The following is a 57,671-nucleotide window of genomic DNA, read 5'->3' as shown; positions in this document are numbered from 1 at the left end:
GCGGTGCCTTTACCAAGCTCTGTTACTTTTTCATGGGCAGCCGCGCCTGGGACATCGAATGCAATCGTGGTATCGAGCGCAATCCCAAAGTCAGGATTGATCGAGTGCGCAGCGACGTTGGCACCACGAAGGCCCACTTCTTCCTGCACTGTAAAGGTCGCGTAGACATCGTACGCTGGATTTTCCAATTGTTTCAAAGTCTCAATCAAGATAAATACCGCCACACGATTGTCAATCGACTTACAATTAACACAGTCGCCCATCTCGATCAGCGCTCGGTCGCGGGTGACGGGATCCCCGATTGAGATTAACTTTTCAACCTCTTCCTTGGACATGCCCAGGTCGATAAAAAAGTCGGTTGTCTTCGGAAGTTTCGTTCGTTCCTCAGGCGACATCACATGAATCGGTTTACTGCCCATCACGCCAATGAGATCTTTTTTGCCATGGACAATTACCCGTTGCGCAGTCAAGGTTTTGGGATCAAATCCTCCAAGAGTATGAAACCGCAAGAATCCCTGCTCATCGATATGCGTGACGATAAAGCCAATCTCGTCCATGTGGGCAGCGACCATCACCCGCTTTCCGTCCGGATTCCTTTTCCCCTTTTTGACAGCGATGACATTGCCCAAGTTGTCTGTGGTCACTTCATCAGCCAGTGGTGTAACCAGCTCCACCACAAGGTCTCTCACTCTTTTTTCAAAACCAGGTGCTCCGGCAATTTCACATATTTGTTTCAGCAGGGCTACGTTTATGTCCATTGTTTTTTAAAGTTCTATTTTGGCTCAAATTAAAGCTTTTGACCGCAATGCCAGCCTCCAAAAACATAAAAAAAGGTGCAAAGATTTCTCTCTGCACCTTGGATAGCTTCTATTCAATTGAGCGTCAATAGGCTCTTACAGTTTTGCCCTCTATGTAGTTAACAAAGGCCTTGTTGACCACTCGGGTGCCGCCGGAAGTTGGATAGTTTCCTGTAAAATACCAATCTCCAGAATGGTTCGGAATGCATTTGTGCAGGTTATCTACGGTCTGAAAGATCACTTGTACTTCAGCTCGGATCTCCGGCGAGGTGACAATTTCGGCAACTTTGGCAGAGATCTCATCGTCGGTAAAGCTCCCGTACACTCCCTTTACAAAATTTTCAAAATCGTACGGATGCGCAACGCATTGGTCGTAAATCTTATCCAGAACGTTTTCCATTTTCCGCTCCTGAAGCAAGGCAATGGCGGCACGGAAGGCGATAAACTCTTTCACTCTTGACATATCGATACCGTAGCAATCTGGGAACCGAATCTGTGGGGCAGAAGAGACAATCACGATCTTTTTGGGATTGAGGCGATCCAATGTAGTCAGGATGCTTTTCTCCAACGTGGTGCCTCGCACAATGCTGTCGTCAATCACTACCAGAGTATCGACTCCCGGTTTGATCACCTCATAGGTAGTGTCATAAACATTGGCGACCATCGAGTCACGCTCACCATCACTGGTAATGAAAGTCCTCAACTTAACGTCCTTGCTCACGAGTTTCTCAACTCTAGGCCGGAAACTCAGCAAATCTTCCAAATCTCCCATGTGGGGTTTCCCGTCGAGGAAGATTTCCTTCCGCTTAGCAACCAGGTAGTCCTCCAAGCCTTCTATCATACCAAGGAAGGCGGTCTCTGCGGTATTGGGAATGTAAGAAAATACGGTGTTTTTAAGATCAAAATCAATCGCCTTCAATATCTGAGGGATCAGAGCCTTGCCCAGGTTTTTTCGCTCCTGATAGATCGCAGGATCAGTTCCCCGGGAGAAATAGATTCGCTCAAAGGAACATGACTTCTTCTGTCTTGCCGACAAAATCTCCGATTCCTCGTAGCTACCATCCTTATTGACCACCAGCGCGTGGCCTGGCTTTATCTCTTTGATCGAATTGAAATCGATATTGAACGCGGATTTGATAGCGGGCTTCTCTGACGCGACGACCACCACTTCATCATCCGCATAATAATACGCGGGGCGAATCCCCGACGGATCTCTGACGACGAAGGAGGACCCGTTGCCGATCATACCTGCCATTGCGTACCCACCATCAAAGTCTCGGCAGGATCTACGTAGGATTCTGGTAACGTCCAGCTCGTTTTCGATTACGTGGGTAATCTGTTCGTTAGAGAATTGATGTTTGTATTTGTCGAAAATCCGCTGATTCTCTTCATCTAAAAAGTGACCGATTTTCTCCATCACCGTGACGGTATCGGTTTTTTCCTTCGGGTGCTGCCCCAATTGTACGAGTTTACTGAAAAGCTCCTCGTTGTTAGTCATGTTGAAGTTACCAGCCATAACCAGGTTACGACTTCTCCAGTTGTTCTGCTTAAGGAACGGGTGGCAGGTTTCGATGCTATTTTCGCCGTGGGTGCCGTACCGCAGGTGACCCAACCATACTTCCCCGGTAAAGGCAATATTCTTTTTGAGCCAATCCCCATCGGTGAGCGCATCATGCCCTCCGAGTTTCTTTGCTTTCTTGTACTTCTTGGTGATTTTATCGAAGATATCATTAACCGCAGAGGGTTCTATCGAACGATACCTGCTGATATAGCGGGTTCCCGGTTCGGTATTGATCTTGATATTTGCTACTCCGGCGCCATCCTGGCCCCTGTTGAGTTGCTTCTGCATCAGCACATAAAGCCGATTAGCGGCAAATGAGGCTGTTCCGTACTTGTCTATGTAATACTGAGGGGATTTTCTAAGCCGGATCATGGCTATTCCGCACTCGTGTTTTATAGCATCACTCATGGAGGGGCGAATGTTCTATTGAGAGGTCAAAGGTAAGAGAATTCAAAAGATAATTTCCTCATAAAAAGTTCGGTTTTAAAGAATTTTATATGGCGTGAGTCTCAATACCCTATCCCCGCTTTCAATCGCTAGTTCAATGGATTACCGACCCCTAGTTGGGGAAAGAGTACACAAAATTAAAACCTCATTTTTAAAAAAATGCTCAAAAAAGCTCAAAATCCATGTTGGCACGCCCTTAGCCTATCGTGTAGGACGCCTGAGAAATAATATTCCAGGTGAGAAGAGATATTCTGGCAATTAACTAAACCAAAAATTCATAATTGGTATGAAAAAGATCACCGTAATATTTGCCATGATTATGACCGTAGCGGTATCGGCTACGCCAACCACAGCGAGTGTCGTGTCGACATTTGCTGACCTTACACTTCAAGAAGAGAGAATTCAGATAAAACCTGAAGAGTTGCCTGATCCGGTTAAGCAGACAATTTCAGGAGATGAAACCTTAAAAGAATTCCCTATTGCCGAGGCTTGGCAATTCAAAACTGCAGTAGGTTTGACCACTTTCAAAGTGGCTTTTGACAACGGCTCTGCCGACAAATTGTGGAAAACTTATGATCCAGAAGGAAATGAAATAAAGGAGTAAGTTGCTAGATCCCCTTTATTTTTAAAGCATCAGACACTAGTCTGGTGCTTTTTTTGTTCCTTTTGTATATTGAACGAAAAAAAGGATGGCTCACATATTATTGGTTGAAGACGATTTGACGTATTCTAGGATCGTAAAGACTTTCCTCGAAAAAAACGCATTTGAGGTGGTATCGACCACTAAAGTCCGCGAAGCCCAAAACATCCTGAACAGCCGCAAGTTTGATCTGATTATTGCGGATTTTCGGCTTCCCGACGGCACTGGGATGGAGCTCCTGCAGTGGGCAAAGGCTCATTTTCCAAAACTACAGGTGATTTTGATCACCCATTATTCAGATATCCGAATCGCAATCAAGGCGATGAAACTCGGCGCGTTTGAATACATCACCAAGCCGATCAATCCTGACGAGTTGTTGGCTACAGTCAGAGAGTCGCTTTCACAAAAAATTGAAGAAAGAAAGATCGACACCCCCAAAGAAGCTGCCAAGATCCAGAAGCCAGTCGCTGCCTCCTCGTACGTCACCGGAGAATCGCAGGAAGCCGAAAAATTGGAAAAACATATCCACTTAGTTGCGCCCACTGACCTGAGCGTGTTGGTATTAGGCGAAACCGGAACCGGAAAAGAGCTTATCTCAAAGCGAATCCATGAATTTTCTCAAAGAAAAAATGGCCCATTTGTGGCCATTGACTGTGGGGCTTTGCCCAAAGAACTGGCGGGAAGCGAGCTTTTTGGACACGTAAAAGGTGCATTCACCGGAGCCCTCGACAACAAAACCGGGCACTTCGAATCCGCAAACGGCGGAACTATCTTCCTTGACGAAATCGGCAACCTTAGCTATGAAGTCCAAATCCAATTGCTACGGGCGATTCAGGAGCGACGAATACGTAAAATCGGAGGAAACAAAGAAATCGAAATTGACGTCCGCATCATCGCAGCGACCAACGAAAACCTGACTTCGCAGTCGGGGGATGGTGTTTTCAGAGAGGACCTGTACCACCGCCTCAACGAATTTACGCTTTATGCCATCCCACTACGACAGCGAAAAGCCGATCTCGAATTTTTTGTCAATGGCTTCTTGACAGAAAGTAACGAGCGTCTTCACAAATCTATCCGGGGACTCAGTCCCGACGTGTGGGACATTTTCTATAACTACGACTGGCCAGGAAACCTTCGCGAATTAAGAAACATCATCAAACGGGCGGTATTGCTTTCCTCCGGAGAAAAAATCGAAAAAGAAGCTTTGCCACTGGAGCTATACGATTCCTCATTTCTTGCAGAAAGACCTGCTCAGCCCGCCAACCCAACCTTTCAACCTGTCGCAAGCAGTCCAGCCCTTGCAAATCCCGCCGCAGGCCAGGATTACAAGACGCAATGGAAAGAACAAGAAAAGGAACTTATCCAAAAAGTCCTCCAAGATACGAGATTCAACAAATCCAAAACTGCGCGGATTCTGAATATGGATCGGAAGACTTTGTACAGTAAACTTGAAAAATACGGTCTTGAATAAACTCAGACTGTCTCCGCGACTTTCTCTTTTAACGCAATCAGCATTTTTCTAGCCTCATTGTCCAGCTGGATCAGCGATTCCTGTATTCCGTGATGATTTCCTATTTTTAGGCTATTCTCGATCTTTCTCGCTATCGGGCCTGCGAGGCTTTTGATCTGTCCAAGCCTACTTCCCAGCTGATGGCAGATTTCCAAAATTTCAGACCATCGGTTATTTAGCCTTGCCCGAGTGATTTTCTGAAGATCTGTCTCTGTTTCGCGGATCAGATCACGTACGATATCCGTGAGTAACTCTTGATCGCCCATGCAAAACTTCTCAAAATCCGAAAGACTAAACAACTCGCCAGAACCCAATACTGTTTCAACTCGGCGATCGGATTGCAACTCCAGTCGGGAAGGGAAAAAACTTCCCAGGACAGAGACCAGCTTCGCCTCTTGGAAAGGCTTCAGAATCAAGTTGTCAAAACCCTCGGCGAAAAGCCGTTCTTTTTCCTCCACAAAAACATTTGCCGTCATCGCAAGCAATGGCAGCTTGCTATATTCTCTGAAATTCCTGATCGCATTGGCTACATCAAATCCTGAAAACTCTGGCATCTGAATATCGATCATCGCAAGATCCAAGGGTACCGGCTCAAATTCATCGCGAAATGCACTGCCTCCAAGGTAGGAAATCACGTTGGCACCAAAGTACTGTAAAACTGTCTCCAGGTAACGTAAGCCAATCCCATCGTCATCCACGACCAAGATGTTCAAGCCTTTTAAATCGATAAACTCATTTTCTTCAGTCGCGTTGACAGTCTCTAGTGCTGGACTCAGTCCCATGGGAATACTCAAACGCATTCGGGTACCTTTCCCGGGACTACTCTCTGGCTGCAGCTCACCCTGCATCAATGTCACCAAACGCTGAACAATAGACAGGCCCAACCCTGTTCCTCCAAATTTTCTGGAGATCGAGGTATCAGCTTGATCAAACTCCTGAAACACTTTCTTCAGATCTTCGGGATTCATACCAATTCCAGTGTCTTGGATCTCAATCTTAAGGTTACCGTTGATCCATGCCACCGTCACATTCACTTCGCCTTCCTGCGTGAATTTGAATGAATTGCTAAGGAGATTATTCATCACCTGCTTGATCCGAAGCTCATCCCCTACCAGCCAGTTATCGTCCGGCAAATCCAATTGCCAATTAAACTCCAGCTTCTTTTCCTTAGCCGTAAGTTCGAAAAAGCTCTGAATCGCCTGAAATAAAATGATGGGATCAAAGGGATGCTTGTCCAATTTAAGCTTTCCTGCCTCTAGCTTGGAAAAGTCAAGAATATCATCCACGATCTCCATCAAAGTATCTGAAGCAAATCCGATCATCTTCAATTGAGATTGCTGATCTGATTCCAATTCTGATTTTTCCAAGATTTTTCTATAGCCCTGGATTACGTGAAGTGGATTGCGGATTTCATGGCTCATATTGGCCAAAAAATCCTGCTTGGACCGAGCGAGCTGATCCGATTTTTTTCGGGATTTCTCCAGGTCTACTTGGTACGACCAATTGAGGCGGGTTTCTTTGAGTACAGAAAAAACTAAAAACGAAGTCCCCAGGACAGCAATGATCACCACGATAATCAGGAAAAATGTCACCTCAAACACCAGCCCAGAAGCCTGATTGGTTTGAGCAGTCGATGCGTGGATCGCTTGAGACTGCAACGCTCCGATGAGATTTTGGATTGTGATCCCGATATTATTTTGCTTTTGCGAAAGCGAAACTTCAAGGCCCGCCAACTTTTCACGCTGAGAGCTTTCCTCTTCGTAGATTCTGCTGATCACTCCTCTCAACGAATACAAGACACTATCGGGGTCTGGCCCTTTGGTCGCAGAACTAAGCGGGGAGTTCTGCTCCTGTAGTTTTCTCAAATAGGTGACCAGACGATCCTCATCCCTGGTGATCATTCCTGTCCGGAGATCTTGTCTACTGGCGGTCTGCTGTTGGAGCTCGTTGTAAATGTAATTTTTAGGATTCAGATCCTGGAGCGGTCTGAACTCCAGACTTTCGGACCTGCGCCGAATTCCAAGCTCCACCCTAGTCAGCGCTTCCTGCGAAAAATTGCGAGAAGCGAGGTTTCTTTTGACTTCATACAAATCGACATAGCCATTGATCAGTACCGCAAGACTATCGCGAATAGTTTGGACACTACGACGTTCAAGCGTATCTGCGGCGAGAATATTCAACTGATCAAGCTTACCTTCAAGAAGTGAAATTGTAGAGTCGTTGACTCTTACATCAGACTTCAGGCTATCGCCACTGATTCGTGTAATTCGAAAAATTTCACTTTGAAGATTGTTGAGCAGATCCAGTTTTTGATTGGGCTGAGCCAAATGACGAACCGATTCCTCCAACTGGTTGAGTGTATAGTAAGTAAGTCCCGCAACGCTGACGAGGATCGACGTCGCCACAAAAAAACCTGCAGCGACTTTTCTACCTGTATTAGTAATTGAGGTAAAGGGCTTCATACTTTTTTACGATGGACCTCTTTCAGCCCAACAACTATTCCAAAACAGTTAAAATTTCAACAAAACATACCCTTGGGGTACGTAGGTAGTAATCGTCGTCAGCGCAGAATGCGCCACTCGGATACCAGGCCACAGATCCGAAACTTCCAGATTGCGTGCTCTCATGGATTGCCCACAAACCATAATATCTGCACCGGCAGCTTTCAATGCCTCATATACCTTCAGGTTGGGGTTATCTACTTCAAATCTCTCCTTGTAGTTTTCGTCATTGAGTAAGGTAAAGATGGCGCCGCCATGGACGACGACCTTCACCTTGATATTTTCCTGTGGTACGCCCGCCAAACCATGTAAATTCATCATCCTAGCCACATTGTCCACCCAGCGTGAAATAGCCTTGTTATCCTCTGCCCCCGTGGACAGGTCTACCAGGATCTTGTATTCCAATTTGGGATCAGGACGTTCGGTTGCTTCAGGGATTTCGAAGATGCCTCCAAAACCCTTGACAATCGGAAACTGGGGGCCTTGCGCCAAAACGTCAACCGACAAAACCAAGAATAGACCTAGAACGAAAGCGGAAATAGTGTTTTTCATCTGAAAATATTTCTCAGAAAAATAGGTAAAAATCAGACTTCGAAACCTCCGCTAATCAAAAAAGCCTAACCGATTGCTCGATTAGGCTCTGTGCGCACGAGAAGATTCGAACTTCCACACCCGTAAGGGCACCACCCCCTCAAAGTGGCGTGTCTACCAGTTTCACCACGTGCGCGGTTAGGGATTGCAAAAGTAGAAATCCAACTCAATCGAAGCAAACCCGATTCGATGATTTCTCTACTTTTTTTCAATTTTATCCAAATACCTTCTTTTCGGCAGATTGAAGCGTATTATAAAGCAAAGCGGCGATAGTCATCGGTCCAACTCCACCCGGGACGGGCGTGATGGCAGACGCTTTTTCTGCGACTTCTTGAAATTTCACATCGCCGATCAGTCTAAAGCCAGACTTTTTGCTGGCATCTTCGACCCGATGAATTCCCACATCGATTACCACAGCGCCTGGCTTCACCATATCACCAGTCACAAACTCAGGCTTTCCGATCGCTACGATCAAAATATCCGCACTTCGGCAAATCTCCGGGAGATTTTGGGTCTTGCTGTGAGTCAAGGTCACAGTCGCATTTCCAGGATAACCGTTTCGACCCATCAGAATACTCATTGGACTACCCACAATATGACTTCTGCCGATCACCACGCAATGTTTTCCAGCCGTTTCGATCTCATATCTTTTCAGTAGCTCGATGATACCATAAGGAGTTGCTGCGACATACGCAGGCCAATTCAGGGTCATACGGCCGACGTTTGCCGGGGTGAAACCATCCACGTCTTTTTCAGGCTTGATCTTGTTGGTGACTTTATCCACCGAGATATGTTTGGGCAACGGGAGCTGGACGATCAACCCATCGATATCCGCATCGTTGTTGATATCCTCTACCGCTTTGAGGAGTTGCTCCTCAGAAACATCGGCATCCAATCGCACCAGTGTGGATTTGAATCCCACTTCTTCGCAGGCCTTTACTTTGGCGTTGACATACGTATGGCTTGCGCCATCACTTCCCACGAGAACCGCCGCCAAATGAGGAATTTTACCTTCTTTAGCTTTTATTTCCGCTACGCGAAAAGCGATTTCATTTTTAATGTCTTGGGAGGTTTTTTTACCGTCAATCAGTACCATGCGATTTTTGATTTTTGATATACGATTTACGACGCCTTAACGTGATTGGACGCCTAGCTAAATTTCAAAGTTTTTATACTGGAAACGACGATTGCTACCAATTCATCTGCTTCTTTCCTAAGCCTATTGATTTCATCGACTAGAGATGGTTCTTTTTGCACCTCCAAGATAAGTTCGAGAAAATACTGGGTTTCATCCGCTTCCTCCTCCACTATTTTCAATTTATTGATAAAATCCGCAGTGGATTTGGCGCGGGTAGCTGAGCGGTAGTTTGCACCGACCGAACTTGACGAACGGATGATTTGATTTACATACCCATTGAACTCACGAGAATGGGGAAGCATGGAACATAGATTCCAGACATCGACTGCAAATTTCTTTGTCCTTCTCTGCATCACGTACTTGTCCATCTATCACAAAGGTTTGAAGTCCTATTTTCGCTCGTAGATCGTAAATCAAAAATCCCAAATCGTCTAGTCCAGCTTCAGCACCGCCATAAACGCCTCCTGAGGGATCTCGACATTGCCGACTTGCCTCATTCGTTTCTTGCCTTTCTTCTGCTTTTCGAGGAGTTTACGCTTACGCGAAATATCACCGCCATAGCACTTCGCCAAGACGTTTTTACGCATCGCCTTTACAGTCTCTCTTGCAATGATTTTCTGCCCAATCGCTGCTTGGATCGCGATCTCAAACATTTGACGAGGTACAAGTTCCTTTAATTTTTCGCAAAGCTTTCTACCCCAATCATAAGCCTTGTCCCGGTGAACAACCGCTGACAAGGCATCGACCGGCTCTCCATTAAGCATCACATCCAGTCTCACCATGTGCGATACTTGGTAACCGATCAGCTCGTAATCCAAGGAAGCATAGCCTCTGGAGATGGTTTTCAGTCTGTCAAAAAAGTCAAAAACGATTTCCGCCAAAGGCATATCAAAGGTCAATTCGACGCGCTCAGCAGTCAGGTAAACCTGATTTTTGATCTGGCCCCGCTTGTCCATGCAAAGGGTGATCACTGCACCGACATATTCAGCGGCAGTGATAATAGACGCTTTCACATACGGCTCTTCGATGTGCTTCATCCGCGTAGGATCCGGCATATCAGAAGGTGCATTGATCAACTGGATGGTGTCATCAGTCATCAGCGCTTTAAACTGCACAGAAGGCACCGTCGTGATGACCGTCATGTCAAACTCACGCTCCAGTCGCTCCTGGATGATCTCCATGTGGAGCATTCCTAAGAATCCACAGCGGAATCCAAAGCCCAAAGCCATGGAAGTTTCCGGTTCCCAGACGAGCGAAGCATCATTCAATTGGAGTTTTTCCATCGAATAGCGAAGCTCCTCATAGTCGGTAGTTTCTACGGGATAGATCCCGGCAAAAACCATAGGTTTGACGTTTTCAAAACCCTGAATGGCCGCGTCACACGGACGCTTGACATGAGTGATTGTGTCTCCGACTTTGATCTCTTTGGCCACTTTGACTCCGGAGATGAGGTAGCCCACATTTCCGGCAGACATGGTCTGTTGAGGGATTTGGTTCAGCCCCAAAATCCCGATTTCATCGGCTTCGTATTCCCTACCGGTGTTCACAAATTTGATCTTATCGCCCTTGTTGATTGTACCGTTGAAAATCCGGAAGATGACCTCTACGCCACGGAATGAATTGTATACGGAGTCGAAGATCATTGCCTGAAGCGGTGCTTCGGGATCGCCTTTGGGTGCCGGAATTCTGGTCACCACCGCCTTGAGAATATCATCGATTCCCAGTCCTGCTTTGCCGGAGGCCAAAATGATATCCTCTCTGTCGCAACCGATCAGATCAATCACCTCATCTGCCACCGCTTCGGGATCAGCGCCGGGAAGATCGATTTTATTCAAAACCGGAATAATCTCCAGGTCGTGGTTGAGCGCCAGATAAAGGTTGGAAATCGTCTGTGCCTCCACACCCTGAGACGCATCGACGATCAACAGTGCTCCTTCGCAGGCAGCAATGGACCTAGAAACCTCATAAGAAAAATCGACGTGTCCGGGAGTATCGATCAGGTTGAGAATGTACTCCTCCCCTTCGTGTTTGTACTTCATCTGGATGGCGTGCGATTTGATGGTAATCCCACGCTCGCGCTCCAGATCCATATTATCCAACAACTGATTTTGCATATCCCGATCCGCTACCGTGTCGGTTTGTTGCAATAATCTATCCGCCAATGTACTCTTCCCATGGTCAATATGGGCGATGATACAGAAATTCCTGATGTTTTTCATAAGCTTACGTGCCGCAAAAGTAGTAAAAATAAAGGATCTTGGAGGGCTATTTTTGGAGGGAAGGATGGGGATTTCTACCGTATAGAAAGGAAAAGTTGGATACACTGGTAGACTTTCTCCCGAGAGAAAAATTAAAATTTGGAATCTCCCTTCTTTTTTAAGCAAAGTAACTCAGCTTGATTTAGGATAAAAATGATGGAATTCAAATGACTAAATCGTAAGTTTTGTAACAAAGATGGGGTAGTTTGTTCCCTGTCTTGTCACCAGGCGAACCTAAAATAGCCTAGACTAAGCCAATCTTCTGAGGTGAAGTTCAGGCAAATTCTTCCGCATTTGACATCCTGCCTACCACATCATATTTATCTTTGCGAAGCAAAAAAGAGAGAAGAATGAAATCCATCGCTGTGCGTAAAAAATCCCAAAACATCGGAGAATACCTGATCTACATGTATCAAATGGAGGATCTGATCCGCTCCTATCAAGGAAACATGACTGAAATCAAGCAATTTGTCGTTTCACACTATCCTGTTTCTGACGATGAAAAAGCAGAAATCGCAATTTGGTTTGAAGAGATCTTGGAGAAAATGAAAAGCCAGCAAATCCTCGAAAATGGGCATCTTAAAGAACTAAAGGACGTAGTCGAAAATCTGGCGAACCTCCACTGGAAGCTACTCAAGACCGATAAAACTTACTTTGACACCTACACCAAAGCAAAGCCTTTTATCTTGGATGCCATCGTAGCAGCAAATGGAGTCGACCCCGGAAATGAAATTCAGATTTGTCTCAATGGTATCTATGGGCTTTTGCTCGCTCGCCTTTTGGGCAAAGAGCTTCCGAAAAGACAGCTAGAAGCATCAGAAGCCTTTGGAGAAGTCCTTGGACTGCTGAATTTCAACTACCAGCAGCGGATTTTTATGTCCCCGAATTAAGGACAGGGCCTGGTTTACTTTTTTCGAATGGTTTTCTAAACGAAAAGGTGCCATTCCGAAATTTCTCAAGTTCATGGAATCGGCCTCATTCATCTCGCTATTCCTTTGTATTTTAAGCACAAATGAACGCCAGCTGCCATGACTTTTTACCAACAACCGATTAGCGAACTTTTCAGGGAATTTAAGTCCCAAAAAACTGGACTAACAACTTACGAGGCCGAAAAAAGAATCGTCGAATTTGGCGCGAATGCACTCCAGGAAAAGAAAAAAAAACCTATTTGGCTGGTATTCTTGGCCCAGTTCAAAGACTTCATGATCCTGATCTTGGCGGCTGCGGCAGTCGTATCTGGAATCGTCGGCGACCTCACGGACACGATCATCATTCTCGTGATTATCGTGCTGAATGCCGTCTTGGGCTTTGTGCAGGAATACCGGGCAGAGAAGGCGATGGACTCGCTGAAGAAACTCACAGAGACCCAGACCAAAGTCATCCGCGATGGTCAGACTATTTCATTGCCGTCCAAAGCGCTCGTACCCGGAGATATGATCCTCCTCGAAGCGGGGAATATGGTACCGGCGGACGCCAGACTGATCGAGACTTTTTCCTTCAAAATCGACGAATCCTCTCTAACCGGCGAATCCGTCCCTATCGACAAGTCTTCCGGACCGATTTCAGCAGAAAACCTTTCTCCCGGTGATCAACTGAATATTGCATTTAAGGGAACCCTAGTGACGAATGGCCGCGCTACCGGGCTGGTGATCGGCACCGGAATGAAGACTGAGATAGGCAAAATTGCCGGACTACTTCAGGAAAATCCTCCGATCACGCCGCTGCAACAGCGTATGGCGCGGTTTGGGAAGGTGATTTCCTACCTGATCCTGGGCATTTGTGCATTGCTTTTTGTGGCGGGATGGGCTCGAGGAGAAGACATCTACCAAGTTTTGTTGCTATCGATAAGTTTAGCGGTGGCGGCTATCCCTGAAGCACTGCCTGCGCTGATCACAATCGCACTTTCGCTCGGCGCGGGAAGACTCGCAAAAAAGCAAGCCCTGATCCGAAAGCTTCCAGCTGTGGAAAGTCTCGGTTCGGTCAGTTACATCTGCACGGACAAGACCGGCACGCTTACCCAAAATAAGATGACTGTCGTGGCATCCCACCCCATCGACACGCCTGGCCTCTTCACGGATTTTTCCAATCTTCAGGTGGCAATGGGACTGTGTCATGACGTGCATGTGGACAAGAAGGGAAGGCCAGAAGGAGAAGCGACCGAACTCGCTTTGGTGGAAGACTTTCTGGAAACCTTCTCCCTTGAGGCCTATGAGCGACTTTCCGGAGAAATTCCGAGGATCGGAGAGATCCCTTTTGACTCGGAAAGAAAAAGAATGAGTACCCTCCACCAATTTGGTGATCAGGTTTTGGTGCTTTGCAAAGGTGCGTCTGAAGCCATTTCGGAGATTCTAAAAGATCAAAATCTGGCCAAAGAGGTAGAGGAATCTTCTGAAAACCTCGCCGCCAAAGGGCAGCGAATTTTGGCTTTCGCAGGAAAAGTAATCCCAAGCCTGCCAAATGAGGCCGAGTGGGCAGGTTTGGAAGCTGAGCTCGAGTATTTTGGAAAAGTAGCCATGATCGATCCCCCGCGGGAGACCGTGAAAACTTCAATCCATGAATGCATCGCCGCCGGAATCAAGCCCGTGATGATCACCGGAGACCATCCCGCCACCGCCAGGGCCATCGCTGAGGAAGTAGGCATCTGGAAAGAGGGAGATCTGGTACTGACTGGTGCAGAGCTGGGAAACCTCAATGAAGAAGAATTCGAAAAAATCGTCGAGCAAGTCAGTGTCTATGCTCGGGTAGCTCCTGAGCAAAAGCTTCGGATCGTACAGACCCTGCAGCGCAAGGGACATTTTGCGGCAATGACTGGAGACGGAGTCAATGATGCGCCCTCGCTCAAAGCAGCGACTATTGGCGTGGCGATGGGAATCGCCGGTACCGATGTCAGTAAGGAAGCGGCGCACTTGATCTTGCTGGACGACAACTTTTCGACGATCGTCAAAGCCGTGAAGGAAGGACGAAGAATCTACGACAACATCCGGAAATTCATCAAGTACATCATGACCTGCAACGGAGCGGAAATCTGGGTGATCGGGCTTGCTCCATTTTTGGGCTTGCCCAATCCCCTCCTGCCCATTCATATTCTCTGGATCAATTTGGTAACCGACGGACTTCCAGCTTTGGCTCTGGCCGGAGAAAAGCCGGAGAAAGATCTGATGCACCGCCCTCCTCGTCCGCCGAAGCAAAGTCTGTTTGCCGAAGGAGTGGGATATCACATCGTCTGGGTCGGAATGCTGATGGCCGGGGTGACGATCTTCACACAACACTGGGCAATCCGGCAAGATTGGCACTGGCAGACGATGGTCTTTTCGGTACTTTCGTTCTCTCAACTCGCCCACGTGATGGCCGTAAGAAGCGACCGAACCTTTCTTTTCAAACAGGGTTTTCTGAGTAACAAGCCTCTTTTGATTTCCGTCGGACTGACGATGGTGCTTCAGCTTGGGGTGATCTACCTGCCGTTTATGAATGACATCTTCCGAACCCGGCCTTTAGAGTTGGTGGAGTTGCTTTTTTGCGGGGCAATGGCTTTGATCGTTTTCCACGCAGTAGAGATGGAAAAATGGATCAGAACACTGATCAAAAAATAGAATGTCCAGAATGCAGTCCGGCCCTATTTTCTTCGATCTGGCTAAGCAAGAGCCCGTTTGCGTTCGCAGAAACAGGCCATCGGTACCATTTCCATTTTCTTCTTAGAACTTTCTCTTTATCTTCCAAAATCCGATTTTCCAAGTAAAACCAAACCTAGGTGCCCTTAACCAAACCTGCAGAAGAAAGCTTCGAAAAACTGCCCAGAAATCTGGGGCTTTGGGGAATCTGGATGCTGGTGGTGAATGGGCTGATTGGGGCGGGAATCTTCGGTCTTCCAAGCGGAGCAGCGGCTTTGGCCGGAGAATACAGCATTCTGATCTATGCGTTTTGCGCACTTTTGATGCTTCCTGTGATCCTTTGCTTTGCCGAATTGGGAAGCTATTTCCGAGGTACAGGCGGCCCGATCACCTATGGAAGATTGGCCTTTGGACCGTTTATCGGCTTTCAGGGCGGATGGTTGTACTACCTCGCACGTCTGATTTCCTTTTCCGCCAATACCGTTTTGCTTACAGACAGCGTTGCCTATTTCCTTCCAATCGCGGGAGATAGCACCGGCAGGTTGATTTCCCTAGCGATCATTTGCATCGGACTCGGTGCGATCAATGTGCTGGGGTCACTAGAATCGATCCGATCGATGACCGTTTTTACAATAATCAAGTTTGCTGTGTTGATTCTGTTACCGGTCGGCGGTTTTATCACCTTGGGGGCGGATGTGATCCCGAAGTTTGACACGCCACTGCCGCCAACTTCGGATCTTGGAAGCGCGGCCTTGTTGTTGATATATGCATTTGTAGGCTTTGAAGGAGCGGTGGTTCCCGCCGGCGAGGCAAAACGTCCGGAGCGAGACATGCCCTTGGGATTGTTGCTCGGCTTGGGCTGTGTCACCGTGCTCTATATGTTGATCCAACTCGTGTCTCAGGCTGCCACACCTGATCTAGCAGCAACAAAAACACCTCTTCTGGACGCTTCAGCCGCACTTTTTGGGAGCGTCGGGGCGGTCATTTTGATGATTGGAGTGGCGGCATCCGTGATAGCCAATTTGATCGGTTCGATGTTTTCGGCTACCCGAGTGACCTACGCGCTTTCGCTAGAAAACTCGCTTCCGGCTTGGTTTGGCACTGTGCACTCAAAATTTCTGACTCCGGCCAACTCCGTCATTTTCTTCGGTGTCTCGGCATTTTTGCTGTCGGCGTTTGGCACATTTACGGTCTTGGCAGCTATGACAGTTTTATCCAGGCTATTTCTCTACATCATGAGCTGTGCCGCCATCCCGAAGCTGCGACCAAGATTCTTAAAGCAGGGCCGATTTGTATTAAAAGGGGGATATTCCATTCCAGTGTTGGGTATATTAGCCTGCCTTTGGTTGATGCTTCAGGTCAGTGCGCAATCGGTCTATATGACCGGATTGTTTGTGGCCATCGGAACAGGCCTTTATTGGTTGGGAAAAAAGCAACAATCTGCCTGATTTTACTCGGGCAAAGTACTCCAACCGTGCCATTCCTTGATTCGAGAAAAATGCTGCCTATCCCCTAATTCCGTCCTAAAACATGCCCAAACCAAACCTCGCCATCAGAACCGTTCTTTTTAGCATTTTAGGAAATGCGGTCCTGGCTGCCGTTAAGTTTCTGGCGGGAATTTTTGGTCATTCGTATGCATTGATCGCGGACGGCATCGAATCCACCGTAGACATTTTTTCCTCCCTGCTGGTCTTGCTGGGTTTGAAATACGCTGCCCGACCGGCGGACGAAAATCACCCTTACGGACATGGTAAAGCAGAACCCTTGGTCACCTTCCTGGTCGTCGCTTTTCTAATCGTGTCTGCCTTTGTAATCGGTTGGCAAGCCATCGAAAATATCAAAAGTCCGCATGAATTGCCTGCTTCCTGGACTTTGATCGTGTTGGGCGGGATTATTCTGTGGAAAGAGATCTCCTATCAGGTGGTGATGAAGCGGGCCAAAAAGCTTCAAAGCTCCTCTTTGAAAGCCGAGGCTTGGCACCACAGATCGGATGCGATCACGTCGGTTGCTGCATTTATCGGGATTGCGGTTGCACTTTTTGGAGGCGAAGGATTTGAAGTTGCCGATGACTACGCTGCTCTAATCGCTTGCGGGTTTATTCTGTACAATTGCTACGGCATCTTTAGACCGGCTTTGAGTGAGGTGATGGATGAGGACAATTACGAAGAACTCACCCTTAAGATCCGAAAAACCGCTTTGAAAGTGCGGGGAGTAGAAGGAACCGAAAAGTGCTTTATCCGCAAGGCAGGCATGAAGTATCACGCGGATTTACATGCTACCGTCAAGGGAACCCTGACGGTCAAAGAAGGCCACGACATTGCCCATTCTCTGAAAGACAGACTAAAAAAAGAGATCCCTCAATTGGGAAATGTGCTGATCCACGTCGAGCCTGCATGATACTTCTCCCTCATATTTTCGCAGAAAAAATCGCTGATCTACGCGGATAAATCTGTGAGAGAATCGTCGAAAGAAGAAACGAAATGGTACTTAGGCGTTCGCCATTTACGTTAACCCAAAAAAAGCGTCAGCTTTTTTCTCTGGGCTCTTGAAAAAAAATGATGGAGTTGTAATGGTGAAAATTCTAAGTCCGATAGATCTTCTTAAATACTTCGCCCTTCGAGATCTTTTTGGCAAAAAAAACCATGGCAATTTGTGGGAAGAGACATTAAATGCCCAGCTTATGGAGAAACAGGAAAACGGCAAAGAAAAAAATCCTGCCTCCGAAGAAGCAGGATCCTATTTTCCAGCTCAGGATCTTTATAAATCCCAATTCGCCTTATTCCCACTCGATCGTAGCAGGTGGCTTGGAAGAGATATCGTACACGACGCGATTCACCCCTTTGACGCGGTTGATGATCTCGTTGGAAATTTTGCCTAGAAACTCATAAGGAAGGTGAATCCAGTCAGCGGTCATGCCATCCACTGAACCCACCGCACGAAGTGCGACGACTTTCTCATAAGTCCGCTCATCACCCATCACGCCAACTGACTGAATCGGTAAAAGCATCGCTCCTGCCTGCCAAACCTGATCGTAAAGTCCGTGGTCTTTCAATCCTTTGATGAAAATATGATCTACCTCCTGAAGGGTTTTGACTTTTTCCTCCGTGATGTCTCCCAAGATGCGGATTCCCAATCCCGGTCCCGGGAAAGGGTGGCGACCGATGATTGTCTCTACAATCTCCAGCGCGCGGCCTACTTCCCGTACTTCGTCTTTGAAAAGCGTATTCAAAGGCTCTACCACAGACAGTTTCATGAAGTCCGGCAAACCGCCCACATTGTGGTGGGATTTGATGGTCGCAGAAGGACCTTTGACTGAAACAGACTCGATGATATCCGGATAAATAGTACCCTGACCCAGCCATTTTACGCCTTCTATCTTATGTGATTCATCGTCAAAAACCTCGATAAAGGCTTTTCCGATGGCTTTTCTCTTTGCTTCCGGATCGGTCAGACCAGCCAAGGCATCGTAAAAACGCTGCTTGGCATCGACTCCGATCACGTTCAAGCCCATGTGCTTGTACGAATCGAGTACTTCTTCAAATTCATTTTTGCGCAGCAGTCCATTGTCCACAAATACGCAAGTCAACTGATCGCCAATCGCCCGGTGAATCAAGGTCGCCGCGACGGAAGAATCAACTCCTCCCGACAAACCCATCACCACTTTGTCAGAACCGATTTTCGCTTTCAGGTCAGCAATCGATGCATCGATAAACACATCCGAAGTCCAATCCTGAGAACAGCCACAAATACTGACCACGAAGTTTCTAAGTAGGTTTTTGCCCTCAGTGGAGTGCGTCACTTCCGGGTGAAACTGGATGCCGTAGGTTTTTTCCCCTTCTATTTTGAAAGCCGCCACACGAACGGATGAGGTGCTCGCAATCACTTCAAATCCTGCTGGAAGTTCCTTGATGGTATCTCCATGAGACATCCAAACCTGAGAACCGTGGGTCATCTCCTTCAAGAGGTCATGATGCAGATCAATGTGATCGAGATTGGCACGACCGTATTCACGGATCGTGGATGGCAATACCTCACCTCCAAATTTGCTTGCCAAAAGTTGAGCTCCATAACAAACACCCAAAAGTGGCAGTTTGCCGCGAAACGCCCCCAGATCCAAATCCGGAGCATCGGCTTCTCTGACCGAGCATGGGGAACCTGAAAGAATCACACCTTTGATGTCGGCGGTGATCTCAGGAACTTTGTTGTAGGGGTGGATTTCGCAATAAACGTTCAGTTCTCGGACTCTTCTAGCGATGAGCTGGGTGTACTGAGAACCGAAATCAAGGATGAGGATTTGTTCTGCCATGCGCAAAGGTAAGCAGGCCAGTCAAACTGCCGAAACTATCCCGGAAATTTTCCGAAGAATGTTTGGTAAAGCTGCCTCAGAAGATTGAGTCGACTCCGAAAAAGTTTTCGAAGTGGGCTAACCAAAAACTGGCATCAAAGCTTGGTTGATCCTATCGCGATTGGGAATGAGAAAGTCTGAAAAAAGCACCTGTCATTTCAACTCATCGGAATTTCCTCAAATACCAGATCCGTCTCAGGAATCGCTTCAAGTCCGCTGGCGATGAAGCCGGCGATTAGGGCTGAAGCTTCAATGCCTTAGCTCAATCTCTTCGATTTAAAACCATACATCTATTTCAATCACTCTTCAAACTTTCCACCGGATTGGAATTTGCGGCGTTAAAGGCCTGAAAACTCACAGTCATCACTGCGATTACCACCAGAATCAACCCTGATCCAGCAAAAATCCACCAACTCAGCGTAGCCTGATAGGCATACCCATCGAGCCACGAATCCGCCAGATACCAGCCAATCGGGACGGAAAGGAAAATCGCCACCAAAACCAATTGAATGAATTCTTTGGAAACCATGGTAAGAATGCTCGAAACAGACGCACCCATCACTTTTCGCACTCCGATTTCTTTTTTGCGTTTCTCTGCCGTAAAAGCCGCTAAGCCGAACAAGCCGAGACAAGAAAGAAATATGGCAACTACCCCAAAGTACTTGGCCAAGCTCGCCACCCGCTTTTCGGATTCATAAAGCGATTGGAAATCTTCATCCATGAAAGAATAATCCATCACTTTACCAGTATTTTCTTTGTACAAATTTGAAATTCCGGCCAACGTTTGCTCCTGATTTTCCGGATGAATACGAACCATCATTTTTGTCGAAAATTTATCGTCGTATTTCAAAAATGCGGGTTTGACTGCTTCTTTGAGCGATTCAAAATTGAAGTTCTTTACCACGCCGATTACTTCCATATCATCTCCCCAGAGATTGAGTATCTGACCAACCGGTTCCTGGAAACCGATAACCCGTGCAGCCTCTTCATTCAAAATCAACTTGGTCCGCTCATCTCCAAATTCTTGCGAAAAAGCCCTTCCCGCTACCAGCTCAAAGCCCATGGTTTCGATCAGCTCAAGATTTACCGTCACATTCTCAAACTTTACCTGCTCGGTTTCGTCCTTTCCTTCCCAATCCAGACCGATCGTGGAACTCGAAAGTCCAATCAGCTGATGATTCAAACTCGAAGCGTTTTCTACCCCGGGCACTTTCTTGACTTGCTCCAAGAATGCATTCGTCTGGGCAGCATTTAGATCAGAAGCAGGGATTTGGATCAATTGAGATTGCTGATAACCCAAGTTTTGATTTTGGATAAAATTCATCTGACGGGCGATCACCGAAATCCCGATGATCAATAGAAGAGAGACTGCAAATTGAAAAACAACCAAACCTTTTCGAGCCAAAAGCTCTCCAAAGCTCCCTTTCAGATTGGATCGGAGCACCTGCATCGGTTTAAACCTAGAAAGATAAACTGCCGGATAAATCCCAGCGAGTAAGCTGGTCAAGGCCCAAACAAAGACCAGAAAGCTGATTTCCTGAATTCCGAAATTAATCTGAATAGACTTTCCCGTCAGCTCATTGAAAAATGGATTTAAGACAATAACTAAAACCAAGGCAAGTACCAAAGCCAACAAACTCAGGAGAAAGGACTCCGTCATGAATTGGGAGAAAAGTCCAGCGCGATTGGCTCCCATAGTTTTCTTTACGCCGATCTCTTTGAGACGACTCATAGATCTGGCAGTCGTCAGGTTCATAAAATTGATGCAGGCAATCAGCAGAATAAATCCTGCAATGGCTGAGAAAATATAGACATAACTAATCCTCCCTCCGGCGATTTTCCCACCTTCATACGCAGCGTACAGATACGTATCCTCATACGCCTGCACAAAGACGGTTACATTACTTTCCGCTTTTTTGCCTTTGATGAAATCAGCAATTTGTTCGTTGAAATTCTCCGGATCGGTTCCCTCTCGCAAGATCAAAAACGTCATCCCGTTAAAATTATCCCAATGAGCTCCCTCGCCAAGCATGTTGACAAAGAATTGATAGTTCAATAAAAACTCCGGCTTGTCGATCGCTTGGGCATCGGAAAAATCTTCGTACACGCCAGTTACCTCGACCTCATTATTGAAACTAAATACCTGCCACTTGAGTGTTTTGCCCAGTGCATTTTGCGCGTTTCCAAATAGCTTTTCAGCCATGGTATTCGAAATCACCACCGAGTTCATATCCGTCAGGGCTCCAGCTTGGCTGCCTGATACAAAGTCAATGGAAAAAATATCGAAATAGGCCTGATCTACAAAATAGCCATCCCCTGTCATTTTGGTAGATTCATTTTCGAAGCTTACCCCATCGATGAAGGGAGAAACGCCCGCAGCTATCTCCACCTGCGAAAGCTCTGCACGCATTGCCTCGGCCATTCGCGCCGGAGTGATGTTGATCGTATTGATCCCCGCAGAATTGTCGTGATTGGTCATCACCTGAAAGATCCTACGTCCGTTTTCATGGCCGCGATGTACTGAAACCTCACGTTGAACCCAAGCCATAATTAAAATCACGGTGGTTAAGCCGATAGCCAAACCAAACAGGTTGATCATGAATATGGATTTGTGCTTTGAAAAATTTCTAAGCGCGAGACGTAGGTAATGGCGAAGCATGGATAGTTGGAGGTTTGGAGGTGGGAAGAGGAAGGTTCGTTGAACCGTCATTAGTAGGACATATCTCTCTTCCTCAGCAATCGGATTTTTTAAGTCCGAAGCAATCTTTTGTAGTAGGCAGACTGCTTCGGTAGTCCTTCCCGCGCAAAAACGTTACACATGAAACTGTTCCCGAATATTCTCGGTCACGACTTTACCATCAAACACGTTGATGATTCGGTGGGCGTAGTTGGCGTCATGCGGAGAGTGAGTTACCATCACGATGGTAGTTCCTTCGTTGTTGAGCTCTTCCAAAAGACGCATTACTTCTTCGCCATTCGTAGAATCCAAGTTACCTGTAGGTTCATCGGCGAGGATCACGGATGGCTTGGCGACTATGGCTCTGGCAATAGCCACACGTTGCTGCTGACCACCCGAAAGCTGCTGCGGGAAGTGGTTTCTTCGGTGCATAATGTTCATGCGGGTCAGGACTTCTTCTACTTTTTTCTTTCGCTCGTCAGAGGGAACTTTCAGATAAAGAAGCGGAAGCTCCACATTTTCAAACACGGTCAGCTCATCAATCAGATTGAATGACTGAAAGACAAATCCGATATTCCCCTTTCTCAAAGCGGATCTTTGACGCTCTGAAAACTTGGCCACTTCCTGATCCAGAAAGTAATATTCTCCCCCGTCCGGATTGTCCAAAAGCCCGATAATATTCAGTAGAGTGGATTTACCACATCCCGAGGGGCCCATGATGGCGACAAATTCGCCTTTCTTGATTTCGATTTGGATCCCATCCAGCGCGGTGGTCTCTACTTCCTCAGTAGCATACATCTTTCTGAGGGCGACGGTTTTGATTACGTTCATGTGTTTTGAGTTTGAAGACGGGAGACCGAAGACCGAAGTAGCAGTTCCCCATTCGTTTTGTTTGATAGTTTTTGAGTTTGAAGACGGGAGACCGAAGTAGCAGTTCCCCATTCGTTTTGTTTGATAGTTTTTGGTTCGAAAGACCAAAGTTCTCCAGTATTTATTTAATTGATTTTTTAAATCCTATAATCATATTCAAAAGATTGAAACACTCGGAATAAAGCTTGTCAAACTCTGAATCCTCGATATACTTCCTTCTTTTTGCTTTGTACAAACAAGTCACAACCTCAGCCAAAGACCTAAGCGCGTAGCCGATAAATCTACCCTGCTCTGGGTTAGTTTGGCCGATCGAACCTTCTGCGATATTAAGCGCAATGGAATCTGCCGCTCTACGAATTTGACTTGTCAAATTATACACCTCCTCATTTGAAAACTTCTTAGACAATTCCTGAATTTCTTCGGCCAAATCCATCGCTTTCTGCCAAATAATCAACTTTTCAAATTTGAAACCCATTTTATCTTTCCTTAATAAACAAAGATTCGCCAAGCTATTGCTGAACTAAAAATACGCTAGATCATTAAAACATCTTCGTTCTCCTGTCTTCGGTCTTCAGTCTTTCTTTCTACTTCAACTCCAGCACCTCATTCGTCCCAAAATTCTCATAGCCGCTGACGATGACTTTTTCACCCTCTGTCAGCCCTTCTAAAACTTCATAGAATTCAGGATTTTTTCTACCCAAGCGAATGTTTCGCTTTTCGGCAACACCGGTCGTAGGATTAAGCACAAACACCCAGTTTCCCCCCGTGTCCTTGAAGAACCCGCCGGTAGGAAGCAGCAAACTCTCTTCGCTTTGCCCCAATTCCAGACGTATCCTTACGCTTTGACCGCGACGAATACCGGTAGGACTTTCACCGGTGAACGCCATGTCCACTTCAAATCGACCATTGGTGATCGTTGGGTAGCTTTTGGTAATTTCCAACTCGTGGTCCTGACCACTAAGCGTAAATTTCCCACGCAGTCCTGTGCTGATTCGAGGAAGATAAAGTTCGTCGATCGGCACCCTGACCTTAAATTCATCCAGCATGTCTATTTGTCCATAGCGCTGTCCAGATGTGATGGCTTGGCCGATTTCGAGTTGCTGTGGTGTGGCCAATTGACCCGCGATCGGCGCGGTGATGACCAGATTGTCAAGGATATTGCCGACCCCGTTCAGGGAAGCGTTCATCCTTCCTTCTGACTGCCGTAGCTGGGTCAGCTGATATGACCTGGCCATCGAGTCACTTTTATATGACTTATAGGTCAATTCCTTTCTTTTCAGATTGTATTCGTATTGCTCCTTCACTTCTTCGAATTCCCGGTCAGAAACCAGCTTTTTTGAGTGAAGTTCCTTGAATCTCTTATACTGAGGCTCCAGCAAACTGATCTGGTAATCAATCTCCGCCAGTTGCCCCAACTGGACCAAGTCATTTTGATCCAGGAAAAGTCGGGTTTGACGCAGGTTGTTGATCTGCTCGTAGAGCATGGTCTCCCGCTGCATCACGTCCAGCTGAAGGTTGGAGTTGGAGAGCACCAAGATAGTATCACCCTTGCGCAGCAAAGCCCCCGACTCGCGTACCACTTGATCGACCACCCCACCCTCGATTGCATCCAGATAAACTGTCCTAGATGGCTCGATCTGTCCAGACACCAAGATGTAATCGGTAAACTCGCCGGTGGAAACGGTCGCGATACTGAGTCGATCCTGCTCGACATTCATGGTAGACCGATGGTCTGCAAATCCGATTTGGTAAATAATTCCCCCCAATAAGACAACACCGCCGGCGACGGCGGCGATTCTCCGGAGAGTCCAGGTTTTCTTTTCTATTTTTCTATCCATTGTGTGAAAATGCCCTACTTGGCTTGTCCTCTTTGTGCCAAAGGTTGTGCCATGCAAAATATTGCCTCAGGGCACTCCTAAACAAGATTTCCTTAAATTTCGATTTTCAACTGTCGAACATTTTCGTCCGCCACCGAACAAAAGTGGTTCGAAGCCGAATTTTTCTCCGTACCTTTTTCAAGGAAAAGTTGAACTCAAAATCAGCCCAATTCGTCCGAAAATGGCACTTTTTGGCCGAATTTGATACTTATAAAAAAGCGGCAAACTTTTGGAAAGAAGAGTGACAGACAGTTTGCAGTGGCTGGGATCGGTTTTCACTCGTAGCGGCGAATGTTCGGATTGAATTTGCTGAGGGGCTATTTGATTTTCGAAATTCTATGAAATGCATCGCTGACTGCCTCTTCTGTCTTTCTTTAGTTTCCAAAATATATAAGCGCCTTTTTCCATGAACGACCAACGATTCGGCAAAATACTCATCGTAGATGACAACGAAGACCTCCTAAAGGCGGCAAAAATTTTTCTCAAGCGACATTTTGCACAGGTGGATACCGAAACCAATCCGGATCTACTGCCGATCCTGACCCACAATGAAAGCTATGACGTGATCCTGCTCGACATGAACTTCACCAAGGACGTGAGTTCAGGCCAAGAGGGATTTTACTGGTTGGACAGAATATTGGAGCTGGACCCATCCGCAGTCGTGGTGCTGATCACGGCCTATGGCGATGTGAATCTTGCCGTAAGGGCGATCAAAGAAGGAGCGACAGACTTTGTGTTGAAGCCTTGGGAAAATGAGCGCCTGCTGGCCACGCTGAATTCCGCACTGAAACTGAGACAGAAAAAGCTCGAAGTTAATCTCCTCAAAGACCAAAAAGACACCCTACAGCAAGACGCTGACAACAAATTCAAAGACATCATCGGCCAAAGCGGGGCGATGCAGCAAATTTTTGAAACCATAGAGCGGGTCGCCGCGACCGATGCCAATGTGCTGATCTTGGGAGAAAACGGTACCGGAAAAGAACTGATCGCACGCGCGATTCACCGACATTCGCGCAGAAGCCGAGAGGCGTTTGTGGGAGTGGATTTAGGATCCATCACGGCTACCCTCTTTGAGTCGGAACTTTTTGGCCACAAAAAGGGATCCTTTACCGATGCCAAGGAGGACCGAGCTGGCCGATTTGAACAGGCGCATAAAGGCACGCTCTTCCTCGATGAAATCGGCAATCTTCCCCTCCCACTCCAGGCAAAACTCTTGGCCGTACTTCAAAACCGACAGGTCACCAGAGTCGGTGCCAACCGTCCTGTGGACGTCAATATTAGACTGATTTCGGCGACAAATTTGTCTGTACACAACATGGTGTATGACAACACCTTCCGCCAGGATTTGCTGTACCGCATCAATACTATCGAAATCCAACTTCCGCCACTGCGGGAAAGAGTCAACGACATCCCACTTTTAGCAGATCACTTCATCGCTTTTTACTCCAAAAAATACAACAAAGACATCCGCAAAGCCTCTGAACCTCTGCTCAAGCGAATGATGAAATACCACTGGCCGGGAAATATCCGCGAACTCCAGCACAGCATCGAGCGGGCGGTCATCATGAGTAGTCACAACGTGCTGCAGCCGGAAGACCTCTTTTTACAAAAAATGGCTCAACCTGATCAAAAGGAAGAATCAGTCAGTCTAGAGCACCTGAACATCGAAGATGTCGAGCGGATATTGATTCGCAAAGCACTTCAAAAACACAACGGTCACATCACCCGCGCTGCGGACGAGTTGGGCTTGACTCGATCTTCGCTTTATAGAAGACTGGAAAAATATGGTCTATAAGAGGTTTTCAGTTGGGATTTCTTTACGGATCGCATTGATTACAACATGTTTGTTTCTGGGGATTTGGTTGTTCTATGCCCAAAATCTTTGGCTTGCACCGGCGATTTTGGCTCTGATCGTCATTTTCCTAGCCGGAGAAATGATCTATTACGTCAATTCGATCAATCACAAATTGGCCCGCTTTCTCGACTCCATTCGATTCACCGACTTTTCGTCTTCGTTTACATCAGACAGCAAGATGGGAGGTTCATTTCGCGAAGTGAACAAAGCCTTCAACGAGGTGATGGAAGTCTTCAAGCAAACCCGTGCCGAAAAGGAAGAGCAGATGCTATTCCTTCAGATCATCATCCAGCACATCAATACTGGAATTATCTCTTTCAATTCAGCCGGAAAAATCGGTGTGATCAACAATGCCGCCAAGCATTTGCTTCAGATCCCGCAGTTCAGGGACATCACAGACCTGGGCAAGCTCTCCCCTAAGCTTCTCAAAGAGGTGACCGACATGAAGCCCGGACAACGAATTTCCTTTCGGGTGAACAGCAATCTTCACCTGATCATCCAATCCGCCTCGCTCAAGATGGGAGGCCAAAGCTGGTCATTGCTTTCCCTCCAAAACATCAACGCAGAACTCCAATCCAACGAACTAGAAGCCTGGCAAAACTTGACCAAAGTCCTTCGTCACGAGATTATGAATTCGATCACGCCAATATCGAGTTTGGTGGAGTCGCTACGCACGATCCTAGACGAGGACAGCTATGTACAGCAAGAGGGATTCTTGATCAAAAAAGACGGTTTTCAAGACATTCAAGAAGGTTTGGACACTATTGCCAACCGGAGCAAGGGATTGGTCTCTTTTGTAAATGCTTACCGGGACTACACTAATATTCCCGAACCAAAAAAGGAGCTGATTCCGGTTCGAGTGCTTTTTGAAAACGTAATCGGTCTGATGAAAGAAGAGCTGAAGTCGAAACACATTGACATCCAAACTGAGATTGTACCCCTCGAATTGGAGGTGCTTTGCGACCCGGACCAGATCACAATGATCCTGATCAATCTAGTCAAAAATGCCGCGGAATCCGTCCAAAATCAGGCTGACCGGACTATTTTTCTCAGGGCCTTGGGCCAGGGCGATCTGGGAACCAGCATTCAGGTCGAGGACAACGGAGCGGGAATCATACCAGAGGCGCTGGAGCGAATTTTTGTCCCCTTCTATACGACAAAGAAAACCGGATCAGGGATCGGATTGGCCATCTCCAGACAGATCATGAACCTTCATCGAGGCAGCCTACAAGTGACTTCAATTCCAAATGAACGCACGGTTTTTTCTCTGAATTTCAGGTAGGCATGCGGTAGGAAAATTACCCTATTCTAAAAAAAACGCCATCAGTTTGAGCATCTTAGTGGGATAGATTGTAAATTCTGAAAAAACTTTCAGATGAAAAACCCAACTATAACCGAAGGAAAAAATGCGGCGTATCAGCTCTCAGGGCTGATCTACGGGGTCACACTCGACGGAGTGGTCGATCGGAATGAATTTCAGGCTTTGAAGGATTGGTGTCGGGAATACGCGCGGATATGTGAACAGGAGCCGTTTCATCACCTTTACGAGCAAATCAAACCGATCATCGATGAGGGCAAGGTCAACTCCGAAGAACTGGAACAAGTCAAAACCATCTTAAGAACCTTTCTAGCTGAACTTGGTGCCGACGGTGACCCCGCCACCAACATCCATTTCTTGGGAGGAGTCTTCCACGGGATTGTGGCCAGCGGGGATGTCAATACCTACGAGATCTACAAACTCAACAAATGGCTGGAAAAACACAGTCAACTTCAGACCCAATCTCCTATCGACGAATTGGCCGAGCTTCTTAAAACCGTGCTGGAGGACAAAAAAGTGGATGAAGATGAGGCCAAACAATTGAAAGACTTTTTCCTAAAACATATGGGGTGACAATCGGTGTGATGGCCCACGCTAGTCCGATTAACTAATCCTATAAGCTTTGATTTCTTGCTCCTCTAGATCCGATTTCTAGCTACATGCGTACTTTAGCTCAAAGATCACGTTCCGAATTTTAATGAATATGCTGAACAGTTACTATCCTTCGAGCGTTTCCCATTTACCAAGAGAAAATTCCACCCATGATTTACCTAATGCCATTTGTTAAAAAAACAATTCCAGCGCTTATGATGAGTTTGATATTTAGCCTTCTAATGGCTTGCGGCAGTCCCTCTGCAGAGAAAGAAGCCACTGACAGGAGTTCTGAATCGGCTTCTACAGAAACTTTTTCCTCCAAGACACAGCTAGCAACATTCGCCGGAGGGTGTTTTTGGTGCGTAGAAGCTCCCTTTGAAGGTATTGACGGCGTTATCTCTGTTGTTTCTGGCTACGCTGGAGGTAAAGAAAAGAACCCAACCTACGGTGAAGTATCCTCCGGCAAGACTTCACATCGGGAATCTGTTCAAATCACTTTTGATCCTGAAGTCATCAGCTATTCAGAACTAGTAGACATCTTCTGGCAAACCTATGACCCTACCGATGTGGGTGGATCCTTCTTCGATCGCGGTTCTCAGTACGAGTCCGCAATTTTCTTTCATGATGCCAGCCAAAGACAAGTTGCTGAAGACAGTAAAGCTCGTCTAGATGATTCCAAACGATTTGGCAAACCGATCGCCACACCGATTATCAAGTACACCAATTTCTATGCTGCAGAAGAATACCATCAGGACTACTACAAAAAGAGCCCAGATGAATACTACGCTTACAGAAATGGATCAGGGCGTGACGCATTTATTAAATCGCACTGGCCCGAACTGAGCGCAAAAAAATATCCAGATCCCTCCAAATCAGAGCTTAAAGCCAAACTGACCGATTTGCAGTACGAAGTCACCATGGAAGATGCTACTGAATATGCCTTTCAAAACGAATACAATGGAAATAAGGAATCTGGAATTTATGTTTGCATCGTATCAGGCGCGCCACTATTTAGCTCGAAAGACAAATACGAATCGGGGTCGGGTTGGCCAAGCTTCACCAAGCCAATTGACGCTCGAGCCTTGGAAAAGCCCATCGATAGATCTGCAGGCATGACTCGGGTGGAAACCCGAAGTAAATTCGGAAAGAGCCATCTTGGTCACTCCTTTTACGATGGCCCAGAGCCCACAAACCTTCGCTATTGCATGAATTCCGCGGCGATGAAGTTTATTCCGAAAGCTGAGATGGAAGCTGCTGGATATGGCGATTACTTGTGGTTGGTCGACTAAAAGACCGAGAAACCCTGAGAAGCACCAGGTTCAAATCGGTGCGGTATTCAAAAAAAATGGCGTCCAGAGGGCGCCATTTTTTTGTTTGCTCATAAGTTTTAATCACATCACTGATTATATTTAGTCAAACATATTCTTGACTTATGAAAAAATTTGCCTGGATCGCCGGCCTGATTCTCGTAGTGGTACTTGGAATCGTTTTTTGGTGGAAGTTCTATTTTGTATTCGGTGAAGGCGTGAAAGCCGGCAGTCTCAACTATTTTGTAAAAAAAGGAGTCGTGTTCAAAACGTGGGAAGGCCGAATGGTCCAGGAAGGCTTTCAAAGCCCGACCTCCGGTGCACTACAAAGTAACGAGTTTCGATTCAGTGTCACTGACGAAGAAGTGGCTGCAATACTGGAGCGCAATTCGGGCAAACACCTCGAACTGCGCTATGAGGAATTTAACGGCATGCTGCCATGGAGAGGCACCAGCGAATTTGTTGTAACCGAAGTGATCAACAGTTCAGAATCTGCCGAGACGGACGGCAGTACCCTTCCAATCAGCAAGTAATCAAGGCTTTGCCCAGTAGTCAACCACGGTTACGTTTGCCAAACTGGATCCGAGAATAGCTCCAAATGCTTTGTGGGCCGGATGTGGCAAGTAGGCATCTCGATCTGCCTCAGAATGAAACGTCAGCGTAAATGCATGGGTCAAACCCTGATTCAAACCTTCCGGACTGTTGTTAGTACCCCATTCAAATCCTTTGATCTCGGAGATCTCTGAAGGAAGGGCTTTGAAGGCGTCGATGATTTTGTGAATTTCTTCAGGCGAGACGGTTTCTTTGAATCCAAAAAGGACAACGTGACGGAGTACAGAATCTGGCATAGCTACTTCTTTGACGATTGGTGAGGTTTCGGTTACAGTTTCTTCAATGGTCTCCACCGACTTAGGCTCAGTACATGACCAGAAAAGCACAATAGGAATGAGATAGATTAGCTTTTTCATAGATGAGTTAATTTTCCTTGAAACTAAAAAGAAATCGTCTCTAAATCCCCAAAATCAAATCTTTGACCGAATTTTTCTAATAAAACACAAAAATGAACATCGCCTGCTTCAGCACCAAGTCCTATGATCGACAGAGTTTTGACCGCATCTTGCCTGAATTCGGGCACTCTTTCAGTTATTTCGAAGCCAAACTCGATATCCATACGGTATCTCTTGCAGAAGGTCATGAGGCAATCTGTACGTTTGTCAACGACCATATTGATGCCGCTATCGTCAAAAAATTGAAACAGCTCGGCATCAAACTGATTGCTCTCCGATGTGCAGGGTACAATCAGGTCGACCTGGATGCCGCTGAGACGAATAAATTGAAAATCGTGCGTGTACCGGCTTACAGCCCCGAAGCGGTAGCTGAGCATGCGATTGCGCTAATTTTAACTTTGGCAAGAAAGACCCATAAAGCGTACAACCGTGTCCGCGAAAACAACTTTTCACTCGAAGGTCTAACCGGTGTAAACATTCATGGCAAAACCATCGGCGTGATCGGCACCGGCGCGATCGGCCGGGCTTTTTGCAGGATTGCGAAAGGATTTGGCTGCAAAGTGATCGCGTATGATATCTACGAAAATGAGGAAATGAAACAACTGGGCGTCACTTATCTCCCTTTGAACGAGGTCCTTTCCAGCAGTCATATCATCTCGCTGCATTGCCCACTGACTCCAGAAACCCACCACCTCATCAACGCAACTACGATCAAACACATGCAGGACGGTGTTGCGCTGATCAATACCAGTCGGGGGGCGCTGATCGAAACCAAGGCTGCTATCAAAGCCCTGAAAAACAAAAAGATCGGCTACTTCGGAATCGACGTGTACGAGCAGGAAGAGAATATTTTCTTCAAAAATCTGTCCGAAGAAATCATGCAGGACGAGCAGATTGCACGGCTGATGACGTTCCCTAATGTGCTGGTCACAGGCCATCAGGCATTCCTGACCAAGGAGGCTTTGGCACAAATCTCCCAAACGACTTTAACCAACATCACGGCATTTGAAAATGGAGAAGAGTTGGTTAATGAAGTGAAAGCGTCCTAAAAAAGAAAATCCCCGCCGGTAAGCCTGCGGGGATCTTTTTAGTAAGAAGAGTTCTGATTAACGAACAACCTTTACGTTAACGGCATTGATGCCTTTCTTTCCCTGTACCAAGTCGTACTGAACTTTGTCGTTTTCACGGATTTCGTGAACCAGACCGCTGTGGTGTACGAATACGTCTTCGCTGTTGTCATCTGGAGTGATGAATCCGAAGCCTTTGGTAGTGTTAAAGAATTTTACTGTTCCTTCATTCATGATTTCTGAAATTTTGATTTGTTTTTACTCGGTTTTGATTTGTTTGTGTTGAATTTGCTTTTTTTACAATTGGCGGTTCCGGTGGAGTGTCAGAGAAATTTCCAAACTCATCGACGTAGACGATCATATTGTCGAGGCTTCCGTCTTTAGGCTGAGATTTGCGATCCAGTTTCTTTTCGAGCTTCTCCTTTTGCTTCCGCTTCTTCAGTTCTGCCTTTTGTTTTTTAATGAATGTGTTTTGATTTTTAGACATAGGTCAGATTTTAATTTACAAAAGTGATGGCGTGGCCGACTTTGCCGGCGCGGCCAGTCCTGCCGATACGATGGATGTAGGCATCCATGGTCATCGGTAGCTGATAGTTGATCACATGAGAGACATCAGCTACGTCGATTCCTCTGGCAGCGACATCAGTAGCTACCAGCACCCTTATTCCCCCTTTTTTGAACTCGTCGATCATCTTGACCCGAAAGTTCTGGGACTTATCTCCATGAATCTGCCCCGCAGCGATGCCGGCTTGATTCAGTTTTTTTGCGAGCCTGTCGGCAAGTCGTTTGGTTTCTGTGAAAAGAATCACTTTCTCCATATCCGGACTTTTCAACATATTGATCAGCATGTCGCCCTTTTCAGCGCCTTCAGGCACCTTTACGGTCTGCTGTTCTATGTTTTCGTTGGTACCTCCGGCATTTTCCACGATCACTTCGATCGGATTGTGGAGCAGCGTGGAGATCAGTTGTTTTTGCCCAGGCTCAAGTGTCGCAGAGAAAAGTAGTGTCTGATCGCGTCTTCCGATCAGGTTCACGAGCTTTTTCACGTCATTGACAAAACCCATGTCCAGCATGCGGTCAAATTCGTCCAAAACGAGCGTATTGACTTGATTCAATTTAAGCAACTTTCTGTCAGAAAGATCCAACAACCTACCCGGTGTACCGACAACCACTTGAAGCTTGCGCTCCAGCTGCTTGTAATCCGAATTGATATTCGTTCCGCCGATGAAAGTAGCAGAATACAGGTGCAAGCCTTTGGTCAAGCTCTTGAATTCCTCTTCAATCTGTAGCGCAAGTTCCCGTGTCGGAGTCACCACCAGGGCGGTATAGTTCCGGGGATCTTTCAACGCATGCTCAATGATCGGAATCAAAAACGCGGCGGTCTTACCAGAACCCGTCTTGGAGATCGCCATCATGTCTCTTCCGTCCAGCAGGGGCAGGATGGATTGTTCCTGAATCGTGGTAAGGGTTTGATAGCCCTTGGCCAGGATATTGGCCAACAGTCTTTCATTTAGACTGAGGTCGTTAAAGGATTTTTCGGTACGAAAACCAGCCTGACCGGTTGGCTTGGCTTTCTTCACAAAAAGCGATGGATCAAGCGTAGATTCCTTTTTCTTTTTCACTTGCCTTCTGTCCACAACTCCGTTTCGGGGTGTGGAAGGCTTTGTATTTCTTCTAGATATACTCATGGGATTTTGTTCAAGCTTTGACTGCTACCATCTCTGTATTACCTAGGTAGTACAGCATTTTGAAATGGGACTGCAAAGCATCAAAAAATGTCTTTTTTGAATGATATGGAATATTGAATTCGGCCGCAGTGGCCTTTACAATCGGGGCAATTTTCCGATAGTGCACGTGACAGATATCGGGAAACAAGTGATGCTCTACCTGATAGTTAAGACCACCGATCATCCAGGAAAATATCCTGCTTCGTTCGGAGTAGTTGCAAGTAGTAGCCAATTGGTGCAGCATGCGCTCACCCTCTACGGTGCCGTGTTCGTCGGCTTGGGGAAAATTTACATCAGGCATAATATGAGCAGTCTGAAAAACCAGTGAAATGCTCAAGCCTGTAATAAAATGCAGGACAAAAAATGCCAGCAAAATCTCACCAATCCCAAATGGAGAAAACAGAATCGGAAGACCCAGTGTAAACAGATAGTAGACAATTTTCCAAGCTGCGATCTTGATTACGGTGTTTCTATAGATGTTCTTGCCTTTGATCAGCCCCATGCTATAGTAGCGGTTGAACCTGATGAAATCCTTGGAAGTAATCCAAGAAATAGTGGAAAGTCCGTAGAAAAACCAGGTGTACCAGTGCTGATAAGGGTGGAGGGAATTCCGCTCTACATTGGGAGTAAATCTCAAAAAGAAAGGCGCGTTGATATCGTCGTCACCTTCCGAGATATTGGTATAGGAGTGGTGTAAGACATTGTGCTGGATCCTCCAAACAGTGGCATTTGCACCTACCATATTGAGCGTATATCCCAGCAATTTGTTAATTAGGGGGTTTTTGGAGTAAGTGCCGTGAATGGCATCATGCATGACTCCCATTCCGATACCGGCCATACCAAAACCAGTGATGATAAAACAGGCAAATAGCTGCCAAGTTTGGCTTGCGACCCCAGTGATCACCAAGATCATGGGCACAAAATAAAGACTCACCATGACTAGTGTCTTGATGATCATCTCTGAATTTGCAAACTTAGATTTTTGGGTGGATTTGAAGTAAGCGTTTACTCTGCTTTTGAGAGCAATGGAGAAATCAGACAAATCTGATTCCGCAAAACGGATAGTCTTGATAAGTATGTCTTTTAAGTGGAACGAAATCTTGAATTGTTGAAAGGGTTGTAAACTGCAAATTTTAATCCAGAAAATGAAGTGATCACTTTTTGAATTAAAAAAGTAGAAGAAGAAGAATTAATACCCTTACTGGAGAACTCTTGATTTGCTACTTAAGCAGGCATAGTACCGATGCTAAACTTGATGACAAGTACCGAAAACATTTCTTCGATGGCACAAAGGTGGGAAAAGGGATCCGCTTTTCCTAATTCAGCACTAAATGAAAAGGACTACTGCCATGAAGAAACCTAACTTCATCGCCACTCTGATCTATTCAATTAACGGTTTTTCCTGCGAGAGGCCTGCTTTTCAGGCCGACAGAAGGCTGATTTCTTCGAATTCAAAACCAACCAATACTTAGCTCCAAGCCACGAAAGCTTAAGATCCTGAGCTGCAACACCTAGTTCCAAAACCAATTTACAATCCCATTGAAATGAATCATGTCCACTTTGTTGTAGATCTGATTGGAGCTCAGATTTTCAGATTTCATAGGCTCCTTATTCATCAAAATAAAATGAAATTCAAAATTCTTGAGTTTGGTTGGATGATATTTCAACCCAAGGTTTAGCTGATAGTAGCTTGGAAAATTATATTTATTTATAGCAGCATCTGACATATCAGCTAGCCAGTGAAACCCCAAATGTCCGTAAATAACGAGTGGCGTTTTTGCAAACCCATATTCTCCGTAAGCCACCAAAGCATCGACAGACTCAAAGCCCTCATTACGCTCTCTGGGCACAAAGGTGTACCAAGCGTCCTTGCCCCATTCGCGAGGACTTAGCCATCTCCCCCTACCGCCGACATGAGTATAGTTAAGATGCGTGATCCAGCGAGAATTATTCCAACCCAGCCGGCCCGACAAGACGTAGTTGCGGTCAGAAGGTGCTTTGTATCGGAGATTTGGATCGGCATTGCCTCCGTTGCCTACCCCATGTTGAAATCCAGATTGGAAACCCCAAAGGATGCTACCCTTCTGCTTTGGCTTGGTTGATGCTATTTCCAACCAATAAATAGAAAACAGATTTTCTGCAAACGTGTTTGAGAATTTCAACTTTGCATTTTTGCCAGTTTTTCGATGGATCTCCAGGATCGCCAGCAAGTCACTGTCGGTCTGACCAAAGTAATTTCCAGGCTGTCCCTCGACGCTCCGTCCCTGAGGAAAGACTCCGACCGACTCCCCCACTTCCAGCCATTCGCTAGTGCCCCGGACGCCAAACTTTCCGATGCCCCAAAGGGAAAAACTCCACTTGGAATCTGGCATAAACCATAGTCTTACTCCTTCAACAGCCGTGGGAGAAAGTCTCCCGTCCTGTGCATTGACCCAATCCGAATTGATGCCCATACGGCCTGCTTTCACTCCGAATTTTAGGGTGGAATATTCTAGGGAAAAAGTCTCCAGCTGTCCAAAAAACCGATCAGTCGCATTTAGGATATCAAAAAGACCTGTTTCATACCTGTTGGCTTGACCAGTAGTGGGATCGGGCCTCCAGATCTCAGAACTCGTCACATTAGCAAACGCACGATAACCCACCTGGAATTTCCAATGCTCCAAAATTTCGGCTTTCAAGCCCAAATTCAAACTCATTCCCAACGCAAAATCATCCTTAAACTCCACATCTGGATAGCTGGTATTCATCCAAAATGTCCTAAACTGAACATCAGGCAAAACACTGACCTTCTTTTCCTTCTCCTGTGCCCCCGCTATGATCGGTAGGTACAGCAAAAGAAAAATAGCGACTGCTATTCTCTTCTTCACTTGAATTTTGCTTTTGCTTCTTTGATTGGCTGAAAGGGTCCAAACTTGTGTTGCTGCTCTGAGAATTCATCCGAAAAAGGGCCAAAGGGATGATCCATTGGCTTTTTGGATTTGTCCGGCCAATCCATTGACAGATCCTTCTGCGGTCGATCCAGGCTGTTGACATAAGCAGCAACATCCCAAGCTTGCTGATCGGTAAGAAGCGGCCTCTGGTAACTAGCTCCAAAAGGCATATTCGCTTTCACATAGCCTGCGAATCGCGATAGGCGAAAAAGACCCGCACCGGAATTATAGCTGTTTTCACCCCACAGCGGGGGATACAAGTATCCGGAATTGTCAGCGTTGGCAATACCTTGTCCATCAGTCTGATGGCAACTTGCGCACTGCGTATCATACACTGATCTGCCTCTGACCGGATCCGCAGCTCTGTCCAAAATCGGCACGTCATATAGTCCGACACCTTTGGGGGACTCCCCTTTTGGCACTTCTTTGCCCAACCATGCAATGTAAGCAACCATTGCGTTCATCTCCTTGGAATCACGGGACAGTGTCTGACCGTTTAAACTTCGCTCCAGACAATCGTTGATCCGTTTCTGGATATCTTCGGATTGACCTGATCTGGCGCGTACTTTCGGATAGTTGGCTGCCACAGCACTGTAATTATTACCCAGCGGGGCGGTACCGGCCTTTAGGTGGCAGTTTTGGCAATTCATTCCGTTGGACATGGCCCGGACTTTTCCCCGTGGACCTAAGTATTCAGATGTATTGGCAATCAGATCTCTCCCATACTTGATCTCGTCGCCGTTTGGCATATCGTCGAGTTCGGACAGATCGGGCGCCCTCCACATACCTGTAGAATCGTCCAGCGGCTGGATCTTTGCTGTTTCCACCAAAGTCTTCGGAGCTTCCGCACCCTTTTCCGTCGGTTCAGGTAAGGATATGCCCAATGTGGACAATAACAAAACCAAACCTACACCCCCTACTAGCGTCACTGATAACCCCAACAGAGCAACCAACAAGGAGATTAGTTTGACAAATGGCTGGATTGACGCTTTCATAGTGATCGAACAAGGTACAAAAGTCAGGTATTTCAGGTACTACTTGCAGTGACTCCTGTCACATGATACCAAGTAAATGAAAACTACAGCATCCCAACCGCCACAATGGGGCTTCGGTCAACGCTACTTCAAAAAACACTAACTCCAGAACCAACACCAGATTGATGGATTCAACACCAATACAAGTGTCCTGCGCTGTACTCACTAAAAGCTAGACTCAATCATCTAGGCAGAAGAAGTCGAGAGTTACCCTCAGATTTTCTAATTAATCATTCTCCGTGACTTCATGAAACCTGTGCAATAAATACCAGCTTTACCCCTACTCTTCCTTCTACAAAATACCGTGCTCCCTCCTTAAAGAGAGACAACTCCACCACATTTCCGCCGACACATTCTGCAAGATAATTGATAGAAAGCTGGCTTGGAAAAAGGTTGATTTCGGCCATCATGTTTTCTACCCACCGGATATAGCTGGTGTTGTTGACATGGTAGTTGAGGTCGAGGTCAGAAAATCTCACTTTGATCGTCTCTGACCCTACTAACGCTCCTTTTGCTAAGATTTTCTGCGGCTGTCGTTCGGGTTTCATCGAGGGATCAAAAAGCGCCGGAGGCAGCACGGCCACGGGTTTTTGGATACGTTTGGTGGTCGAGTTGAGCAGTAGCCAAGAGGACGTTCCTCGGATTAATACCCGCTCCTGCTGGTCCCACACCATAAAATCACGAAAGGCAAACAACTTGTCAGCACCGGTGGAGCCCGTAAACAGTCGGATGGAATCTCCCCATTTTGGAAATTGGATGATGTTGAAGTCTAGTCGAGACAGGGCCCACATCAGGCTCATTCCAGAGAGGTTTCTTCCAAATTCCGCAGAATCTGCATGCGCCCAAGCGATCTCCTGAAACAAATCTGCCAAGGAGGTAAGGCGGATATTTCCATCAGGATTGACCTGAAAAGAACCTACTTCAAACGTTTTAGAAAATTGGAAGTTTTCGGGTAAACTCATGTACTTACTTTTTTGGGGAATTTGGGTGGGATCAAAAACACTTTTTTACGAAAGCTCGAAAGTAATAAAATCCCCATCCCACACATTGCTACCAGCGCAAAGGATATTTTCAAATCAAACAATTCTGCCACAAACCCAATCAAAGGAGGCCCAAGCAAAAACCCAAAAAAGGAAATCGTGGACACTAAAGCAAGGGCCACACTCGGAGAATACAGCTTAGATCTACCGGCAATCCCATAAGACAGCGGTATGATCGAGGCCACTCCCAGTCCCACCAATAGAAATCCGAAGGTCGCTGCCCACACGTGAGGGAAAAGCACTGCGATCAGCAATCCTGCAAAAATCAAAAATCCACTAACCTGAATCACCGCGACTTTGGTATATCTGGCTGCAAGCTTGTCGGTGACAAATCGCCCGGAGGCCATCGCTCCCATGAAAGCGACATAACCCAACGCCACCAACTCCGGGTCGGCGAGAATCACTTTTTTGAAATAGACGCCACTCCAATCAAACATACAACCCTCGGCCATCATGCCTAGAAAAGCAATCAAGCTGACTCGTAGCAACAGAGAATCCGGTTTTTTCAAGACAAGCCCTCCACCTCCAGAAGATTTCTCTTCTTTCACAATCAAGCCTTTTGCAAAAAATATAATCGTCAACGATATGAGGGTGACTACACCGAAATGCTGTGCTGGATTCATTCCCAACAGTATCAAGGCTGCACCCAATCCTGCACCTGTAAATCCGGCCAGGCTCCATAGGCCATGGAAGGACGCCAGAATGCTCTTTCCCATCTGATCCTCCAAGTTCAATCCCTGCGTGTTCATTGAGATATTCATCACGTTCCCGAGCATTCCGTAGCAGATCAGCACCGGCAGCAGCATCCAGGTAGACGTGCTCAATCCGATCAACGGCAAGGTCAGGGCGTAGGCCACTCCACCGAAAATACTCACGCTTCGGCTACCGAAACGGTGCACCGCCCAGCCTGCAATCGGCAGTCCAATCACCGATCCAATCGGTAAAAAGAGCAATAAAGTCCCCAATTGCCCTTCCGACAGGTTAAACTTAGTTTGGATGTCAGGGATCCGGGAGGCCCAGGTAGAGAAGCAAAGACCGACGAAAAAAAACATCGCTCCCACGGCCGTACGGCGTTTGGAAAGGTAATTCATGAATTTAATAGGTTGGTTTAATAGGTGGTCAAAGGTAGCCAAATTGCCCCGCAAATCGGGAAAGATTCACCGAAGAGGCAAACTATTGTCGAGAGACGCTAGTTTTGTCAAAAAAGAACGCAAATGGAGTTTGTAATCGTGGGAGCAGTGATCATCTCAGCCATCTTTCTGATCAGGTTTATCATGAAGAAGGTGTTTGACTAAGGTGGGAAGCGGGAAGCATCCGGTCAATATACCTTTGGAAGATAGTCGTGTTAGCAAAAAAAGCTGTCAGCAAAAGCCTTGACGTGTACCAAAACAAGGCACCCCTATTTCTAAGATGGAATAGAGCCTAGAAAACAATCTATTCTCTTTGGAAAAACATCGTTTCGTTTTATGGGATGTCTGATATCTTTAGGGAAATCTTTGGAGAGCCAGCTAGTCCCCCGAAATGGACGCAAAATGCGCTTCCCCAAGACCAACCTCAGGACAAATTTATGTTCCAATAAGGAAAAAAGACAATGTTGGCGATCTTGGAAAATATGGTATGGCCTGCCCTTTACATCAGTGAGGAGCTTAGAAATTTTTGGTTTCTGGTTTTCGGGACAGTTGCAATTGAAATATTCATAATCAAATCCTTTTTAAAATACCCGTGGGCAAAATCCATCATTTCTTCGGTGATTGGAAACTTGGTGTCAGGGTCTGTCGGGACTTTTACTATGATTTGGGCGATGTTAATTTGGCACGGAGTTGTCGACGACTTTGTGCCCCATGCGACATTCGACACGATAAACTGGGTGGCGACATACCTCTTAATGTGCGTAGGAAGTGTACTTCTTGAGGCCTTGACAGTCAGCATTATCTTTAAAGATAAAATAAAAAGGCTTTTCTTACCCTTGTTGACAGGTAACCTACTGACCTACATTTTTATAGCCTTTTCAATGGCAACAGCGAATGGAAAAGATTCCGATGAGGGAGCGGTCGGCAAAGTTCTAGAAGTTCCAATTGAAACCCTGCTTGACTTAAAGTGTTATCAGGAAATTGGATGGAGTCCTCGAAAATTGCCAACAGCGAGTTAAGACTGTCATCTAAATAAAAAAACAGCCCCTGGTTTAGGTTCGACAAGCTCACCTACTAGGGACTAGTTCAACTTATGCTCCTAAAATCAATTCGGCAATTTATCGGCAAACTTACCATACACCCAAGTTCCCGCCAAAGCCGAAATCAACGTCACCAGCACCACGGTATAACCACTGCCGATTTGGGCAAAAAGCGGTCCGGGACAAGCCCCTGTGATCGCCCAACCCAAGCCGAAGATAAATCCACCGATGATCTGGCCTTTTTTAAATTCTTTATCCGGAATCACCACAGTCTCCCCGTGCATACTTTTGATGTTCAATCGCTTGATCAGCTGCACCGAGATCATCCCCGTCACCACAGCCGAACCGATCACCCCATACATGTGGAAGGACTGGAGGCGGAACATCTCCTGGATTCTAAACCAGGAAATGATCTCGGCTTTGACAAAGACAATCCCGAAAAGTGTTCCCAAAATGAGGTATTTCAAGAGCTCCCAGCCCTTTTCGTGCTCCTTCCGAAGATTGGGCGCGACACAGTTTGGGTCTTGGGCGGCGATATTTTTCATTTCTACTTTTGACATGTTCTTGTTGGTTTAGAGTCCTACCAGCTTCATCAATGGCTCCATGAAGACATGGGTCATCAGAAATCCACCGATCATAAAGAAAATCGTAGCGATGACCGAAGGCCACTGGAGATTGCTGATCCCCATGATGGCGTGACCGGAAGTACAACCTCCGGCGTAGCGCGTACCAAACCCGACCAAAAACCCTCCAATCACAAAGAATAGCAGGCCTTTTCCTGTACCGATTTGCTCCCAGGAAAAGATATCAGTCGGCATCAAGGTGGTGAAATCTGTAATTCCCAGGGCCCTCAGGTCAGCCTGTGTCGCTTCAGAAATAACAATCGCGGAAGGATCTGCCAGAAAGTTGGCTGCGATAAATCCACCAACACCTATTCCGAGGACGAAAAGAAGATTCCAGATTTCCTTCTTCCAATTATAAGAGAAAAAAGGAATGCCAGCCGGGACGCAGGCAGCGCATATATGCCTCAATGAAGAGGAAATTCCGAAGGTCTTGTTGCCAAGCAGCAAGAGTGCGGGAACGGTAAGGCCGATCATTGGCCCGGCCACATACCAAGGCCAGGGCTGCGAAAGCCAGTGTAGGAATGAATTCATCGTTGGAAGTTTGAAATGGTAAGGGGAAAGGCGTAAGTGATAAGTGGTGAGCAGAGAGAAGCGGCCTAACGTCGGATCTCGCCATCAATAAATGGAATAGCGTGCACCCAGAGGGAAGCCAAAGGGAATGTCACCCTGAGTGAAGCCGAAGGGGGGGGACTTCGACTCCGCTCAGCCTGACAACACCATAGTCCACCTGACACCGTTATGTGCTCGATCTAACAAGCTAATAGCTAATCTATACCCTCTAGATACTTGCTACTAGATACTTGCTACTCAAAGTAGTGTCGTCGGACACACATAGTCCGTAAGGGGGAATTTGCCCGATTCTTTGATGTCTTTGAATCCACCCTTGATATCTATCAAGTTGTCATATCCTCTCGCTCTCAAGATAGAATTGAAGATCATGGAGCGGTAGCCACCTGCACAGTGCACATAGTAGGTCTTATCCTTGTCCACTGAGGCCATGCTCTCGTTAATAAAATCCAAAGGAGCATTTTCGGCGCCGATCACATGTTCGGAGAGATACTCTGAATTCTTACGCACGTCCAGTATAGCGGCATCCGGTTGATTGGAAACAATCTCCGCCAAGTCTTCCACGGAAATTGAAGTGATCTTATCGACTTCTTTTCCGCTTTCTTTCCACGACTGAAATCCTCCCTTGAGGTAACCTATCGCATAGTCATAGCCAACTCTAGCCAATCTGGTGATCACTTCTTCTTCTTTTCCTTCTTCAGCCACCACGAGGATTTGCTGCTTGAGGTCTGGAATCATCGCTCCTACCCATACCGCGAAGCTTCCTTCTATTCCGATATTAATCGAGTTCGGAACAAAGCCTTTGGCAAACACCTCTGGCGCACGCGTATCCAAGATCAAGGCACCGGTTTCATTGGCCGCAACCTCAAATTCTAAAGGGGTCAGAGGTCTCACACCACGTTCCAAGACTTCATCTATGCTATCATAGCCTTGAATATTCATCATGACATTTTGAGGGAAATACGCGGGAGGCGGCGTCAGTCCTGTCAGGACTTCTTTTGTAAACTGCTCCTTGGTCATCTCCTGAAGCGCGTAATTGGTTTTCTTTTGATTGCCTAAGGTGTCGGAGGTTTCCTTGCTCATATTTTTGCCGCAGGCTGAACCTGCCCCGTGAGCCGGATAGACGATCAAATCATCCGAAAGCGGCATGAGTTTGTTTCGAAGAGAATCATAGAGATGTCCGGCAAGCTTTTCCTGAGTCAGATCTGAAGAGACTTTCTGTGCCAAATCAGGCCGACCCACATCCCCGATAAACAAGGTATCCCCAGTGAAGATCGCTTCTTCTTTTCCCTCCTCATTGATCAAAAGGTAGCAAACCGACTCCATCGTATGCCCCGGAGTATGGAGCACTTTGATTTTGGCTTTGCCTAATGTAAATTCTTGATTGTCTTTTGCGATGGTGGCTTCGAAACCCATATGCATCTCTGTCGGCCCATACACGATCTGGGCGCCGGTTTTGGCTGCCAGGTCTTGGTGTCCAGAGACAAAATCCGCATGGAAGTGGGTTTCAAACACGTATTTGATTTTAGCGTTTCTCCGTTCCGCCTTTTCAATATATGGCTGTACCTCTCTCAGCGGGTCAATTACCGCCGCTTCTCCATCAGACTCTAAGTAGTAGGCTCCCTGTGCCAGACATCCGGTATAAATTTGTTCGATTTTCATATCACTAGCTATTTATTTTTCCTTCTAAAACTTTTGATAAAATTATTGACTAGGCGATAAAGGCTAAAGGACTTTTATCACACAAGAGTTCATGCATTTGCCTGAACAGTAGAACTGATTACTTGAATCAATTGATGCGCGGGAATTACGCCGGACTGCCTCCACAGCACTTTCCCTTTCTGGAAAAGGATTAAAGTCGGCACCCCTCTTACCTGAAATTTACTGGCGGCAAGCGGGTTCTTATCTACATCCACCTTTACAATTTTCACTTTGGCACCCAACTGCCGAGAGGTTTCTTCCAAGATCGGCTGCATCGATTTGCAGGGTCCACACCAAGTAGCAAAGAAATCAACCAAAACAGGAATTTCTCCTTCGATCAGTTCTTGAAAAGTTTTTGCTTGAGCGCTCATACAATGTCATTCATATTGATACAACACAAAAGTAATGGCCCAAGATCAAACCTTCGGTAATTTTTGTCACCGACCGTTTTTCCCAGTTATCCCACAGGAGTTTTAAAAAGTGCTAAAAAATCCGGACTTGGAGTAAAATTTTATATTTTCGCCCCCTACTAATTTTCCGTTTTAATGCTCAATTATAAGCAGATCAATAACGTCACCGGCTGGGTCATTTTTGCTGTTGCCACGCTGGTATACATCCTGACCGTAGAACAAACCGCCAGTTTTTGGGATCCGGGAGAATTCATCGCTGTCTCTTATAAGCTGCAAGTACCTCACCCTCCGGGAGCTCCGTTTATGCTGTTGGTTTATCGGTTCTTCAGTTTCTTGGCTATGGGCGATGGACTACAGGTCGCTTATTGGATGAACGTCGGCAGTGCGCTCTTCTCCGGATTTACCATTCTTTTCCTGTTTTGGTCGATTACTCTATTTGGTAAAAGAATCTTCGCCATCAAAGATGGGCAAGAAACCAAAGGTCAAACTATCGCCTTGATGGGCTCTGCGATCGTTGGTTCGCTGATCTACACCTTCTCTGACAGCTTCTGGTTTTCTGCGGTGGAAGCGGAAGTTTACGCGATGTCATCATTCTTCACAGCGATTGTAATTTGGGCGTTTTTGAAGTGGGAAGTCATTCAAGATCCGAAGATGGAAAACCGCTGGATGCTTTTCATCGCCTATTTGGTTGGTCTTTCTATTGGGGTTCACCTGCTCAATCTGGTGACTTTGCCTGCCTTGGCGCTGGTTTATTATTTCAAAAAATATCACGAACCGAGCCTGAAAGGAGCGTTTTTCGCGATGTTTCTCGGAGGCGTCGCCCTGATCATCATCAACAACCTGATCATCCCGGGGCTGCCGAGCACCGCTGCTTCCATGGAGATCTTCATGGTCAACAGTATCGGACTTCCCTTCGGATCCGGCATCATAGTCTTCAGCATTCTATTCCTCGGAGCATTAGTATATGGCATCCGATATTCTATTCAAAAGCAACACGCGATCCTCAACACCATACTGCTTTCGTTGACTTTCATCCTGATCGGCTATGGTAGTTATGCCTTGGTGATTGTCCGATCCAACCAGGATCCGATTATCAACGAAAACGGCCCGTCGGACATCATCAGCTACGTCTCTTACCTGAAGCGCGAACAGTACGGCTACCGTCCTTTACTCCACGGCCAATACTTCACCGCACAATTGGTCGAGCAGGAAGAAGGAGCGCCAGTCTATATGAAGGGCAAAGACAAGTACGAGATCGTCGACTACGAACTAAAAAACACCTACGATCCAAGCAAGACGACGATCCTGCCAAGAATCTATTCCACTCAGGAAAATCACAAACGACTCTATCGCTCCAAGTTGGGACTTAAAGAAGGTCAGGAACCGACTTTTGGCGACAACCTCTACTTCATGTTCAGCCATCAACTGGGACATATGTATTGGAGGTATTTCATGTGGAATTTTTCCGGGAGGGAAAGTGACTTTACCGATGCGCCTTGGATAGGATTGACAGACGCTTTTGGAGACAAATACCCAGACTACATCACGGAAAACAAAGGCCACAATAACTACCTGATGCTGCCTTTGATCCTCGGATTGATTGGAGTATTCTTTCAGGCCAAGAAAGATCCAAAATATTTCTATGTCAACCTGATGCTCTTCCTGATGATGGGCGTGGTGCTGGTACTATACCTCAACTCCCCTCCTGTCGAGCCCCGCGAAAGAGATTACATCTACGTAGGTAGCTTCTACGCCTTTGCGATTTGGGCTGGCTTGGGCGTCTTGGCGATTGCGCATGGACTGACCAAACTCACCAAAAACCTCAGTACCGCTGCGATTATCGCTACCTTGATCACCTTGCCAATAGCAGGGTTGATGGGTGCCCAAAACTGGAACGACCACGACAGAAAAGGTCGATTCTTCTCGGTGGATTCGGCAAGAAACTTTTTGGCTTCCTGTGCACCCAATGCTATTCTGTTCACCGGTGGTGACAACGACACGTTCCCGCTTTGGTATGTACAAGAAGTGGAAAACTTCCGAACAGATGTCCGGGTGATCGTCTTGAGCTACTTTGACACGGATTGGTATGTCAATCAGATGACGCGACCAGTCAACGAATCCGAGGCGCTGCCATTTTCTTTGGCTCCGGAGCGCTACCAAAAAGGAACCAACGACGTGCTGTATGTGATGGAGCAGGAAAACCTGAACGCCATCTCCGCTTCAGAATATCTCAGACTGTTGAACTCCGGCTCTGATCTGCTCAAGATGAAAACTAGCGGCAAGAGCGTCGTGAATATGGTTCCATCCCGCAATTTGATCCTTGAAGTGGATAGTAGCTTTTTGGCAAATGATGAGATCGTTCCGACTCAGTTTCAGGAGTATTTTGCGCCGCAGATGAATCTGCAAGTCACCGGGAACTATGTAACCAAAGGCACCTTGATGCTGATCGACTTAATCACGAGCAACAATTGGGAGAGACCAATCTACTTCAACAATACGTCCCTTTCCACGATTGGGATCAATGTACAGGATCACGTGGTGATGGAAGGAATGACCTATCGCCTGCTTCCGATTCGCAAGCCAGACTTCATCCGAGACGAGCTGGTCAATACCGATCTCGCTTACCAGAACTACATGGAGAAGTTTGCCTTCCGTGGCATGGACAATCCCGATGCTTACCTCGACGAGGAGTACCGACGATTTGCTTCCAATCACAGAAGCTCGCTGAATACGATCGTGATGGCGCTGTTGGATGAAAATAAGATGGAGCAAGCAGCGACTTTGCTTAACTATGGCTTGCAAACGATGCCAAACTCAGCGATCCCTTACGACCTGAGCAGTGGACAATCCGTTCCGCTTTTCTTTGAAGTCGGCGAAGATGAAAAAGCCATGGATATCATCGACAAGATCTCCAAAAAGTCGCTGGACATGATCGAGTTTTATACCCGAGAAAACCGGAGTTATGACCGGGAGATGATGATATCTATCGAGATGGTCAAATATTTCATTCCATTGCTGGAGGAAAGAGGCTATCAGGAAGAGGCACAAAATCTTAAACTGAGGCTGGAAAGCCTGATCGGCGCAGACAGTGCAGCACCGGGCAGACTGGAGCGGCGATAAGCAGCTGGCAATAGCAAAACCAAAAGGGGATTCGACAATGCTGTCAAATCCCCTTTTGGTTTTGCTTCAATATCTTTTCCGATTCACTACAAGTTCATCGGCCATCCTGGGATTTACCAGATCTTGAATTTGATGGTCATCTATTTTCTTTCCCGCTCACCACTACTCATCCTTCAAGGTCTCCACCGGATTCATCTGCGTTGCACGGTAAGATTGGGCGGAGATTACCGAAATGGTAAATACTATTCCTCCGATGGCCAAGAGCAGAAAATTAACCCACGACGGCCAATCTTTAACCGCAAACTGCTCCAGCCATCCTTGCATAAAATATAGGCTCAACGGCAGTGCCACCACCACCCCAGCGATGGTGATAATCAGAAATTCCTTGTTAAACATCCAAGAGATGCTCCAGCTGGATGCTCCCAATACTTTGCGTATCCCAATCTCTTTGGTACGTCCGGCAATACTCAATGCCGCCATCGCAAAGAGCCCCATCGCAGCGATCAAGATCGCAATGCAAGCCGCCAAGAAGACCATCTTGCCCAAGCGCTCATCCGCTACATATTGTTTTTGAACGGTCTCGTCGAGAAAATTAAAACTAAAGGCTTCCATCGGAAACACGCGTTCCCATTCACTTTCCAGCAAAGCCCGGAACGCATCAAAGTCAGTTCCTGCCCCTTTGACCAGCACTTTTGGATTGGTGGCAGAATGGATCATCAGCGTATTGATTCCACTAAACACAACATCCGGATTTTTGGCTAGGATCACCGGCTCAATCTCTTTGTAAAGTGAGTTGTGATTAAAGTCCTTAACTACCCCAACAATCTCATGATTGTCGATTTTCTTGCTTGGAAGCAGTTCCGCGGTAGCATCGGCCCAACCCATTGCTTTGGCAAAAGTCTCATTGATCAGCACCGCACTGCTATCGGACCCCGACTGCGCATTCAGATCCCTACCCTGTACTATCTCCAATCCGAGGGTTTTCACATAATCTCCACCGACAAAATTCAGCCGGAAATTAAATTGCTTGTCTTCGGGAGTTGGGAAGCCACCGTCCCAAAATGAATCGTCTCCGTACGTTGCAATCGAAATACCGGCGGAAATGACCTCTGACCTGCCCACCAATGCCTGACGATAGATTTCAGCCTGGGCAAAACCCTCCTTGATCGACTTCTTAAAACTCGTCCCCGGCACATCTGGAACATCGACGACAACAATCATCTCTTGGTCAAAACCCAGATCGTATTCGCGGATCGCATTCATCTGGTGCACCATGATCAAGGTCGAGGCAATCAGCATAAATGAGATGAAAAACTGAAATGCCACCAACCCCTTGCGCAGTCCCTGCTTTCCAAAACGGATCGACAGGTTGCCTTTCAGGACTCTGATCGGACGGAGACTGGACATGAAAAAAGCCGGATAGGCTCCCGCCAGCGCAGTGATCGTCAAAACCAATCCGAATAGAATCAGGATCTGGCTTGGACCGTAAACCAGATCCAGCTTTTTGTCAAATAACTCATTGAAAGTTGGCAACAGCACCTCGGCCAGAACCACTCCCAAGACCAGTGCCGCTATCGTGATCAGAAATGCCTCGGTCAGAAATTGGATCACCAACTGGCCGAAGTCCGCCCCCATCGTCTTGCGCACACCGACCTCCTTGGCTCGGGTTGTGGATCTACCAATTGCCATCGTGGTGAAATTGATGCAGGCAATCAAGAGAATCAGAAATGCAATCCCCGCTAAAATCCAAAGCAGGGTTGGGCGAGTCGATTCCACCATTCCGGAGTCGGGATTGTCAGTCAGGTGCATCTCGGCGATAGGTTGTAGGGTAAATAAATATTCACCCTCCTTATAGTCTTCGCCCAGTACCTTTTTCATCATTGGCTCCACGCCAGCCTCCACAGTCGCCTTGGATTGAGCTTCATTGAGCTTGACGTAAGTATCGCCGTAGACATTGTACCAAGACTCTTGGTTCCGCTTGTCGACGCTGAAATCGAGGTTTTGATCGTTCACCAGCATCTCAAACTTAATACTGGAGTTAGCTGGTAGATCCTCCAGAAGCCCCGTCACCTGATATTCCTGGTAGTCGTCGCCCATTTGGATTCGGATGGATTTTCCCATAGGATTCGCATCTCCAAAGTATCTCTTGGCGGTCTCCTCCGTGATCACCACACCAAACTTGTCTTGCAAGGCTTGCTCCTTGGTTCCCTGGAGCAGTTTGAAACTGAAAATCTCCAAAAAGTCCGGACTTACAGTCAGGAATTTCTGGGTTTGAGTGGTTGCTTCATCCAGATAGGCCTGAGCGGAGCTGCCGATCATCCGCGTCGTATGGGTCACTTGTGGGAATTCTGCCGCAAAAGTAGGTGCTGTGATGATTGGCGTAGAAAAACCAGAGAACATCTCCTCCTCCCCCTTTTCATGTCGCTCTACCCGGAAAATCCGTTCGCCGTCCTCGTGAAAATTATCGAAACTGCTTTCAAACTGAACAAAAAAGAAGATCAGAATACTGACGCCCAATCCCAGCGTGAGTCCGATCAAATTGATCCCTGTATGCAATTTGCTCTTGGACAGGTTGCGGAGGGCGATTTTAAAGTAGTTTTTAAACATGGCTGAAAGGGTTGTCAGGTTGTCTGCGAATTCGTGTAACTGCTGTTTTCTTGGCTTTTGGTTCTAAAGTCTAGCTACTTAGTGAGAAGTGATTTTCAGATTTCTGAATTCTCCTTTTGACCCATTCCCCACCCAGATCCCAATCTTTCCATCCTCATTTTTTGAAAGGCTCTGCACCTCCAAACTGGGTTTGGTTTGATGATTTACAAAGGCCTTGATTTGACCCTTGTCTATCGTAATTCGCACATGAAACCATCCATTGGGATCTGGCGCGGGATCAAGAAGGTTTTCATATTTTCCCGGGAATTTTGTCCTAAGAACCTCCCAAGGGAAATCGGGATTATAGGTGTATTGGACGGAATGGGTTTTTCTATCTTCATTTTGAAAGTTGAATGGCCTGAAATAAAACGTTTCGTATTCTGTATCATCCTGGATATTGAACGCCAATCCCACAAAACTGGCTCCCTGTCGATCCTCCCCTTTTACTTCAAATTCAATCGTACCGCTATTGAAAGTATAGTCTTGAAGAACCATCATTCCATCCCCTTCCGCCGCATTTAGGATAACACCATTTCCATAGTTTTTTGACACCTCCCTATTTTGAAGATACCATAGCGATTCATCCTGAAGATTCGGTGCGAGCACTTGGCCAAAGGCCACCTGAGCTAATGCTATCAATAAGAGAGAGGTTATTGCTTCTTTCATCAAAATATATTTGCAGCCTATTCTTGAGCAGAATCTGATACCCCTGTCAACAAGCAGCAAGGAAGCCCTTCTGCTTTGATTCAGGCCTCTAATGCTTTTCCACTTTCATGCCATGAAAAATGGCTCAATGGAACGCATTCAGCACTTTTTTACACTTTATAATCTATTAATCCCGAACAATTTTGTTCGGGAACGCACATTTCTAACGTTCAACAAACGTCTCTTTGTAGCGGAACATTTCGGGTTTCCCGCTGTCCTTTTTGGGAGAAAATAAACTAAATTCAAACTTGACCTCTCCAAAATCGCCATGCTGAATTTTCTCCTCCTCCCCTTTGTATTTGCTTTTCAGCTTGCTGAAACACCTAAATTTGAAACTCAGATTCTCGACTCCGCCATTACCATCGGGTATGGATTGGCCATCGGTGACGTCGATGGAGATGGCAAAGACGACATCCTGCTTGCTGACAAAAAACAGATCGTTTGGTATCGAAACGGAGACTGGAAAAAACACCTGATCATCGAAAATCTCACCGAATCCGACAACGTCTGCATCGCCGCCCGCGATCTGGATGGGGACGGCAGGGTGGAAATAGCAGTTGGCGCACAGTGGAATCCCGGAGAAACCTCGGATACTGCCAAGTCTGGTGCCGTCTTCTTTTTGCTTCGCTCCGACGATCACAATCCAAAATGGGAAGCAAAGCCGCTCCACCACGAACCGACGACGCACCGCATGCGCTGGGTGACTGTCGGCGACAAACACTATCTCGTCGTTGTTCCCCTCCACGGTCGTGGCAATGCCAACGGAGCGGGCGCCGGTGTAAAAGTCATCGCCTATGAGTACCCAAACAATCCGGCAGGCGACTGGGCCTACGCCGTCATCGATGAGTCCATGCACCTCACCCACAACCTGGATGTGGTGGGCGAAAGCAAGTCAGAATCCATCCTCCTGGGCGGAAAAGAAGGCGTCAAGACAATAGAGAAAATAGGCGAAGACTGGCAAAACGAATCAGTCGATCTACCGGGCAACGGCGGTGTGGGCGAACTGCGAAGAGGCAGGACTGCAAACGAAAGCCACTTTTTAGCCACGATAGAACCCATGCATGGCACCAATCTCGTGGTCTATGACCTTAAAGACAAGGGCAGAATCCAGCTGTTCGACCAACTTAAAGATGGCCATTCCCTCGCGGTAGCGGATTTTCTCGGGCTCGGGTTTGATCAGATTGCGGTTGGCTGGCGTATGCCTAACGAGGCTAGTGAGATGGGAATTAAGCTTTTTATCCCGAAAAACGGCTCTTTTTCAGAATTTGAGGAATTTTGGATTGACAAAAATGGAATGGCCTGCGAAGATTTGCAGGCCGCTGACCTCAACGGAGACGGTAAGCCGGAGCTTATTGCCTCCGGCCGAGCCACCAAGAATGTGAAGATCTACTGGAACAAGAACTGATTTCTGGTTTGCCTCCCCGGTCTGTATCGCCCGGACCGGAATCATAATTTTTCTCCGGTATCAAACCACCTTCAAACCTACACTCCCGAGAACTGATAGCCTCGGCTACCGTTGGTTTCATTTTGTACTCAACATCTGCCCCCTAGTCCGGGCTCGACGAATTTGTCCGCCATCGCCCGTTTTTGGCCATTCACGGACGCGGCATGCCAAGGAAAAACACCTTCCTATCCCCGTTTCAAGCACTTTTCACACTGGCACATTTCTTATTCCTACAATTAGAGAATATTGTTTGCGATGAAATAAGCACTATGAAACCTATCCTAAGCAGGATAAAAAACTACAAACGAATTCTGTCGAAAAGAGATCTGGACGTGCGTTGTGGGCATAAAAAATCAAATTATTGACACCTGAAATCGAGCCTGTCTGAGGCAGACAGGTGCGAGGTTCTTTTCAATAGTCATCGGGATGACTATTAAATACTAATTATAAACAGATGAAAGACTTTCAACTTGGGGAATTTGAAGAGATCGTAATCCTTACTGTCGGCATCCTGAACCAATCGGCCTACAGCGTGGCGATCAAAGACGAGATCGAGGCGCGACTGTCACGGACCGTCAGTATGGGTGCGCTACACACTGCTTTGAAAAGACTGGAAGACAAAGGCTACCTGAAGTCTGCATCTGGAGAAGCGACCGAAGAGCGGGCAGGTCGCCCGAGACGATATTTTGAAATCACGGCGCTCGGCAAAAAAGCCATGCAGCATGCAAAAGATACAAGGGACGAGCTTTGGAATGCTATCCCAAAGACAATCTGGCAAGCCAACCTCGCTGGTATTTAGTCCATGAAAAAGCAAACTGCTTCGCCACCGGGGTTCTTCCTCCGCTTCTTCCGCTGGTACTGCCATCCACGGATGCGGGACTACATCGAGGGCGACCTATTGGAAGTGTACGACAGAAGAGTAAAAGAATCCGGCAAGCGAAAAGCAGACTGGAAATTCATCCTCGACGTGTTGTTGCTTTTCCGTCCAGGCATCATACGTCCCAAAAAAACCTATCAAAACCTAAACACCTACGGTATGTATAAAAGTTATTTCAAGATCGGGTGGAGGAACCTGATGAAAGACAAAGTCTTCTCTCTCATCAATGTATCAGGATTGACCCTCGGCATCACAGTCTGCCTGATGATATTCATCTTCGTTGCCGATGAATTTAGCGTCGACCGTTTTCACTCTCAGGGAGACAACATTTACCGCGTGAAACGTGCCTTTTCTATTGAAGGCAAACAGTCGAGCGTAGCCTACCTATCGGGGATGTATGGACCGGCACTCCTCAATGATTTCGGAGGGGAAATTGAAAGGGCTGTTCGCGTCAAGCCGATGGACGGCTTAGTCACCATCGAAACGAAATCCTTCCAGGAAAAGAAAATAGTCGCGGTCGATGAGGATTTCTTTTCGCTGTTTTCTTTTCCCCTGCTGCGCGGCAATGCTGGGGATGTCTTAAAGTACCCGGAAAGTGTCGTGCTCACCGAATCGAGCGCCAAAAGATATTTTGGCAGTATCGACAACGCAATGGATCAAGTTATCGAGTTGAACCAACGGCTTTCGCTCAAGGTCACGGGCATCGTCGCAGACGTGGGATCCAGTTCGCATCTTGAATTCGACCTAGTTCTTCCTCTATCCAACTATAAAGACGAGGAATCCATGAACTACTGGATATCCAACTCTCTTTACACCTATGTTTTGCTCGCTCCGCAGGTCGACAAATCGCAGCTGGAGGGTCAGCTGGTCCAATTCATGGACAAATACCTGGGTGCCGAGTTGAAAAAATTTGGCTTTAATTGGGAGCTTTCCCTCATGCCGCTGGAGGAGGTCTACTTTGACAGCAGCCCTGACGGCGCCCGTCATGGCGACAAAACCACGGTTTTTATATTTGTCTTCATAGCCGCACTCATCCTGATGATCGGCTGTATCAACTTCATGAATCTGTCAACGATCCGGGGCGCAGACCGATCCAAAGAGGTAGGACTCCGCAAGGTGATGGGGGCGCAGCGGAGCAATCTCATAGGACAATTTATCGGAGAGTCAGTGTTGATCACGGGGATTTCGTGCATCCTGTCCATTGGACTGCTGATGCTGTTCATGCCTTGGTACAACAACCTGTTGGGCTATACGCTGACGGTTTCGTTGCACTCCTTCCATGTCTACGTATTTCTGCTTAGCATCATAGTAGTAGTCGGGCTGCTGGCGGGAAGCTATCCGGCATTTTTCCTGTCAGCGTTTTCTCCTGTGCAAGCGCTGAAAGGAAAATTGAAACTGGGAAATGGCGGGGCAGTCTTCAGACAGGCTCTTGTCGTCATACAGTTTAGCGTTTCGGTATTCCTGATCGTCGGTACCACGATCATCGCCAAGCAGATGCGGTATGTGAAAAACAAAGAACTAGGCTATGATGCAGAACAGACCCTCGTCGTGGCGATCGACAACGCGGATATTTACAAGAATCTCAGCCAGTTCAAAAGCCTACTACAAAAGGAAAGCAGCATCCAGTCAGTGTCTGTCATGTCTGGAGAACCGGGAGGTTTCTTTGACGGGCAGATGTTTGAGGTAGAAGGTCTCGACGAAAAATGGAATGCCCGCACGCAGTATGCAGACTTCGACTATGTATCGACGCTCGGACTGAAGCTGATCGCCGGACGGGACTTTTCGCCGGGCTTGGCCAGTGATTCCCTTGAAGCCGTTTTGATCAACCGGACTGCCGCCTCCAAACTAGGATGGACGCCAGAGCAGGCCCTGGACAAATGGATAAAAAATACGGTCCGGGACCAGACGAAGCGGCGGATCATCGGGGTGGTCGAAGACTTCAACTTTCAGTCGCTGATGTCAACCATTGAGGCCCTCGTCATCTCTCCTAACGAAGACTGGAGGACGATATTGATCAAAGCCTCCCCAGGTAGCCTGTCAGCGACCATTGCCACAGTGGAGCAGGCTTACGCCAGAGTAGCTCCAGCCTATCCACTGGAATACCACTTTTTGGACCAGCAGTTTGACAGGCTGTACAAGAGCAACCTTCGCCAGCAGACCGTCTTGACGATCTTTGCCAACGTAGCGATATTGGTTGCATGCCTGGGGTTGTTTGGCCTGGCTTCGTTTACCACGAAAATGCGCTTTAAGGAGATAGGAGTCAGGAAGGTGTTGGGCTCGTCTGTGCAAAGTATAGTCGTGCTGCTGTCCAAAGACTTACTGAAACCGGTATGCATCGCGGTGGTCATTGGACTTCCGGTCGGGCATTATGCCATGCGTACTTGGCTGGAGAATTTCGCCTATCAGACAACTCTGGATTGGTGGGTCTTTGCCTTGGCTGCCGTGAGCACCCTAGGTATCGCCTTGCTGACGGTTTGCTATCAAGCCGTCAAGTCAGCGACGGCTAACCCTGTGCGTAGCCTAAGACCTGAATAAGCTCATGAATCAGCCGCCTAAACTCCCCCACCGCTTCTTCCGCTGGTACTGCCATCCACGGATGCTCGACTACATCGAGGGTGATCTAATCGAGGTGTATGAAAGGAATTTCCAGAAGCTGGGCAAGCGGAATGCCGACTGGAAGTTCATCCTCGACGTGCTGCTGCTTTTCCGTCCAGGTATCATTCGGCCCAGAAAACCTTATCAAAACTTAACTCCTTTTGGCATGTATAAAAGTCACTTTAAAATCGGTTGGAGAACACTCCTGAGAAACAAGGAATATGCCGGGATCAATATTGCTGGTCTGGCACTCAGCATTACCTGCTGCATCCTGATTTTTGTCCTGGTGAAGCATCATCTGAGCTTCGATGATTTTCACCAAAACAAAGACCGAATCTATCGGGTCGTCACCGAGCAACACCGGGAATCCGTGAGCTATGTAAATAGCGTTCCATCTCCATTGGGAATGGTTCTCAGGGAAAATCATACTTATGGTGAAAAAGTCGCTCGGATGTTTCATGACAGTAATGCTGTGATCACTTTTGAGCGAAATGGGGAAATGCAGATGATCAAGGAACCTGACGGTTTTGCATTTACCGAGTCTGAATTTTTTGATATTTTTAATTTGCCCCTTTCAAAAGGGAATATAAAAACTGCGCTGACAGAACCTAATACAGCGATCCTTACTGAAAGACTAGCAAGGAAATATTTTGGGGAGCAAAATGCTATAGGACAGGTGATTACGTATGATAATCAGATGTCCTTTATTATTACGGGAGTCTTGGAGGATTTACCTCCTACTACGGATATCAAGCCTGAGATATTTGTTTCCTACTCCAGTCTGGCGGAGTATAATCCTTGGCTGGCTTCAGACGATGCTTGGGGAGGAATTTCTAGTGGCATGTATTGTTACACGCAGCTTCGTCGCGGAGTGAGTGCCGCAGAAGTAGAGGAAGCTTTACAGCCTTATGTCAAGCAACATAGACCGGAGAGCAAAAATGTCCATCACTATAAACTCCAGGCGCTTTCAGATATCCATTTCGATGCTCGATATGGTGGAGCTATGGAGAAGTCAGATATCGGAATTCTAATCGCCATAGGGATATTTTTATTACTGACAGCCTGCGTGAATTTTGTAAACCTTGCTACCGCCCAGGCACTGAAAAGATCCAAAGAAGTGGGCGTAAGGAAGGTATTGGGAAGCTTCCGGAGCCAGCTTTTCTGGCAGTTTATTTTCGAAACGGCTATTATCGCTACAGTCAGTATTCTTATCGCACTGGTTGCTGCATTTGCAATGGTGCCTTACGTAAACGACTTTTTTAACACCCAGATTCCTGTCAATTTTCTGACAGATGGCAGCTTGGTGCTGTTTATTATAGGTTTGGATATCCTCATCACGCTTTTAGCAGGATGCTATCCAGCCTTTATTTTGACTGGGTTCAAACCAGTAGCTGCGCTCAAAGGGAAGCTTTCAATGCAGCAGTTGGGCGGGTTCAATACACGGCGTTCCCTGATCGTAGTGCAATTTGCCATTTCCCAGGTGTTGATCATCGGGGTGATTGTGATCATGAACCAGATGCGTTATACAAAACAGGCAGAACTTGGTTTTGATAGGGAGTCCATTTTGATGGTCAAGCTGGGCGATGACTCGCTGAATACTATGCATGTGCTAAAAAATGAGCTTTTGCGTCTGCCAGGCATAGAGAAGGTTTCCGTATGCTATGCCGCTCCTGCTTCATCTGACAGCTGGAATAATTCTATCCGATTTGGAAATGACAGTGAGGAGGTAAGCTTCCGAACAAATATGAAACTGGCAGACTCGGACTACATTTCTACGTTTGACTTGGAACTGCTCGCAGGCCGAAACCTCACTCCCTCGGATACGGTGAGGGAGATGGTGGTCAATGAAGCAATGCTTCAAAGTCTGGGAATCACTTCCTACGAAGATGCTTTGGGGCAAATGATTTATGCCAATGGAGGCTCAATGGTAGGCCCTATAGTTGGGGTAGTCCGCAATTTCCATGATAGATCCATGCATGCAGGAATTTCTGCAACACTAATAACCACGGCAAGTACTATGTATTCCAATTATGCTATTAAGATCAACGGGAATTCTGTGAAAGCGACATTGGAAGAGATCCAACAGCTCTGGGAAGAACAATACCCAAACAAGA

Annotated in this window: 45 protein-coding genes and 1 tRNA gene (2 of these 46 only partly in view); 18 read left to right on the top strand and 28 right to left on the bottom strand. The window is 46.8% G+C overall.

Annotated elements, in window-relative coordinates; all coding sequences use genetic code 11:
- Together ABD031_RS21040 and ABD031_RS21035 are read right to left on the bottom strand one after the other, a co-directional pair.
- Nucleotides 1-758, bottom strand: the 5' portion of a protein-coding gene (locus ABD031_RS21040; RefSeq protein WP_343854863.1) for a M42 family metallopeptidase. Its footprint begins 295 nt before the window's first position; 758 of the gene's 1,053 nt are visible here — the first part of the coding sequence; the start codon lies at nt 756-758; its stop codon lies off the left edge, out of view.
- A 124-nt stretch (nt 759-882) separates the two neighbouring features.
- On the bottom strand, nt 883-2,766 hold the full coding sequence (locus ABD031_RS21035) for an amidophosphoribosyltransferase (protein ID WP_343854862.1): 1,884 nt from the start codon (nt 2,764-2,766) through the stop codon (nt 883-885).
- Nucleotides 2,767-3,091: 325 nt separating this feature from the next.
- On the opposite strand from ABD031_RS21035, the gene ABD031_RS21030 reads away from it, so the two are divergent.
- Both ABD031_RS21030 and ABD031_RS21025 read left to right on the top strand, forming a co-directional pair.
- Nucleotides 3,092-3,409: a hypothetical protein gene (locus tag ABD031_RS21030; protein ID WP_343854860.1), complete on the top strand. Its 318-nt coding sequence runs from the start codon at nt 3,092-3,094 to the stop codon at nt 3,407-3,409.
- An 85-nt stretch (nt 3,410-3,494) separates the two neighbouring features.
- On the top strand, nt 3,495-4,916 hold the full coding sequence (locus tag ABD031_RS21025) for a sigma-54-dependent transcriptional regulator (RefSeq protein WP_343854858.1): 1,422 nt from the start codon (nt 3,495-3,497) through the stop codon (nt 4,914-4,916).
- Between the two features lie 2 nt (nt 4,917-4,918).
- On the opposite strand, the gene ABD031_RS21020 is transcribed toward ABD031_RS21025, so the two are convergent.
- The 6 genes from ABD031_RS21020 to lepA all read right to left on the bottom strand — a co-directional run bounded on the left by ABD031_RS21020 (nt 4,919) and on the right by lepA (nt 11,404).
- Nucleotides 4,919-7,417, bottom strand: a complete 2,499-nt coding sequence (locus tag ABD031_RS21020; RefSeq protein ID WP_343854857.1) for a hybrid sensor histidine kinase/response regulator — start codon at nt 7,415-7,417, stop codon at nt 4,919-4,921.
- A gap of 48 nt (nt 7,418-7,465) precedes the next feature.
- Complete coding sequence (locus ABD031_RS21015) at nt 7,466-8,008, bottom strand: DsrE family protein (protein WP_343854855.1); 543 nt, start codon at nt 8,006-8,008, stop codon at nt 7,466-7,468.
- Between the two features lie 91 nt (nt 8,009-8,099).
- Nucleotides 8,100-8,183: transfer RNA gene (locus ABD031_RS21010), tRNA-Leu, on the bottom strand.
- 78 nt (nt 8,184-8,261) lie between these two features.
- Nucleotides 8,262-9,143 (bottom strand): bifunctional methylenetetrahydrofolate dehydrogenase/methenyltetrahydrofolate cyclohydrolase FolD, encoded by an 882-nt coding sequence (folD, locus tag ABD031_RS21005; RefSeq protein ID WP_343854853.1) that lies wholly within the window; start codon nt 9,141-9,143, stop codon nt 8,262-8,264.
- A gap of 53 nt (nt 9,144-9,196) precedes the next feature.
- A complete protein-coding gene (locus ABD031_RS21000; protein ID WP_343854851.1) occupies nt 9,197-9,553 on the bottom strand; it encodes a four helix bundle protein in 357 nt (118 codons plus the stop codon).
- Nucleotides 9,554-9,616: 63 nt separating this feature from the next.
- Nucleotides 9,617-11,404 carry a translation elongation factor 4 gene (gene lepA, locus ABD031_RS20995; protein WP_343854848.1) on the bottom strand — a complete coding sequence of 596 codons (1,788 nt, stop codon included), beginning with the start codon at nt 11,402-11,404 and terminating at the stop codon, nt 9,617-9,619.
- Nucleotides 11,405-11,793: 389 nt separating this feature from the next.
- Between lepA and ABD031_RS20990 the strand changes: the two genes are divergently transcribed.
- From ABD031_RS20990 to ABD031_RS20975, 4 genes are all read left to right on the top strand, one after another.
- Complete coding sequence (locus ABD031_RS20990) at nt 11,794-12,333, top strand: DUF4924 family protein (RefSeq protein WP_343854847.1); 540 nt, start codon at nt 11,794-11,796, stop codon at nt 12,331-12,333.
- A 138-nt stretch (nt 12,334-12,471) separates the two neighbouring features.
- On the top strand, nt 12,472-15,033 hold the full coding sequence (locus tag ABD031_RS20985) for a cation-translocating P-type ATPase (RefSeq protein ID WP_343854845.1): 2,562 nt from the start codon (nt 12,472-12,474) through the stop codon (nt 15,031-15,033).
- A 158-nt stretch (nt 15,034-15,191) separates the two neighbouring features.
- A complete protein-coding gene (locus tag ABD031_RS20980) occupies nt 15,192-16,499 on the top strand; it encodes an APC family permease (RefSeq protein WP_343854843.1) in 1,308 nt (435 codons plus the stop codon).
- A gap of 82 nt (nt 16,500-16,581) precedes the next feature.
- On the top strand, nt 16,582-17,448 hold the full coding sequence (locus tag ABD031_RS20975; protein ID WP_343854841.1) for a cation diffusion facilitator family transporter: 867 nt from the start codon (nt 16,582-16,584) through the stop codon (nt 17,446-17,448).
- A gap of 379 nt (nt 17,449-17,827) precedes the next feature.
- Here ABD031_RS20975 and guaA read toward each other — a convergent pair whose 3' ends face one another.
- From guaA to ABD031_RS20950, 5 genes are all read right to left on the bottom strand, one after another.
- Nucleotides 17,828-19,357, bottom strand: a complete 1,530-nt coding sequence (gene guaA / locus ABD031_RS20970) for a glutamine-hydrolyzing GMP synthase (protein WP_343854840.1) — start codon at nt 19,355-19,357, stop codon at nt 17,828-17,830.
- A gap of 334 nt (nt 19,358-19,691) precedes the next feature.
- Entirely contained in the window at nt 19,692-21,995 is a 2,304-nt protein-coding gene (locus ABD031_RS20965) for an ABC transporter permease (protein ID WP_343854838.1), read from the bottom strand.
- 213 nt (nt 21,996-22,208) lie between these two features.
- The gene (locus tag ABD031_RS20960; RefSeq protein ID WP_343854836.1) at nt 22,209-22,904 is read right to left on the bottom strand and encodes an ABC transporter ATP-binding protein; all 696 of its coding nucleotides are present in this window, start codon (nt 22,902-22,904) and stop codon (nt 22,209-22,211) included.
- Nucleotides 22,905-23,064: 160 nt separating this feature from the next.
- Nucleotides 23,065-23,451: a four helix bundle protein gene (locus tag ABD031_RS20955; RefSeq protein WP_343854835.1), complete on the bottom strand. Its 387-nt coding sequence runs from the start codon at nt 23,449-23,451 to the stop codon at nt 23,065-23,067.
- Between the two features lie 76 nt (nt 23,452-23,527).
- Nucleotides 23,528-24,781, bottom strand: a complete 1,254-nt coding sequence (locus ABD031_RS20950) for an efflux RND transporter periplasmic adaptor subunit (protein ID WP_343854834.1) — start codon at nt 24,779-24,781, stop codon at nt 23,528-23,530.
- A gap of 445 nt (nt 24,782-25,226) precedes the next feature.
- On the opposite strand from ABD031_RS20950, the gene ABD031_RS20945 reads away from it, so the two are divergent.
- The 5 genes from ABD031_RS20945 (at nt 25,227) to ABD031_RS20925 (ending at nt 30,427) form a co-directional block, all read left to right on the top strand.
- Nucleotides 25,227-26,615: a sigma-54-dependent transcriptional regulator gene (locus ABD031_RS20945; RefSeq protein ID WP_343854832.1), complete on the top strand. Its 1,389-nt coding sequence runs from the start codon at nt 25,227-25,229 to the stop codon at nt 26,613-26,615.
- Nucleotides 26,605-27,957 carry a sensor histidine kinase gene (locus tag ABD031_RS20940; RefSeq protein ID WP_343854830.1) on the top strand — a complete coding sequence of 451 codons (1,353 nt, stop codon included), beginning with the start codon at nt 26,605-26,607 and terminating at the stop codon, nt 27,955-27,957. Before ABD031_RS20945 ends, ABD031_RS20940 begins: the two co-directional genes overlap by 11 nt.
- A gap of 93 nt (nt 27,958-28,050) precedes the next feature.
- Nucleotides 28,051-28,566: a hypothetical protein gene (locus ABD031_RS20935; protein ID WP_343854829.1), complete on the top strand. Its 516-nt coding sequence runs from the start codon at nt 28,051-28,053 to the stop codon at nt 28,564-28,566.
- 233 nt (nt 28,567-28,799) lie between these two features.
- On the top strand, nt 28,800-29,876 hold the full coding sequence (gene msrA / locus ABD031_RS20930; RefSeq protein WP_343854827.1) for a peptide-methionine (S)-S-oxide reductase MsrA: 1,077 nt from the start codon (nt 28,800-28,802) through the stop codon (nt 29,874-29,876).
- 143 nt (nt 29,877-30,019) lie between these two features.
- Complete coding sequence (locus tag ABD031_RS20925; protein ID WP_343854825.1) at nt 30,020-30,427, top strand: hypothetical protein; 408 nt, start codon at nt 30,020-30,022, stop codon at nt 30,425-30,427.
- On the opposite strand, the gene ABD031_RS20920 is transcribed toward ABD031_RS20925, so the two are convergent.
- Nucleotides 30,428-30,862 (bottom strand): Dabb family protein, encoded by a 435-nt coding sequence (locus ABD031_RS20920; RefSeq protein ID WP_343854824.1) that lies wholly within the window; start codon nt 30,860-30,862, stop codon nt 30,428-30,430. It lies immediately after the preceding gene.
- Between the two features lie 92 nt (nt 30,863-30,954).
- Here ABD031_RS20920 and ABD031_RS20915 point away from each other — a divergent pair, with 92 nt between their 5' ends.
- Entirely contained in the window at nt 30,955-31,950 is a 996-nt protein-coding gene (locus ABD031_RS20915) for a 2-hydroxyacid dehydrogenase (RefSeq protein WP_343854822.1), read from the top strand.
- 57 nt (nt 31,951-32,007) lie between these two features.
- Here ABD031_RS20915 and ABD031_RS20910 read toward each other — a convergent pair whose 3' ends face one another.
- The 8 genes from ABD031_RS20910 to ABD031_RS20875 all read right to left on the bottom strand — a co-directional run bounded on the left by ABD031_RS20910 (nt 32,008) and on the right by ABD031_RS20875 (nt 39,790).
- Nucleotides 32,008-32,202, bottom strand: coding sequence for a cold-shock protein (locus tag ABD031_RS20910; protein WP_343854820.1), 195 nt, complete (start codon nt 32,200-32,202; stop codon nt 32,008-32,010).
- The gene (locus ABD031_RS20905) at nt 32,195-32,455 is read right to left on the bottom strand and encodes a cold-shock protein (protein WP_343854818.1); all 261 of its coding nucleotides are present in this window, start codon (nt 32,453-32,455) and stop codon (nt 32,195-32,197) included. The genes ABD031_RS20910 and ABD031_RS20905 overlap by 8 nt, the downstream gene beginning before the upstream one ends.
- Nucleotides 32,456-32,465: 10 nt before the next feature.
- Nucleotides 32,466-33,656 (bottom strand): DEAD/DEAH box helicase, encoded by a 1,191-nt coding sequence (locus tag ABD031_RS20900; protein WP_343854816.1) that lies wholly within the window; start codon nt 33,654-33,656, stop codon nt 32,466-32,468.
- A 10-nt stretch (nt 33,657-33,666) separates the two neighbouring features.
- Nucleotides 33,667-34,653 (bottom strand): fatty acid desaturase family protein, encoded by a 987-nt coding sequence (locus tag ABD031_RS20895; protein ID WP_343854815.1) that lies wholly within the window; start codon nt 34,651-34,653, stop codon nt 33,667-33,669.
- 553 nt (nt 34,654-35,206) lie between these two features.
- Nucleotides 35,207-36,562, bottom strand: coding sequence for a hypothetical protein (locus ABD031_RS20890; protein WP_343854812.1), 1,356 nt, complete (start codon nt 36,560-36,562; stop codon nt 35,207-35,209).
- The gene (locus ABD031_RS20885) at nt 36,559-37,620 is read right to left on the bottom strand and encodes a c-type cytochrome (RefSeq protein WP_343854809.1); all 1,062 of its coding nucleotides are present in this window, start codon (nt 37,618-37,620) and stop codon (nt 36,559-36,561) included. The genes ABD031_RS20890 and ABD031_RS20885 overlap by 4 nt, the downstream gene beginning before the upstream one ends.
- A 284-nt stretch (nt 37,621-37,904) precedes the next feature.
- Nucleotides 37,905-38,621: an acyl-[acyl-carrier-protein] thioesterase gene (locus ABD031_RS20880; RefSeq protein WP_343854807.1), complete on the bottom strand. Its 717-nt coding sequence runs from the start codon at nt 38,619-38,621 to the stop codon at nt 37,905-37,907.
- Nucleotides 38,618-39,790 (bottom strand): MFS transporter, encoded by a 1,173-nt coding sequence (locus ABD031_RS20875; RefSeq protein ID WP_343854806.1) that lies wholly within the window; start codon nt 39,788-39,790, stop codon nt 38,618-38,620. The genes ABD031_RS20880 and ABD031_RS20875 overlap by 4 nt, the downstream gene beginning before the upstream one ends.
- A 500-nt stretch (nt 39,791-40,290) precedes the next feature.
- Here ABD031_RS20875 and ABD031_RS20870 point away from each other — a divergent pair, with 500 nt between their 5' ends.
- The gene (locus ABD031_RS20870) at nt 40,291-40,848 is read left to right on the top strand and encodes a hypothetical protein (protein WP_343854805.1); all 558 of its coding nucleotides are present in this window, start codon (nt 40,291-40,293) and stop codon (nt 40,846-40,848) included.
- Nucleotides 40,849-40,934: 86 nt separating this feature from the next.
- Here ABD031_RS20870 and ABD031_RS20865 read toward each other — a convergent pair whose 3' ends face one another.
- The 4 genes from ABD031_RS20865 to trxA all read right to left on the bottom strand — a co-directional run bounded on the left by ABD031_RS20865 (nt 40,935) and on the right by trxA (nt 44,131).
- Nucleotides 40,935-41,429, bottom strand: a complete 495-nt coding sequence (locus ABD031_RS20865) for a DUF6691 family protein (protein ID WP_343854803.1) — start codon at nt 41,427-41,429, stop codon at nt 40,935-40,937.
- 12 nt (nt 41,430-41,441) lie between these two features.
- Nucleotides 41,442-42,023 (bottom strand): YeeE/YedE family protein, encoded by a 582-nt coding sequence (locus ABD031_RS20860; protein WP_343854802.1) that lies wholly within the window; start codon nt 42,021-42,023, stop codon nt 41,442-41,444.
- 276 nt (nt 42,024-42,299) lie between these two features.
- On the bottom strand, nt 42,300-43,721 hold the full coding sequence (locus ABD031_RS20855; RefSeq protein ID WP_343854801.1) for an MBL fold metallo-hydrolase: 1,422 nt from the start codon (nt 43,719-43,721) through the stop codon (nt 42,300-42,302).
- A gap of 89 nt (nt 43,722-43,810) precedes the next feature.
- On the bottom strand, nt 43,811-44,131 hold the full coding sequence (gene trxA / locus ABD031_RS20850) for a thioredoxin (protein ID WP_343854800.1): 321 nt from the start codon (nt 44,129-44,131) through the stop codon (nt 43,811-43,813).
- A gap of 174 nt (nt 44,132-44,305) precedes the next feature.
- Here trxA and ABD031_RS20845 point away from each other — a divergent pair, with 174 nt between their 5' ends.
- Nucleotides 44,306-47,290, top strand: coding sequence for a glycosyltransferase family 117 protein (locus ABD031_RS20845; RefSeq protein ID WP_343854799.1), 2,985 nt, complete (start codon nt 44,306-44,308; stop codon nt 47,288-47,290).
- Between the two features lie 162 nt (nt 47,291-47,452).
- Here ABD031_RS20845 and ABD031_RS20840 read toward each other — a convergent pair whose 3' ends face one another.
- Entirely contained in the window at nt 47,453-49,897 is a 2,445-nt protein-coding gene (locus ABD031_RS20840) for an ABC transporter permease (RefSeq protein ID WP_343854798.1), read from the bottom strand.
- A 78-nt stretch (nt 49,898-49,975) separates the two neighbouring features.
- Nucleotides 49,976-50,602 carry a 3-keto-alpha-glucoside-1,2-lyase-like domain-containing protein gene (locus ABD031_RS20835; RefSeq protein ID WP_343854797.1) on the bottom strand — a complete coding sequence of 209 codons (627 nt, stop codon included), beginning with the start codon at nt 50,600-50,602 and terminating at the stop codon, nt 49,976-49,978.
- 307 nt (nt 50,603-50,909) lie between these two features.
- Here ABD031_RS20835 and ABD031_RS20830 point away from each other — a divergent pair, with 307 nt between their 5' ends.
- From ABD031_RS20830 to ABD031_RS20815, 4 genes are all read left to right on the top strand, one after another.
- The gene (locus ABD031_RS20830) at nt 50,910-52,046 is read left to right on the top strand and encodes an FG-GAP repeat domain-containing protein (protein ID WP_343854796.1); all 1,137 of its coding nucleotides are present in this window, start codon (nt 50,910-50,912) and stop codon (nt 52,044-52,046) included.
- 493 nt (nt 52,047-52,539) lie between these two features.
- Entirely contained in the window at nt 52,540-52,884 is a 345-nt protein-coding gene (locus ABD031_RS20825) for a PadR family transcriptional regulator (protein WP_343854795.1), read from the top strand.
- Nucleotides 52,885-52,887: 3 nt separating this feature from the next.
- Complete coding sequence (locus ABD031_RS20820; protein WP_343854794.1) at nt 52,888-55,497, top strand: ABC transporter permease; 2,610 nt, start codon at nt 52,888-52,890, stop codon at nt 55,495-55,497.
- A gap of 4 nt (nt 55,498-55,501) precedes the next feature.
- Nucleotides 55,502-57,671, top strand: partial view of an ABC transporter permease gene (locus ABD031_RS20815; protein ID WP_343854793.1) — the 5' portion only. It continues 443 nt past the right edge of the window; the window shows 2,170 of its 2,613 coding nt (coding positions 1-2,170); its start codon is at nt 55,502-55,504; its stop codon lies off the right edge, out of view.

This window comes from Algoriphagus jejuensis (genome assembly GCF_039523455.1).
Taxonomy (GTDB): domain Bacteria; phylum Bacteroidota; class Bacteroidia; order Cytophagales; family Cyclobacteriaceae; genus Algoriphagus; species Algoriphagus jejuensis.
This window is presented reverse-complemented; position numbering and strand designations above follow the sequence as displayed.

What these genes read in the sequence shown, in the direction of transcription:
- ABD031_RS20880 (WP_343854807.1), bottom strand. Translation starts at nt 38,621, where the DNA reads ATGAGTTTACCCGAAAACTTCCAATTTTCTAAAACGTTTGAAGTAGGT.
- ABD031_RS20825 (WP_343854795.1), top strand. Translation starts at nt 52,540, where the DNA reads ATGAAAGACTTTCAACTTGGGGAATTTGAAGAGATCGTAATCCTTACT.
- ABD031_RS20940 (WP_343854830.1), top strand. Translation starts at nt 26,605, where the DNA reads ATGGTCTATAAGAGGTTTTCAGTTGGGATTTCTTTACGGATCGCATTG.
- ABD031_RS21015 (WP_343854855.1), bottom strand. Translation starts at nt 8,008, where the DNA reads ATGAAAAACACTATTTCCGCTTTCGTTCTAGGTCTATTCTTGGTTTTG.
- msrA (WP_343854827.1), top strand. Translation starts at nt 28,800, where the DNA reads ATGATGAGTTTGATATTTAGCCTTCTAATGGCTTGCGGCAGTCCCTCT.
- ABD031_RS20845 (WP_343854799.1), top strand. Translation starts at nt 44,306, where the DNA reads ATGCTCAATTATAAGCAGATCAATAACGTCACCGGCTGGGTCATTTTT.
- ABD031_RS21030 (WP_343854860.1), top strand. Translation starts at nt 3,092, where the DNA reads ATGAAAAAGATCACCGTAATATTTGCCATGATTATGACCGTAGCGGTA.
- ABD031_RS20945 (WP_343854832.1), top strand. Translation starts at nt 25,227, where the DNA reads ATGAACGACCAACGATTCGGCAAAATACTCATCGTAGATGACAACGAA.
- ABD031_RS20960 (WP_343854836.1), bottom strand. Translation starts at nt 22,904, where the DNA reads ATGAACGTAATCAAAACCGTCGCCCTCAGAAAGATGTATGCTACTGAG.
- folD (WP_343854853.1), bottom strand. Translation starts at nt 9,143, where the DNA reads ATGGTACTGATTGACGGTAAAAAAACCTCCCAAGACATTAAAAATGAA.
- trxA (WP_343854800.1), bottom strand. Translation starts at nt 44,131, where the DNA reads ATGAGCGCTCAAGCAAAAACTTTTCAAGAACTGATCGAAGGAGAAATT.
- ABD031_RS20895 (WP_343854815.1), bottom strand. Translation starts at nt 34,653, where the DNA reads ATGATCATCAAGACACTAGTCATGGTGAGTCTTTATTTTGTGCCCATG.
- ABD031_RS21020 (WP_343854857.1), bottom strand. Translation starts at nt 7,417, where the DNA reads ATGAAGCCCTTTACCTCAATTACTAATACAGGTAGAAAAGTCGCTGCA.
- ABD031_RS20985 (WP_343854845.1), top strand. Translation starts at nt 12,472, where the DNA reads ATGACTTTTTACCAACAACCGATTAGCGAACTTTTCAGGGAATTTAAG.
- ABD031_RS21035 (WP_343854862.1), bottom strand. Translation starts at nt 2,766, where the DNA reads ATGAGTGATGCTATAAAACACGAGTGCGGAATAGCCATGATCCGGCTT.
- ABD031_RS20975 (WP_343854841.1), top strand. Translation starts at nt 16,582, where the DNA reads ATGCCCAAACCAAACCTCGCCATCAGAACCGTTCTTTTTAGCATTTTA.
- ABD031_RS20910 (WP_343854820.1), bottom strand. Translation starts at nt 32,202, where the DNA reads ATGAATGAAGGAACAGTAAAATTCTTTAACACTACCAAAGGCTTCGGA.
- ABD031_RS20935 (WP_343854829.1), top strand. Translation starts at nt 28,051, where the DNA reads ATGAAAAACCCAACTATAACCGAAGGAAAAAATGCGGCGTATCAGCTC.
- ABD031_RS20840 (WP_343854798.1), bottom strand. Translation starts at nt 49,897, where the DNA reads ATGTTTAAAAACTACTTTAAAATCGCCCTCCGCAACCTGTCCAAGAGC.
- ABD031_RS20900 (WP_343854816.1), bottom strand. Translation starts at nt 33,656, where the DNA reads ATGAGTATATCTAGAAGAAATACAAAGCCTTCCACACCCCGAAACGGA.
- ABD031_RS20885 (WP_343854809.1), bottom strand. Translation starts at nt 37,620, where the DNA reads ATGAAAGCGTCAATCCAGCCATTTGTCAAACTAATCTCCTTGTTGGTT.
- ABD031_RS20860 (WP_343854802.1), bottom strand. Translation starts at nt 42,023, where the DNA reads ATGAATTCATTCCTACACTGGCTTTCGCAGCCCTGGCCTTGGTATGTG.
- ABD031_RS20965 (WP_343854838.1), bottom strand. Translation starts at nt 21,995, where the DNA reads ATGATCAACCTGTTTGGTTTGGCTATCGGCTTAACCACCGTGATTTTA.
- ABD031_RS20820 (WP_343854794.1), top strand. Translation starts at nt 52,888, where the DNA reads ATGAAAAAGCAAACTGCTTCGCCACCGGGGTTCTTCCTCCGCTTCTTC.
- ABD031_RS20835 (WP_343854797.1), bottom strand. Translation starts at nt 50,602, where the DNA reads ATGAAAGAAGCAATAACCTCTCTCTTATTGATAGCATTAGCTCAGGTG.
- ABD031_RS20855 (WP_343854801.1), bottom strand. Translation starts at nt 43,721, where the DNA reads ATGAAAATCGAACAAATTTATACCGGATGTCTGGCACAGGGAGCCTAC.
- ABD031_RS20905 (WP_343854818.1), bottom strand. Translation starts at nt 32,455, where the DNA reads ATGTCTAAAAATCAAAACACATTCATTAAAAAACAAAAGGCAGAACTG.
- lepA (WP_343854848.1), bottom strand. Translation starts at nt 11,404, where the DNA reads ATGAAAAACATCAGGAATTTCTGTATCATCGCCCATATTGACCATGGG.
- guaA (WP_343854840.1), bottom strand. Translation starts at nt 19,357, where the DNA reads ATGGCAGAACAAATCCTCATCCTTGATTTCGGTTCTCAGTACACCCAG.
- ABD031_RS21025 (WP_343854858.1), top strand. Translation starts at nt 3,495, where the DNA reads ATGGCTCACATATTATTGGTTGAAGACGATTTGACGTATTCTAGGATC.
- ABD031_RS20830 (WP_343854796.1), top strand. Translation starts at nt 50,910, where the DNA reads ATGCTGAATTTTCTCCTCCTCCCCTTTGTATTTGCTTTTCAGCTTGCT.
- ABD031_RS20920 (WP_343854824.1), bottom strand. Translation starts at nt 30,862, where the DNA reads ATGAAAAAGCTAATCTATCTCATTCCTATTGTGCTTTTCTGGTCATGT.
- ABD031_RS20925 (WP_343854825.1), top strand. Translation starts at nt 30,020, where the DNA reads ATGAAAAAATTTGCCTGGATCGCCGGCCTGATTCTCGTAGTGGTACTT.
- ABD031_RS20990 (WP_343854847.1), top strand. Translation starts at nt 11,794, where the DNA reads ATGAAATCCATCGCTGTGCGTAAAAAATCCCAAAACATCGGAGAATAC.
- ABD031_RS20870 (WP_343854805.1), top strand. Translation starts at nt 40,291, where the DNA reads ATGTTGGCGATCTTGGAAAATATGGTATGGCCTGCCCTTTACATCAGT.
- ABD031_RS21000 (WP_343854851.1), bottom strand. Translation starts at nt 9,553, where the DNA reads ATGGACAAGTACGTGATGCAGAGAAGGACAAAGAAATTTGCAGTCGAT.
- ABD031_RS20915 (WP_343854822.1), top strand. Translation starts at nt 30,955, where the DNA reads ATGAACATCGCCTGCTTCAGCACCAAGTCCTATGATCGACAGAGTTTT.
- ABD031_RS20950 (WP_343854834.1), bottom strand. Translation starts at nt 24,781, where the DNA reads ATGGATAGAAAAATAGAAAAGAAAACCTGGACTCTCCGGAGAATCGCC.
- ABD031_RS20865 (WP_343854803.1), bottom strand. Translation starts at nt 41,429, where the DNA reads ATGTCAAAAGTAGAAATGAAAAATATCGCCGCCCAAGACCCAAACTGT.
- ABD031_RS20875 (WP_343854806.1), bottom strand. Translation starts at nt 39,790, where the DNA reads ATGAATTACCTTTCCAAACGCCGTACGGCCGTGGGAGCGATGTTTTTT.